The organism is Streptomyces sp. NPDC004609 (assembly GCF_042873655.1).
Classification (GTDB): Bacteria; Actinomycetota; Actinomycetes; order Streptomycetales; family Streptomycetaceae; genus Streptomyces.
In genome coordinates, this window is sequence record NZ_JBIALS010000001.1 from 287,672 (window position 1) to 343,616 (window position 55,945).

General features: G+C 70.5%; 52 protein-coding genes, 1 tRNA gene and 2 pseudogenes (2 of these 55 cut by a window edge). 25 read left to right on the forward strand and 30 right to left on the reverse strand.

What is annotated here, in order from left to right:
* The 4 genes from ACFYT4_RS01145 to ACFYT4_RS01160 all read right to left on the reverse strand — a co-directional run.
* On the reverse strand, window positions 1-1,234 hold the 5' portion of the coding sequence (locus tag ACFYT4_RS01145) for a sensor histidine kinase (RefSeq protein ID WP_389263982.1). It extends 104 nt beyond the left edge of the window; the window shows 1,234 of its 1,338 coding nt (coding positions 1-1,234); the start codon lies at window positions 1,232-1,234; its stop codon lies beyond the left edge, outside the window.
* 193 nt (window positions 1,235-1,427) lie between these two features.
* Window positions 1,428-2,285 carry a DUF4429 domain-containing protein gene (locus ACFYT4_RS01150; RefSeq protein ID WP_389263984.1) on the reverse strand — a complete coding sequence of 286 codons (858 nt, stop codon included), beginning with the start codon at window positions 2,283-2,285 and terminating at the stop codon, window positions 1,428-1,430.
* 75 nt (window positions 2,286-2,360) lie between these two features.
* On the reverse strand, window positions 2,361-3,572 hold the full coding sequence (locus tag ACFYT4_RS01155) for an alpha/beta hydrolase (protein WP_389263986.1): 1,212 nt from the start codon (window positions 3,570-3,572) through the stop codon (window positions 2,361-2,363).
* 98 nt (window positions 3,573-3,670) lie between these two features.
* Window positions 3,671-4,336, reverse strand: a complete 666-nt coding sequence (locus ACFYT4_RS01160) for a TetR family transcriptional regulator (RefSeq protein ID WP_389263988.1) — start codon at window positions 4,334-4,336, stop codon at window positions 3,671-3,673.
* A gap of 185 nt (window positions 4,337-4,521) precedes the next feature.
* Between ACFYT4_RS01160 and ACFYT4_RS01165 the strand changes: the two genes are divergently transcribed.
* On the forward strand, window positions 4,522-6,129 hold the full coding sequence (locus ACFYT4_RS01165) for an MFS transporter (protein ID WP_389263990.1): 1,608 nt from the start codon (window positions 4,522-4,524) through the stop codon (window positions 6,127-6,129).
* 406 nt (window positions 6,130-6,535) lie between these two features.
* On the opposite strand, the gene ACFYT4_RS01170 is transcribed toward ACFYT4_RS01165, so the two are convergent.
* Window positions 6,536-7,486: a potassium channel family protein gene (locus ACFYT4_RS01170; protein WP_389263992.1), complete on the reverse strand. Its 951-nt coding sequence runs from the start codon at window positions 7,484-7,486 to the stop codon at window positions 6,536-6,538.
* Window positions 7,487-7,547: 61 nt separating this feature from the next.
* On the reverse strand, window positions 7,548-10,292 hold the full coding sequence (gene aceE, locus ACFYT4_RS01175; protein ID WP_389263994.1) for a pyruvate dehydrogenase (acetyl-transferring), homodimeric type: 2,745 nt from the start codon (window positions 10,290-10,292) through the stop codon (window positions 7,548-7,550).
* A 470-nt stretch (window positions 10,293-10,762) separates the two neighbouring features.
* On the opposite strand from aceE, the gene ACFYT4_RS01180 reads away from it, so the two are divergent.
* From ACFYT4_RS01180 to ACFYT4_RS01205, 6 genes are all read left to right on the forward strand, one after another.
* Complete coding sequence (locus tag ACFYT4_RS01180; protein ID WP_389263996.1) at window positions 10,763-11,185, forward strand: DUF3052 domain-containing protein; 423 nt, start codon at window positions 10,763-10,765, stop codon at window positions 11,183-11,185.
* 165 nt (window positions 11,186-11,350) lie between these two features.
* The gene (locus ACFYT4_RS01185; RefSeq protein WP_389263998.1) at window positions 11,351-11,809 is read left to right on the forward strand and encodes a peroxiredoxin; all 459 of its coding nucleotides are present in this window, start codon (window positions 11,351-11,353) and stop codon (window positions 11,807-11,809) included.
* 197 nt (window positions 11,810-12,006) lie between these two features.
* Window positions 12,007-12,582 (forward strand): TerD family protein, encoded by a 576-nt coding sequence (locus ACFYT4_RS01190; protein ID WP_389263999.1) that lies wholly within the window; start codon window positions 12,007-12,009, stop codon window positions 12,580-12,582.
* Window positions 12,583-12,797: 215 nt separating this feature from the next.
* The gene (locus ACFYT4_RS01195) at window positions 12,798-13,373 is read left to right on the forward strand and encodes a TerD family protein (protein WP_389264001.1); all 576 of its coding nucleotides are present in this window, start codon (window positions 12,798-12,800) and stop codon (window positions 13,371-13,373) included.
* A gap of 105 nt (window positions 13,374-13,478) precedes the next feature.
* Window positions 13,479-14,621 (forward strand): DUF475 domain-containing protein, encoded by a 1,143-nt coding sequence (locus ACFYT4_RS01200; protein ID WP_389264003.1) that lies wholly within the window; start codon window positions 13,479-13,481, stop codon window positions 14,619-14,621.
* Window positions 14,622-14,743: 122 nt separating this feature from the next.
* A complete protein-coding gene (locus ACFYT4_RS01205) occupies window positions 14,744-15,478 on the forward strand; it encodes a Tellurium resistance (protein ID WP_389264005.1) in 735 nt (244 codons plus the stop codon).
* Window positions 15,479-15,723: 245 nt separating this feature from the next.
* On the opposite strand, the gene ACFYT4_RS01210 is transcribed toward ACFYT4_RS01205, so the two are convergent.
* Window positions 15,724-16,479, reverse strand: coding sequence for a TerD family protein (locus ACFYT4_RS01210; RefSeq protein ID WP_389264007.1), 756 nt, complete (start codon window positions 16,477-16,479; stop codon window positions 15,724-15,726).
* A gap of 179 nt (window positions 16,480-16,658) precedes the next feature.
* Between ACFYT4_RS01210 and ACFYT4_RS01215 the strand changes: the two genes are divergently transcribed.
* The 3 genes from ACFYT4_RS01215 (at window position 16,659) to ACFYT4_RS01225 (ending at window position 21,507) form a co-directional block, all read left to right on the forward strand.
* Window positions 16,659-17,825: an HpcH/HpaI aldolase/citrate lyase family protein gene (locus ACFYT4_RS01215; RefSeq protein WP_389264009.1), complete on the forward strand. Its 1,167-nt coding sequence runs from the start codon at window positions 16,659-16,661 to the stop codon at window positions 17,823-17,825.
* Between the two features lie 80 nt (window positions 17,826-17,905).
* On the forward strand, window positions 17,906-20,704 hold the full coding sequence (locus tag ACFYT4_RS01220) for a phosphoribosyltransferase (protein WP_389264011.1): 2,799 nt from the start codon (window positions 17,906-17,908) through the stop codon (window positions 20,702-20,704).
* The gene (locus ACFYT4_RS01225; protein WP_389264013.1) at window positions 20,701-21,507 is read left to right on the forward strand and encodes an HAD family hydrolase; all 807 of its coding nucleotides are present in this window, start codon (window positions 20,701-20,703) and stop codon (window positions 21,505-21,507) included. The genes ACFYT4_RS01220 and ACFYT4_RS01225 overlap by 4 nt, the downstream gene beginning before the upstream one ends.
* 260 nt (window positions 21,508-21,767) lie before the next feature.
* On the opposite strand, the gene ACFYT4_RS01230 is transcribed toward ACFYT4_RS01225, so the two are convergent.
* A complete protein-coding gene (locus ACFYT4_RS01230; protein ID WP_389264015.1) occupies window positions 21,768-22,424 on the reverse strand; it encodes a DedA family protein in 657 nt (218 codons plus the stop codon).
* A 194-nt stretch (window positions 22,425-22,618) separates the two neighbouring features.
* Here ACFYT4_RS01230 and ACFYT4_RS01235 point away from each other — a divergent pair, with 194 nt between their 5' ends.
* Together ACFYT4_RS01235 and ACFYT4_RS01240 are read left to right on the forward strand one after the other, a co-directional pair.
* Window positions 22,619-23,758: a sensor histidine kinase gene (locus ACFYT4_RS01235; protein WP_389264252.1), complete on the forward strand. Its 1,140-nt coding sequence runs from the start codon at window positions 22,619-22,621 to the stop codon at window positions 23,756-23,758.
* The gene (locus ACFYT4_RS01240; protein WP_389264017.1) at window positions 23,749-24,393 is read left to right on the forward strand and encodes a response regulator; all 645 of its coding nucleotides are present in this window, start codon (window positions 23,749-23,751) and stop codon (window positions 24,391-24,393) included. Before ACFYT4_RS01235 ends, ACFYT4_RS01240 begins: the two co-directional genes overlap by 10 nt.
* 70 nt (window positions 24,394-24,463) lie before the next feature.
* Here ACFYT4_RS01240 and ACFYT4_RS01245 read toward each other — a convergent pair whose 3' ends face one another.
* From ACFYT4_RS01245 to ACFYT4_RS01260, 4 genes are all read right to left on the reverse strand, one after another.
* Window positions 24,464-24,679, reverse strand: a complete 216-nt coding sequence (locus ACFYT4_RS01245; protein ID WP_389264019.1) for a zinc ribbon domain-containing protein — start codon at window positions 24,677-24,679, stop codon at window positions 24,464-24,466.
* A 9-nt stretch (window positions 24,680-24,688) separates the two neighbouring features.
* Complete coding sequence (locus tag ACFYT4_RS01250; RefSeq protein ID WP_389264021.1) at window positions 24,689-25,381, reverse strand: DUF4383 domain-containing protein; 693 nt, start codon at window positions 25,379-25,381, stop codon at window positions 24,689-24,691.
* A gap of 239 nt (window positions 25,382-25,620) precedes the next feature.
* A complete protein-coding gene (locus ACFYT4_RS01255) occupies window positions 25,621-26,988 on the reverse strand; it encodes a hypothetical protein (RefSeq protein ID WP_389264023.1) in 1,368 nt (455 codons plus the stop codon).
* A 166-nt stretch (window positions 26,989-27,154) separates the two neighbouring features.
* A complete protein-coding gene (locus ACFYT4_RS01260; protein WP_389264025.1) occupies window positions 27,155-27,871 on the reverse strand; it encodes a DUF4097 family beta strand repeat-containing protein in 717 nt (238 codons plus the stop codon).
* A 311-nt stretch (window positions 27,872-28,182) separates the two neighbouring features.
* On the opposite strand from ACFYT4_RS01260, the gene ACFYT4_RS01265 reads away from it, so the two are divergent.
* Window positions 28,183-28,257: transfer RNA gene (locus ACFYT4_RS01265), tRNA-Val, on the forward strand.
* A gap of 68 nt (window positions 28,258-28,325) precedes the next feature.
* Here ACFYT4_RS01265 and ACFYT4_RS01270 read toward each other — a convergent pair.
* The 6 genes and pseudogenes from ACFYT4_RS01270 to ACFYT4_RS01295 form a co-directional block, all read right to left on the reverse strand.
* A pseudogene (locus ACFYT4_RS01270) lies at window positions 28,326-29,478 on the reverse strand (tyrosine-type recombinase/integrase).
* Complete coding sequence (locus ACFYT4_RS01275) at window positions 29,478-29,669, reverse strand: helix-turn-helix domain-containing protein (RefSeq protein WP_389264027.1); 192 nt, start codon at window positions 29,667-29,669, stop codon at window positions 29,478-29,480. Before ACFYT4_RS01275 ends, ACFYT4_RS01270 begins: the two are co-directional and overlap by 1 nt.
* Window positions 29,659-31,001, reverse strand: a pseudogene (locus ACFYT4_RS01280) (replication initiator). Before ACFYT4_RS01280 ends, ACFYT4_RS01275 begins: the two are co-directional and overlap by 11 nt.
* A complete protein-coding gene (locus ACFYT4_RS01285) occupies window positions 30,998-31,570 on the reverse strand; it encodes a hypothetical protein (RefSeq protein ID WP_389264029.1) in 573 nt (190 codons plus the stop codon). The pseudogene ACFYT4_RS01280 and the gene ACFYT4_RS01285 overlap by 4 nt, the downstream one beginning before the upstream one ends.
* Complete coding sequence (locus ACFYT4_RS01290; RefSeq protein ID WP_389264031.1) at window positions 31,564-32,835, reverse strand: FtsK/SpoIIIE domain-containing protein; 1,272 nt, start codon at window positions 32,833-32,835, stop codon at window positions 31,564-31,566. Before ACFYT4_RS01290 ends, ACFYT4_RS01285 begins: the two co-directional genes overlap by 7 nt.
* A gap of 103 nt (window positions 32,836-32,938) precedes the next feature.
* Window positions 32,939-33,280 carry a hypothetical protein gene (locus ACFYT4_RS01295; RefSeq protein ID WP_389264033.1) on the reverse strand — a complete coding sequence of 114 codons (342 nt, stop codon included), beginning with the start codon at window positions 33,278-33,280 and terminating at the stop codon, window positions 32,939-32,941.
* Between the two features lie 201 nt (window positions 33,281-33,481).
* Here ACFYT4_RS01295 and ACFYT4_RS01300 point away from each other — a divergent pair, with 201 nt between their 5' ends.
* The 4 genes from ACFYT4_RS01300 to ACFYT4_RS01315 all read left to right on the forward strand — a co-directional run bounded on the left by ACFYT4_RS01300 (window position 33,482) and on the right by ACFYT4_RS01315 (window position 36,132).
* Window positions 33,482-34,222, forward strand: coding sequence for a GntR family transcriptional regulator (locus ACFYT4_RS01300; RefSeq protein WP_389264035.1), 741 nt, complete (start codon window positions 33,482-33,484; stop codon window positions 34,220-34,222).
* 518 nt (window positions 34,223-34,740) lie between these two features.
* A complete protein-coding gene (locus ACFYT4_RS01305) occupies window positions 34,741-35,166 on the forward strand; it encodes a type II toxin-antitoxin system RelE/ParE family toxin (protein ID WP_389264037.1) in 426 nt (141 codons plus the stop codon).
* Window positions 35,163-35,648, forward strand: coding sequence for a helix-turn-helix domain-containing protein (locus ACFYT4_RS01310; RefSeq protein ID WP_389264039.1), 486 nt, complete (start codon window positions 35,163-35,165; stop codon window positions 35,646-35,648). The genes ACFYT4_RS01305 and ACFYT4_RS01310 overlap by 4 nt, the downstream gene beginning before the upstream one ends.
* Window position 35,649: 1 nt before the next feature.
* Complete coding sequence (locus ACFYT4_RS01315; protein ID WP_389264041.1) at window positions 35,650-36,132, forward strand: hypothetical protein; 483 nt, start codon at window positions 35,650-35,652, stop codon at window positions 36,130-36,132.
* A gap of 206 nt (window positions 36,133-36,338) precedes the next feature.
* On the opposite strand, the gene ACFYT4_RS01320 is transcribed toward ACFYT4_RS01315, so the two are convergent.
* From ACFYT4_RS01320 to ACFYT4_RS01340, 5 genes are all read right to left on the reverse strand, one after another.
* Window positions 36,339-37,097 (reverse strand): DUF6928 family protein, encoded by a 759-nt coding sequence (locus tag ACFYT4_RS01320; RefSeq protein ID WP_389264042.1) that lies wholly within the window; start codon window positions 37,095-37,097, stop codon window positions 36,339-36,341.
* A 575-nt stretch (window positions 37,098-37,672) separates the two neighbouring features.
* Complete coding sequence (locus ACFYT4_RS01325) at window positions 37,673-38,002, reverse strand: hypothetical protein (protein ID WP_389264044.1); 330 nt, start codon at window positions 38,000-38,002, stop codon at window positions 37,673-37,675.
* Window positions 38,003-38,052: 50 nt separating this feature from the next.
* Window positions 38,053-38,397, reverse strand: coding sequence for a hypothetical protein (locus ACFYT4_RS01330; protein ID WP_389264046.1), 345 nt, complete (start codon window positions 38,395-38,397; stop codon window positions 38,053-38,055).
* Entirely contained in the window at window positions 38,394-38,702 is a 309-nt protein-coding gene (locus ACFYT4_RS01335; RefSeq protein ID WP_389264048.1) for a hypothetical protein, read from the reverse strand. Before ACFYT4_RS01335 ends, ACFYT4_RS01330 begins: the two co-directional genes overlap by 4 nt.
* Window positions 38,692-39,249 carry a bifunctional DNA primase/polymerase gene (locus ACFYT4_RS01340; protein ID WP_389264254.1) on the reverse strand — a complete coding sequence of 186 codons (558 nt, stop codon included), beginning with the start codon at window positions 39,247-39,249 and terminating at the stop codon, window positions 38,692-38,694. Before ACFYT4_RS01340 ends, ACFYT4_RS01335 begins: the two co-directional genes overlap by 11 nt.
* 397 nt (window positions 39,250-39,646) lie before the next feature.
* On the opposite strand from ACFYT4_RS01340, the gene ACFYT4_RS01345 reads away from it, so the two are divergent.
* Entirely contained in the window at window positions 39,647-40,900 is a 1,254-nt protein-coding gene (locus tag ACFYT4_RS01345) for a hypothetical protein (RefSeq protein WP_389264050.1), read from the forward strand.
* 6 nt (window positions 40,901-40,906) lie between these two features.
* Here ACFYT4_RS01345 and ACFYT4_RS01350 read toward each other — a convergent pair whose 3' ends face one another.
* Window positions 40,907-41,824, reverse strand: a complete 918-nt coding sequence (locus tag ACFYT4_RS01350) for a phosphotransferase family protein (RefSeq protein WP_389264052.1) — start codon at window positions 41,822-41,824, stop codon at window positions 40,907-40,909.
* Between the two features lie 455 nt (window positions 41,825-42,279).
* On the opposite strand from ACFYT4_RS01350, the gene ACFYT4_RS01355 reads away from it, so the two are divergent.
* On the forward strand, window positions 42,280-42,504 hold the full coding sequence (locus ACFYT4_RS01355; RefSeq protein ID WP_389264054.1) for a hypothetical protein: 225 nt from the start codon (window positions 42,280-42,282) through the stop codon (window positions 42,502-42,504).
* Window positions 42,505-42,727: 223 nt separating this feature from the next.
* On the opposite strand, the gene ACFYT4_RS01360 is transcribed toward ACFYT4_RS01355, so the two are convergent.
* Window positions 42,728-43,165, reverse strand: a complete 438-nt coding sequence (locus ACFYT4_RS01360; RefSeq protein WP_389264056.1) for a nuclear transport factor 2 family protein — start codon at window positions 43,163-43,165, stop codon at window positions 42,728-42,730.
* 100 nt (window positions 43,166-43,265) lie between these two features.
* Between ACFYT4_RS01360 and ACFYT4_RS01365 the strand changes: the two genes are divergently transcribed.
* A complete protein-coding gene (locus tag ACFYT4_RS01365) occupies window positions 43,266-43,859 on the forward strand; it encodes a TetR/AcrR family transcriptional regulator (protein WP_389264058.1) in 594 nt (197 codons plus the stop codon).
* A gap of 393 nt (window positions 43,860-44,252) precedes the next feature.
* On the opposite strand, the gene ACFYT4_RS01370 is transcribed toward ACFYT4_RS01365, so the two are convergent.
* Entirely contained in the window at window positions 44,253-45,122 is an 870-nt protein-coding gene (locus ACFYT4_RS01370) for a hypothetical protein (protein WP_389264060.1), read from the reverse strand.
* Between the two features lie 194 nt (window positions 45,123-45,316).
* Between ACFYT4_RS01370 and ACFYT4_RS01375 the strand changes: the two genes are divergently transcribed.
* Window positions 45,317-46,234: an alpha/beta fold hydrolase gene (locus tag ACFYT4_RS01375; RefSeq protein ID WP_389264062.1), complete on the forward strand. Its 918-nt coding sequence runs from the start codon at window positions 45,317-45,319 to the stop codon at window positions 46,232-46,234.
* A 284-nt stretch (window positions 46,235-46,518) separates the two neighbouring features.
* On the forward strand, window positions 46,519-46,893 hold the full coding sequence (locus tag ACFYT4_RS01380) for a hypothetical protein (protein ID WP_389264064.1): 375 nt from the start codon (window positions 46,519-46,521) through the stop codon (window positions 46,891-46,893).
* A gap of 589 nt (window positions 46,894-47,482) precedes the next feature.
* Here the strand turns inward: ACFYT4_RS01380 and ACFYT4_RS01385 are convergent.
* Both ACFYT4_RS01385 and ACFYT4_RS01390 read right to left on the reverse strand, forming a co-directional pair.
* Entirely contained in the window at window positions 47,483-51,307 is a 3,825-nt protein-coding gene (locus tag ACFYT4_RS01385) for a tetratricopeptide repeat protein (RefSeq protein WP_389264066.1), read from the reverse strand.
* A 372-nt stretch (window positions 51,308-51,679) separates the two neighbouring features.
* The gene (locus ACFYT4_RS01390; RefSeq protein WP_389264068.1) at window positions 51,680-52,276 is read right to left on the reverse strand and encodes a hypothetical protein; all 597 of its coding nucleotides are present in this window, start codon (window positions 52,274-52,276) and stop codon (window positions 51,680-51,682) included.
* Window positions 52,277-52,591: 315 nt separating this feature from the next.
* Here ACFYT4_RS01390 and ACFYT4_RS01395 point away from each other — a divergent pair, with 315 nt between their 5' ends.
* The 3 genes from ACFYT4_RS01395 to ACFYT4_RS01405 all read left to right on the forward strand — a co-directional run bounded on the left by ACFYT4_RS01395 (window position 52,592) and on the right by ACFYT4_RS01405 (window position 54,568).
* On the forward strand, window positions 52,592-53,470 hold the full coding sequence (locus ACFYT4_RS01395) for a DUF3592 domain-containing protein (protein ID WP_389264070.1): 879 nt from the start codon (window positions 52,592-52,594) through the stop codon (window positions 53,468-53,470).
* A 273-nt stretch (window positions 53,471-53,743) separates the two neighbouring features.
* On the forward strand, window positions 53,744-54,181 hold the full coding sequence (locus ACFYT4_RS01400; protein ID WP_389264072.1) for a protein phosphatase: 438 nt from the start codon (window positions 53,744-53,746) through the stop codon (window positions 54,179-54,181).
* A gap of 147 nt (window positions 54,182-54,328) precedes the next feature.
* Window positions 54,329-54,568: a DUF2277 domain-containing protein gene (locus tag ACFYT4_RS01405; protein WP_389264074.1), complete on the forward strand. Its 240-nt coding sequence runs from the start codon at window positions 54,329-54,331 to the stop codon at window positions 54,566-54,568.
* Here the strand turns inward: ACFYT4_RS01405 and ACFYT4_RS01410 are convergent.
* Together ACFYT4_RS01410 and ACFYT4_RS01415 are read right to left on the reverse strand one after the other, a co-directional pair.
* Window positions 54,549-55,202, reverse strand: a complete 654-nt coding sequence (locus tag ACFYT4_RS01410; RefSeq protein ID WP_389264076.1) for a DedA family protein — start codon at window positions 55,200-55,202, stop codon at window positions 54,549-54,551. The genes ACFYT4_RS01405 and ACFYT4_RS01410 overlap by 20 nt on opposite strands.
* A 391-nt stretch (window positions 55,203-55,593) precedes the next feature.
* A protein-coding gene (locus tag ACFYT4_RS01415; protein ID WP_389264078.1) for a DoxX family protein crosses the window boundary here: on the reverse strand, window positions 55,594-55,945 show its 3' portion. The gene runs 113 nt beyond the window's last position; 352 of the gene's 465 nt are visible here — the last part of the coding sequence; its start codon lies beyond the right edge, outside the window — the gene reads right to left on this strand; the stop codon is at window positions 55,594-55,596.

Sequence of the window (55,945 nt, forward strand, 5' to 3'; positions counted from 1 at the left end):
GGCCCGTGTCCAGCGTGCCGCCGGTCAACCGTACGCGTTCGCGCATCCCGACCAGTCCGTGGCCCGTGCCCACCGACTCCAGCGGAGGGCCCGGCGGATTCGCCGGATCCGCCGGGCCGTTGACCACGACCACCGTCAGATGGGTGCCGTCGGAGGTGAGGGAGATCCGTGTCACCGCGCCCGGCGCGTGCCGCACCACGTTCGCCAGCGCCTCCTGCACGATCCGGTACGCCGACAGATCCACCGTCTGCGGCACCGGCGACGCGCCCACGCTCAGCGACAACTCCGCGGGCACCCCGGCCCGTACGGTCGCCTCCACCAACTGCTGCACCCGCGAGATCCCGGGCTGCGGCGCGAGTTCGCCGTCCGCGTCCTCGCTCCGCAGCACCGACAGCAGGCGCCGCATCTCCGTCAGCGACTCGCGGGCGCTCACCGCGATCGCCCCGAACTCCTCGCGCGCCTCGGGCGGCAGCCCCGCGATCCGGTACGGCGCCGAGTCCGCCTGCACGGTGATCACGGACATGTGGTGGGCGACGACGTCGTGCAGCTCGCGTGCGATCCGCGTCCGCTCCTCCAGCAGGGTGCGCCGGGCCCGCTCCGCCTCGCTGATGGTCTCCTGCGCGGCCAGTCTCCGCTGGACCTCGCCCCGCTCCCGCAGCGCGCCCGTGACGACCAGCACCACCGCGGACAGGACGATCATCAGGACCCAGATCCCGTCGCTCAGATCCGATCTGATCAGCTCGAACAGCACGCTCGCCGCGCCGGTCGCCAGCCAGACGCCGACGAGTGTGCGGCGCGACTCCCGCAGCCCGAGGAAGGCCATCAGCACCAGGTACCCGATGACGACCGTCGGCGGCCACGGCCAGGAGTTCCCCGCCACGTGATCCGCGCCGATCAGCGCCGCCCCGCCGATCACATCCGCCGCGAACACGATCCACCACGCCTGCAGGGGCCGGGTGAGCGCCAGCAGCAACGGAGCGGTCTGGGCGACGGCCAGCGCCCTGGCCCCCGCGTCGGCCATCCCGTAGTCCTGGGCCAGCACGGTCATGGTGACGGGCAGCAGCGCCCCGACGGCCGCGAGCGCCACCAGATAGGGCAGCTTCCGCAGCCAGCGGTTCTTGGCGGACGCCAGGACGGGGGTGGGGGCGTGGGACGGAGTACGGAGCGCGTCGGCGAGCAGGCGCGCCTGCTCACGGGCGGACTGCCAGAGAGGAGGCTGGGGTGGCTGAGGCATAGGACCGCCAGGGTAAGCAGCACCGCGGGCCGGTGGCGTCATACTTCCGGCGGGGGTCGCGGTGTCATACCCGGGTATGACACCGCGTACGGCTCCCCGGTGCCGGACCGCACGCGCGTACGACACCGCACGCGCGCACGACCCTCGCCGCCGAACGGCGCTCCGGCGGATCGGGGCTGCGGGCCGGCCGGTGCTACAGCTCCGACAGCAGCTCCGCCTTCTTCGAGCTGAACTCCTCGTCCGTCACCAGTCCCGCCTGATGCAGCTCCCCGAGGTGCCGGATCCGCTCGGCGATGTCCGCGGGGTCCCGCCGCCCGGCGCGCAGGGCCATCACCGGAGCCGGGCCCGACCTCTGCACGGACTCCAGCACGGCCGCCGCGAACGGCAGGGACTCATGGACGGGACCGTTGCGCAGCCCGAACAGCACCGCGGCCGGGTCCTGGTCGGCCTTGGCGGGGCGGGTGTCGTCCTGCGAGCGGCGCAGCAGCCGCAGATAGCCGTCGAGCGCCTCGGGGGTGCGCCACTCGACACCGCTCAGCTCGCCCACGGCGAAACTCTGGTCGCCCGCCTTCCACTTGGCGGACGAGGCGCCGGTCCAGGACCAGCGGAAGTCGACGCGCCGGCCGTCGAACGACGCCTTGCCGTCGTACGCCTTGAAGCTCAGCGGGGGGCTGGGCGCGGCCACGGCGTACCGCGCGGACGGCTGGTCCGCGTCCGGGGGCAGCACGGCCCGCAACTCGTCGCGGTAGTACTCGGCCAGGGTCTCCCGTTCGGCGGGCAGCACCAGCCGGTACGGGTCGCTCTCTTCCTTCAGCTGTCCGGCGGCCGCTTCCATCAGCGGATCCGCGCCGGACCTGGGTGCCGCGTGCAGCACCACGGTGCCCCGCTTGCCCGGGGTGAGTGTCACCGATGCCAACGCCTCGTGGGGGATGCGGCGTTCGCGGAGCGCCTGGAAGAGCTTCGGCGTGCGGTGCCCCCGTTCAAAGCGGATGAGCACGGAGTCGGACTCGAACTCCCATGTGGCTTGAATTCCGGCCAGTACATCACCCATACACATCATCGTAGGCGGCGGGCGCCCACGCGTCGCCCCTTGGTGCGGAGCCCGGTCGGCGAAGTTCTACGCGCGTCAGGCCGCTGCTTCTCCGTAAATATCGCTGCGACACGTGTCATCCTCGCCCGCGCAGCTCACGCCGTCGTAGGCCCCGACGCCTATTTCCGCGAGGTTGACGAGGCTCTCCGTGCCTGGCTCGAAATAACCGGTATGGCCGATTGCGCCCGCCGCCGACATCCGGCGCGCACCGAAGTCGTGGGACATCGGGTCCTCGCCGTGCCCGAGCCCGCCGACCTCCAGATGCGGCACGTCCTCGATCCAGTCGTCGCTGTCGCGCATCGCCCAGACGCGGGCGCGGGCGTCCAGTCCGGCGACGCTCCCGGCGCGCATGCCGGGGCTGCCCGCCACGGCGATATCGGTCACCCGCCCGGTGAGCCGGCGCGCGGCGACCCCGCATACGACGGAGCCGTAACTGTGGCATATCAGAGCGATTTCGGATGTTCCGGGCAGTGCGGCGGTGAGTGCGGCCAGCCGCACCGAGCCGTTCTCCGCGAGCCGCCCTATCGCCGAGTCCATGCCGAGCCCCACGGGCGCGGTGTAGTCGGCCCAGGCGATGACGGCGGTACGGGTACGGGGGGAGGCGGCCCGCTCGGCGGCGTACAGCGACTGGGCCATGCCGACGGGCGCGGTGTACTCGCGCGTCGAACGCTGGAAGGTGAGCAGATTGGTGTCCACACCGGGCACGATCACGGAGACCCGCTCGGCGGTGTCCAGGTCGCCGAACACCTCGGCGACCTTGCCGGAACCGGACGGGTCGAACGCGAGGATCTGCCGTCCGGGGGTCATCAGCGCCTGGTACCGGTGTATGCGGCGCACGGCGTCACGCAGGCCGTCCGGGCTGAGCGCGGCGGCGGCCACGCGCCCCCGCTCGTGCTTCAGCGCCCGCACGAGCGCGATGCGGTTGGCGCGGTAACGCAGGGACACCGGGGCGCCGTTGAGGTTGCCGACCACGTGGGGGAAGCGGTCGGCGAGACGGGCGCGGTGGTACCCGCCGATCGACGCGAAGAAGGCGGCCGTGCGGTGCGCGGGCGCGTCGGTGCGGGGGAGCGGCCGGGTGCCGATGTGCGCCTTCCGCCAGCCCGCCAGCTCGGCGTCGAAGGCCCCGCGCGGGCCGCCGCCGTTGCGTACGGCCGTCCAGCCGGTCGTCGCCAGCATGATGAACACGACCGCCAGCGCGAGCAGCGCGCGCCAGGCGGTGAGGGTGGGGGAGGAGTCGAAGGAAGTCACTGCGGAACACCCTAGGAGACCTCCCCCCTCCCCCGTGGCCGCCGTGAGCCAACTCACCCGGTGCCGCGCCCCCGGCCCGGGGCCCTCGCCCGTGGACCTCAGGCGCGGGCGGAGTCCGGCGGCGCGGCGTCCCGCCAGTCGCCCGCCAGTGCCGCCCCCAGGTGTTCCAGGTAATTCGCCGTCAGATCCCGGATCGCCTCGGCGCTGAAGTCCTCGCCCTGGCCCCAGACGCGGCCCGCCACCCGCATCACCCCGCTGAACGCGGCCACCGCCACCCGCGGCCGGGGGTCCGTGTCGATGTCGAGGCCCTCACGGTCGGCGATGAGCCGGGCGATCGACTCCTCCAGGTCCGTGCTGCGGCGCAGATGCACGGCCAGTAGCGCGGGCGTGGACTCGATCACCAGATAGGCGCGCATGTGCAGTTCGAGGGGGATGATCTCCTCGATCGCCTCACCGATCGTGTCCCACGCCGCCAGCACCGCTCTCCGCATCGCCTCGAACGGCGGCTCGTGGGCCGGACGTTCGCGCACCGCCTTCACGAAGTGGGACTCGATCAGCGTCTGGATGGTGAAGGCGACCTCCTCCTTGCTGGCGAAGTACCGGAAGAAGGTCCGCTGCGAGACGTCCGCCGCCTCGGCGATCTCGTCGACCGTGGTCTGCTCGTAGCCCTTGGTGATGAACAGTTCCAGCGCCGCGCGCGCCAGATCGTTGCGGGTCCGCTGCTTCTTCCGCTCCCGCAGCCCGGCGGTCGGCTCGACCGTCACTTCATGGCCTCACTTCATGGCTACTGGCGCTGTGCGCAGGGCGTGAACCGCCGATGGCTGTGGCACGGAAACACGCGGTGCCCCGGTCGCATCGACAAGGCCCAGGGTACCTGTGACCCATGTGACAGCTACCGACTAGTGAAATGGTTTGTCAACTGTCAGTGGCTGACACTAGCCTCTCCCGCATGACTAGTCAGACCACCGTCGACAAGGCGCCGAAGGATCCCCGGGACTCCCTTCCCACCCCTGCCAAGGGGCTCCGCGGCCACCCATGGCTGACACTGTTCGCCGTGGCCATCGGCGTGATGATGGTCGCCCTGGACGGCACCATCGTGGCGATCGCCAACCCCGCGATCGCGAGCGACCTCGGGGCCACGTTCGCGGACGTCCAGTGGATCACCAACGGCTACTTCCTCGCCCTCGCCGTGACCCTGATCACCGCGGGCAAGCTCGGTGACCGGTTCGGTCACCGCCAGACCTTCCTCATCGGAGTCGTCGGGTTCGCCCTGGCCTCCGCCGCCATCGGCCTCTCCGACAGCATCGCCATGGTCATCACCTTCCGGGTGGCCCAGGGCCTGTTCGGCGCGCTGCTGATGCCCGCCGCGCTCGGTCTGCTGCGCGCGACCTTCCCCGCCGAGAAGCTGAACATGGCGATCGGCATCTGGGGCATGGTCATCGGCGCCTCCACCGCGGGCGGCCCGATCGTCGGCGGTCTGCTCGTCGAGCACGTCAGCTGGCAGTCGGTCTTCTTCATCAACGTCCCGGTCGGCATCCTCGCCGTGGTCCTCGGCGTGATCATCCTCAAGGACCACCGCGCGCAGAACGCCCCGAGGTCCTTCGACATCCTCGGCATCCTGCTGCTGTCCGCGGCCATGTTCTGCCTGGTGTGGGCGCTCATCAAGGCCCCCGAGTGGGGCTGGGGCGACGGCAAGACCTGGGGCTTCATCGTGGTGGCGCTCGTCTGCTTCGGGCTGTTCGCCGTCTGGGAGAACAAGGTCGCGGAGCCGCTCATCCCGATGCGGCTGTTCCGTTCCGTGCCGCTGTCGGCCGGTGTGGTCCTGATGGTGCTCATGGCGATCGCCTTCATGGGCGGTCTGTTCTTCGTCACCTTCTACCTCCAGAACGTGCACGGCATGAGCCCGGTCGACGCCGGACTCCACCTGCTGCCGCTCACCGGAATGATGATCGTCGGCTCCCCGCTCGCCGGTGTGGTGATCACCAAGGTCGGCCCGCGCGTTCCGCTGGCCGGCGGTATGGCCCTCACGGGGATCGCCATGTTCGGGATGTCGACCCTGACCACGGACACCGGCAGCCCGCTGATGTCGGTCTGGTTCGCGCTGCTCGGCCTCGGCCTCGCGCCGGTCATGGTGGGCGCCACCGAGGTCATCGTCGGCAACGCCCCCATGGAGCTGTCCGGAGTCGCGGGCGGACTCCAGCAGGCGGCGATGCAGATCGGCGGCGCCCTCGGTACGGCGGTGCTCGGCGCGGTCATGGCGTCCAAGGTGGACAGCGACCTCGCCGACAACTGGGCCGACGCCGAGCTGCCGCCGCTGAGTCCGGAGCAGCTGGACAAGGCGGCCGAGGCGGTTCAGGTCGGGGTGCCCCCGGTCGCCGACGGGACGCCCCCGGAGGTCGCCGCGAAGATCGCCGGTGTCGCGCACGACACCTTCATCTCCGGCATGGGCGCGGCCTGCCTGGTCGCCGCGGGTGTCGCCGTGGTGGCGGTGTTCGTCGCCCTGCTGACCAAGCGCGGCGAGAACGCCGAGGCGGGCGCGGGCGCGGCCCACATCTGAGCCCGTACGCTCCCGGAACACGGATCGCCGCGGGCCGCGCCCGTTCCGAGGAGCCCGTACCGGCCGCGGGCCCGCCCCCGCTCCTGGGAGCCTCACCGCTCCCGTGGGCGCCGGGGGCCGCCACGCCGTCCGGATCCGGGCGGGACCGGGGCGCCGGGGCCCCTGCGGCGCCCCGGTCCCGCCCGGTGAGGTGCCCTTTTCCGGCCCCGCGCCTGTGCCGACAGCCCCGCCGGGACCGCCCGGCGGGGCTGTCGGCTGCCGGGATCCCGGCGGGAGCCGCCCCCCCCCGAGGGCGCTCACGCGAGGGGCCCGCGACGGCGCACGCGGGAGCCGGGTGTGCGGCCGTGTCCGGGAGATGCCGGGCCCGGCGTCGGGGCGACCCGGTCGCCCTGTTCCGTACGGGCGTTCACGGTCCGGGAGAGCCGACCGCTCCCGGTGCCGGGACCTCCCCGGTCCCCGCCCTCTCGGCCGAGGCACCCCCGCCCGCCGCCGGAGCACCCGTCGGGAACCCACCGACCCCGGCTCCGCCCGTCACCGGGCCGCCCACCACTGGCACGCCCGCTGTCGGCAGACCCGCCTCAGGGCCACCCATCACCGCCACGCCCGCCGGCGCCGGGATTCCCCCGGCCGGGGCCAGCGCGGCCACCTGCTCCCGCAGCCCCTTCACCTCGGCCGTGAGGGCCTCCAGGAGGGCCGTCTGCCGCCGCTCCTCCGCGTCGTCGCGCTCGAAGCGGGCGATGAACCAGGCCGCGATGTTCGCGGTCACGACACCCAGCAGCGCGATGCCGGAGATCATCAGCCCCACCGCCAGCACCCGGCCGAGCCCGGTCGTGGGCGCGTGGTCGCCGTAACCGACCGTCGTCATCGTGGTGAAGGACCACCACACCGCGTCGCCGAGCGTCCTGATGTTCCCCTCGGGCGCGTCCCGCTCGACATGGAGCACCGCCAGCGAGCCGAACATCATCAGCCCCACCACCGCGCCCCCGACATATGTCGTGAGCGTGATCTGCGGGGCCATCCGGGCCCGCCGGCCCACCAGCAGCAGCGTGGCGACGATCCTCAGCAGCCGCAGGGGCTGGATCAGCGGCAGGAGCACCGCGAGCAGATCCAGGGGGTGCTTGCGGACGAACAGCCACCGGCCCGGCGCCAGCGCCAGCCGTACGAGATAGTCCGCCGCGAAGGAGCCCCACACCACCCACTCGGTGAGGGTGCACACCCGGTGCACCCACGGGTCCGCGTCCGGCGCCACGATCGGGACGGCGTACGCCACGCCGAACGCCACGGCGAGCACCAGCAGCGGCCTCTGCATGCGCTCTTCCCACCGGACCTGTGCTGTTCGCTGCTTCATGCCGTGCATCGTAGAGACGCCGAAGGGCGGTGGAACCCCAAAGTTCCACCGCCCCTCGGACCGTGCGCGGTTACGCGTCGCCGCCCGCGGCCCCCGGATCGGCCGCCGCCACGTCCAGCAGCTGGTACCGGTCCACGGCCTGCTTCAGCACCGAACGGTCGACCTTGCCCTCCCGCGCCAGCTCGGTCAGCACCGCCAGCACGATCGACTGGGCGTCGATGTGGAACCAGCGGCGGGCCGCGCCCCGCGTGTCGGCGAAGCCGAAGCCGTCCGCGCCCAGGGAGCTGTACGGCCCGGGCACCCAGCGCGAGATCTGGTCCGGCACCGAGCGCATCCAGTCGGACACGGCCACGAACGGGCCCTCGGCGCCGCTCAGTTTGCGGGTGACATACGGAACGCGCTGCTCCTCCTCCGGGTGCAGCAGATTGAACTCCTCCACCTCGACGGCCTCGCGGCGCAGCTCGTTCCAGGAGGTCGCCGACCAGACGTCGGCCCGTACGTTCCACTCCTCGGCGAGGATCCGCTGGGCCTCCACCGCCCACGGCACGGCCACGCCGGAGGCCATGATCTGCGCCGGGATCGCGCCCGCATCGGCCGCCCTGAAGCGGTGGACACCCTTGAGGATGCCCTCCACGTCCACGTTCTCCGGCTCGGCCGGGTGCTGGATCGGCTCGTTGTAGACGGTCAGGTAGTAGAAGACGTCCGCGCTCTCCCCGGGGCGGGCCCCGCCGTACATCCGCCGCAGGCCGTCCTTGACGATGTGCGCGATCTCGAAGCCGAAGGCGGGGTCGTAGGCGACACAGCCCGGGTTCGTGGAGGCGAGCAGCTGCGAGTGGCCGTCCGCGTGCTGGAGTCCCTCGCCGGTCAGCGTCGTCCGCCCGGCGGTGGCGCCCAGCACGAAGCCGCGCGCGAGCTGGTCCGCCATCTGCCAGAACTGGTCGCCGGTGCGCTGGAAGCCGAACATCGAGTAGAAGACGTACACCGGGATCAGCGGCTCGCCGTGGGTGGCGTACGCCGAGCCCGCGGCGATCAGCGAGGCCGTGCAGCCCGCCTCGGAGATGCCGTCGTGGAGCATCTGCCCGGTCGGCGACTCCTTGTACGCGAGCAGCAGGTCACGGTCCACGGCCTCGTACTGCTGGCCCAGCGGGTTGTAGATCTTCGCGCTCGGGAAGAACGAGTCCATGCCGAAGGTGCGGTACTCGTCCGGCGCGATCAGCACGAAGCGCTTGCCGATCTCCTTGTCCCGCATGAGGTCCTTGAGCAGCCGGACGAACGCCATGGTGGTCGCGATCGACTGCTGGCCGGAGCCCTTGCGCACCGCCGCGTACGTCTTGTCCTCCGGCAGCGCCAGCGGCTTGGCGCGCACGACCCGGGTGGGCACATAGCCGCCCAGCGCCTTGCGGCGGTCGTGCATGTACTGGATCTCCTCCGAGTCGCGGCCCGGGTGGTAGTACGGCGGAAGGCCGCCTTCCAGCTGCGCGTCCGTGATCGGGAGGTGGAGGCGGTCGCGGAAGCCCTTGAGGTCGTCGACCGTCAGCTTCTTCATCTGGTGGGTCGCGTTGCGGCCCTCGAAGTTCGGACCGAGGGTCCAGCCCTTGACGGTCTGCGCGAGCACCACCGTCGGCTGGCCCTTGTGCTGCTTGGCCGCCTGGAACGCCGCGTACACCTTCCGGTGGTCGTGACCGCCGCGGCCGAGGTGCAGGATCTGCTCGTCGGTCATGGTCGCGACCATGGCCCGCAGCCGCTGGTCGCCGCCGAAGAAGTGCTCCCGGATGTACGCGCCGGTCTCGGTGGCGTACGTCTGGAACTGGCCGTCGGGCGTGGTGTTCAGCTTGTTCACCAGCAGGCCGTCGCGGTCCTGGGCGAGCAGCGGGTCCCAGGAGCGGTCCCAGACCAGCTTGATGACGTTCCAGCCGGCGCCCCGGAACTGGGACTCCAGCTCTTGGATGATCTTGCCGTTGCCGCGCACCGGGCCGTCGAGGCGCTGGAGGTTGCAGTTGACCACGAAGGTGAGGTTGTCCAGGCCCTCACGGGCGGCGATGGAGAGCTGGCCGAGGGACTCGGGCTCGTCCATCTCGCCGTCGCCGAGGAACGCCCACACATGCGAGGCGGAGGTGTCGGCGATGCCGCGCGCCTCCATGTAGCGGTTCATCCGGGCCTGGTAGATCGCGCCGAGGGGGCCGAGGCCCATGGACACGGTCGGGAACTCCCAGAAGTCCGGCATCAGCCGCGGGTGCGGGTAGCTGGAGAGCCCGTGGGGCGCCTTGGACCGCTCCTGGCGGAAGGCGTCGAGCTGGGTCTCGCTCAGCCGGTCGAGCAGGAAGGCGCGGGCGTAGATGCCGGGCGAGGCATGGCCCTGGAAGAAGATCTGGTCGCCGCCGTCGCCGTGGTCCTTGCCCCGGAAGAAGTGGTTGAAGCCCACGTCGTAGAGAGAGGCGGAGGAGGCGAAGGTGGCGATGTGGCCGCCGACGCCGATACCGGCCCGCTGGGCGCGGGAGACCATCACCGCGGCGTTCCAGCGGGTCGCGTTGAGGACCCTGCGCTCGATGTCCTCGTTGCCGGGGAAGAAGGGCTCGTCCTTGGTGGCGATGGTGTTCACGTAGTCCGTGCTGCGCATCTCGGGCACGGCCACGCGGCGCTCACGGGCCCGCTCGATGAGCCTGAGCATCAGATAGCGGGCCCGCTCCCGGCCCCGTGTGTCGACGGCGGCGTCGAGAGAGTCCAGCCACTCCTTGGTCTCTTCGGGATCGAAATCCGGGACCTGGCTGGGAAGGCCGCCAATGATGATCGGGTTGCGATCTGATCCGGAAGCCACGCTGTTCCTTCGCTGTTCGGAGCGATCGAAATCCGGAGAATTCGATGCGCTCTTGGGGAGTTGCCGGGCGGTGACGCACCGCCTCCATCGTGTACCTCGGGGAGGGAAACGTCATCTCTACCGGGGGGTAACCCGCGATGTCGTCGGCATCCCGGCTCCGCCTCGGCGACAGGACGGTCCAAATCGCAACCTTACGCCCAACCCGGTAAGGCGTTCCGTTTGGGTGTTCGGTTCAGAAGGGGGTGGCGAGTGGACGTAAAGTGGCAAACGCGGCTGAATGGTGTGGCACGCGGTACGAGCCCGGGCCGACCGTGTCAGGGGTTGCGTCGAGACGGGCGCAAACGTCACCGTTTCGGCGGTCTGGGCGGCCGGGTACTTGCGCGATCCGTCCCGCCCGTGTGGACTACGGCCCAAAGCCGCGCGTACGCGCGCGGCCGCAGCATCTACCGAACATGATCAGGAGGCAAGCCGTGAGCGCGACCGCGGACCACGCGGAGGAGCGGACCAACCCGGCGGCAAGGCTGGGGTTCGAGCCCGGACAGGTGGTCCAGGAGATCGGCTATGACGATGACGCCGACCAGGATCTCCGTGAGGGCATCGAGTCCGTCATCGGCCAGGATCTGGTGGACGAGGACTACGACGATGTCGCAGACGTCGTCGTCCTCTGGTTCCGGGACGAGGACGGCGACCTGACGGACGCACTGGTGGACGCCATCGGCCTCCTCGACGAGGGCGGTGTGATCTGGCTGCTCACCCCGAAGACCGGCCGGGACGGCTACGTCGAGCCGAGCGACATCAGTGAGGCCGCTCAGACCGCCGGGCTCTCGCAGACCAAGAGCATCAACGCGGCCAAGGAGTGGTCGGGCAGCAGACTGGTGGCACCCAAGCGCTGAGCAGTGAAGGGCGCAGGCCAGGACCCCCTCCGACCACTGTCGGAGGGGGTCCCTGCGTAGGGTGGACCCATCACCCGAACGGGACCGGCGATCTCCGCGCCGCCCGTAGGGACCCGGACGGCACCGCGCCTCACGGCAGCGCACTTTTCGAAGGGAACCACCCGCATGGCGATCGAGGCAGGCACCAAGGCCCCCGCGTTCCAGCTGAAGGACAACCACGGGCGGACCGTGGACCTCGCCGCGTACCGCGGTGAGAAGAACGTGGTGCTCCTCTTCTATCCCTTCTCCTTCACCGGCGTGTGCACGGGCGAGCTGTGCGCCCTGCGCGACGAGCTGCCGAAGTTCGTCAACGACGACACCCAGCTCCTCGCCGTCTCCAACGACTCCATCCACACCCTGCGCGTCTTCGCCGAGCAGGAGGGGCTGGAGTACCCGCTGCTCTCCGACTTCTGGCCGCACGGCGAGGTCTCGCGCGCGTACGGCGTCTTCGACGAGGACAAGGGCTGCGCGGTGCGCGGCACCTTCGTCATCGACAAGGAGGGCGTCGTGCGCTGGAGCGTCGTCAACGCCCTCCCGGACGCCCGCGACCTCAACGACTACGTCAAGGCCCTGGAAACCCTCTGACGTACGGGCCGGCATACGGGCAAACTGTCCGTCGTGTCCGGACCGTCCCCGGAATGCGCCGGGCCGCCCCCGCGACCCGTCGCGTCCGTGGGCGTATGAGGGTGTATCGATCGGGAACCGGTCACTAGGATCCACTCGTTGATCCGATCAGGAACGCACGACGGGGGCGCTGCCCCTGAAAACCAATGGAGGGACTCGTGGGAGTCAGCCTCAGCAAGGGCGGCAACGTCTCGCTGACCAAGGCCGCGCCCGGCTTGACCGCGGTGCTCGTGGGCCTGGGCTGGGACGTCCGTACCACCACCGGTACGGACTTCGACCTGGACGCCAGCGCCCTGCTGACCAACGCCGAGGGCAAGGTCACCAACGACGGCAACTTCGTCTTCTTCAACAACCTCAAGAGCCCCGACGGCTCCGTCGAGCACACCGGTGACAACCTCACCGGTGAGGGCGAGGGTGACGACGAGGCGATCAAGGTCAATCTGGCCGCGGTCCCGGCGGACGTCGACAAGATCGTGTTCCCGGTCTCGATCTATGAGGCCGAGGGCCGCCAGCAGTCCTTCGGACAGGTGCGGAACGCGTTCATCCGCGTCGTCAACCAGGCCGACAACAACGAACTCGCCCGCTACGACCTGAGCGAGGACGCCTCGACCGAGACCGCCATGGTCTTCGGCGAGCTGTACCGCAACGGCGCCGAGTGGAAGTTCCGCGCCATCGGCCAGGGCTACGCCTCGGGGCTGCGCGGCATCGCGCAGGACTTCGGCGTGAACGTCTGAGAAGGCACCATCCCGTCCGGCGCCGCACTCCCGAGTGCGGCGCCGGACGTGCCTGCGCGGTTCGCGGGGCATGCCGGGGCAGGGCATGCGACCGTGCGGGCGATTCTGTCCGGAGGCATGGGACGTGCCGGGCAGGGCAGTCTGTGCAAGCGCACCGGGCGCGCCGAGCCGGGCACGCGGTTGCGATCACACCGTCTTTTGGGGAGGACCAGAACATGGGCGTCACGCTCGCCAAGGGGGGCAATGTCTCCCTCTCGAAGGCCGCACCGAATCTCACTCAGGTGCTCGTAGGACTCGGCTGGGACGCGCGCTCCACCACCGGAGCCGACTTCGACCTCGACGCGAGCGCGCTGCTCTGCAACAGCGGACGCGTGCTCGGGGACCCTTACTTCGTCTTCTACAACAACCTCAAGAGCCCCGAGGGCTCCGTCGAGCACACCGGTGACAACCTCACGGGCGAGGGCGACGGCGACGACGAGTCGCTGATCGTGGACCTCACCCTGGTTCCGGCCAATGTCGACAAGATCGTGTTCCCGGTCTCCATCCACGACGCCGACAATCGGGGACAGACCTTCGGCCAGGTCAGCAACGCGTTCATCCGCGTGGTCAACCAGGCCGACGGCCAGGAGCTGGCCCGCTACGACCTGAGCGAGGACGCCTCCACCGAGACCGCGATGATCTTCGGCGAGCTGTACCGGTACGGCGGGGAGTGGAAGTTCCGTGCAGTAGGCCAGGGGTACGCGTCGGGTCTGCGGGGCATCGCTCTAGACTTCGGGGTCAATGTTTCGTAAAGCCGCGTACTGAGCGGGAAAACCCGTCATCGGTGCGCGGGGAGAACCTCCCCACGGTCTGCCCGGGGGGATTCGGGGGACCCCCACTTACACGATTGGGTACCAGTGGTTCTGAAAACCTTCGGCTGGTCGTTCGCGGTCACCGCGCTCGGCTTGGTCGCGGCGGTGTTCTACGGGGGATGGGCCGCCTTCGGGCTCGTGGCGATCCTGTCCGTCCTGGAGATCTCGCTGTCCTTCGACAACGCGGTGGTCAACGCCGGAATCCTGAAGAAGATGAATGCCTTCTGGCAGAAGATCTTCCTCACGATCGGCATCCTCATCGCCGTGTTCGGCATGCGGCTCGTCTTCCCGGTCGTCATCGTCGCGGTGAGCGCCAGTCTCGGTCCCATCGAGGCCGTCGAGCTGGCACTCAACGACAAGGACAGGTACGAGGAACTCGTCACCGACGCCCATGCCTCGATCGCCGCGTTCGGTGGCATGTTCCTGCTCATGATCTTCCTCGACTTCATCTTCGAGGACAGGGAGATCAAGTGGCTCGCCTGGCTGGAGCGCCCGCTCGCCAAGCTGGGCAAGGTCGACATGCTGTCCGTGTGCATCGCTCTGATCGTGCTGCTGGTCAGCGCGGTGTACCTCGCTCCCGAGGCGCACACCCACAGCGGTCCGCAGGACAAGGCCGAGACGGTTCTGCTCTCCGGTATCGCCGGTCTGATCACCTATCTCATCGTCGGTGGTCTGTCCAGTTACTTCGAGAACAAGCTGGAGGAAGACGAGGAGCGGGAGCACGAGGCGGACGAAGCGGCCAAGAAGAGCGGCAAGCAGGTCTCGGCCGTCGCCCTCGCCGGCAAGGCCGCCTTCTTCATGTTCCTCTACCTTGAGGTCCTGGACGCGTCCTTCTCCTTCGACGGCGTCATCGGCGCCTTCGCCATCACCAACGACATCGTGCTCATGGCCCTCGGCCTCGGTATCGGCGCGATGTACGTCCGGTCGCTCACCGTCTACCTGGTCCGCGAGGGCACCCTGGACGACTACGTCTATCTGGAGCACGGTGCGCACTACGCGATCGGCGCGCTGGCCACGATCCTGCTGATCACGATCCGCTTCGAGATCAACGAGTTCATCACGGGCTCCGTCGGTGTGGTGCTGATCGCCTGGTCCTTCTGGTCCTCGATCAGGCGGAACAAGGCTCTTGAGGCGCAGGGGAACTCCCTGGACAAGAAGTCCGAGCCACACTCCGAAGCCGGGGTGTGACGCGGCGCGTATTGCGGAACGCTCTCAGCGGGGCGGTGCCGGGGCCGGTGCCTCGGCGCCGCCCCGCGCGTGCGGGGAGAGCGGGGTGACGGAACCATCGACACCACTGGGGGTGGCACGGCATGGCCTTCTGGGACGGTCTCCTGCGGGGCAGGTCCGCTCAGTTCGACACCGGCAGCGCCGCGACGAACTCGATATCCCTGACCAAACGGCACCCGACGGTCTCCCTCACCAAGCAGGGCGCCGCCACCGGTCATCTCCGGGTCAATCTCTCCTGGCGGATGCGCACCTCCGACATCGAGGGCCGGTCCCGGCAGAGCGGTCTGCTGCGGCACCCCTTCAAGCTGTTCCAGCCCGATGTCGTCCAGGCCCACACCCAGGGCATGGTCAACGTCGACCTCGACCTCGGCTGCCTCTACGAGCTGACGGACGGCGCCAAGGGTGTGGTGCAGCCGCTCGGCGGCTTCTTCGGTTCGACCAATGAGCCCCCGTACGTCAGGCTCAGCGGCGACGACCGCTTCGGCTCCGGCTCCGGCGAGACGGTCTACGTCAATCTCGATCACCACGCCGAGATCAAGCGGATGCTGTTCTTCGTCTACATCTACGACCAGACACCCGCGTTCGACCGTACGCACGCGCTGGTGACCCTGTTCCCGAGCAGCGGCCCCCGGGTGGAGATCGAGCTGGACGAGCGCGCCCCGCAGGCGCGCTCCTGCGCGGTGTTCACCATGGAGAACGTCAAGGGCGAGCTGACCGTCCGCCGCGAGGTGAAGTTCGTGTACGGCTTCCAGGCGGAGCTCGACCGGCTGTACGGATGGGGCCTCCAGTGGGGCCGCGGTTACAAGAGCAAGCTGTAGGAGCGCTGGGCGGGCGATCGGGCACGGTCAGGGGCCCGGGTACCCACCGGGGCCCGGTGGGCGGTGCCGCCCCGGACGGGCACCCGGGACCGGATGCCGGGTCGGCCCGGCCCCGGGCCCCGGGACGCACCGCCGGTCCGGGCAGGGACCCGTGCCCGCGTCACCGCTCCGGGACTCCTCGGCCCGGGCACCCGGGCCCACACCCGGCCTCGGGCACACACCCGCCCCCGGGGCCGGCGCCCGGCTCAGGGGCGTACGAACTGCGGCCCCATCGGCGGCAGCCGGAAGTCCGGGTCGGGGACGAAGGCGGCCGCGGGCTGCGGATACCCGTACCCGGACCGGACCGGGGGAGAGGACGGCTGGGGGTAGCCGTACGCGGGGGCGTCCGGCGACTGCGGATAGCCGTACGCGGGGGGCCGCGCCGGGGGCTCGGGAGCCGCCGCCGGCTCGGTCTCGTCGACCGAGATCCCGAATGCCGTGGCCAGCCCGACCAGCCCGGTCGGATAGCCCTGCGCCACCGCGCGGAACTTCCAGCCCTCCCCGCGCCGGTACAGCTCGCCGCAGATGATCGCCGTCTCCTCGCCCGTCTCGGGCTTCACATCGAAGACCGCGAGCGGCTCGCTCTCCGCCAGAGCCGCGTCGTAGAGCAGTATCCGCAGATCGCGTACATGCTGGAAGGTGTCGCCGTCGGACGAGGCGGCGAGCACGACCTGGTCGACGGAGGCGTCGAGCGCGGAGAGATCCGCCTCGACGGTGTCCGTCAGATGCTCCGCGACGCGCTTCTTCGGCAGCCGCCGCACCAGCCCGGAGGGATGGCGCGGCTGGTTGTAGAAGACGAAGTCCTCGTCGGAGCGCACCCGGGCGTCGGTACCCAGCAGCAGGGCCGACGCGTCCACATCGGGGACGCCCGCACCCGGCGTCCAGCGCAGTACGGCCCGTACGGCCGCGGCCTCCAGCGGGACGTTCGAGCCTTTCACCATCGCGTGCGTCATGCCCGTCATCCTGCCCCTTCGGAGGCCGCCCGGACAACGGGGGGCACTTGTTCTCGGGACGAGACACATGCATGGTGCAATCGAGTCACCGTGAGTTCATCACCGTGGGGAACCCTTGGCATACGTTCGTACGTACTATTACCGGCCACGTCAGTCGGGCTGGCCCACCACACAGCACGGGGGAGTTTATGCGTCATTTCGGGCAACTTTCGCCTGCTGTCCGCGAACGTCTGTTCCATCAGGAGCCGTGCGAGTTCACCGCCGCCTCCTCCGCGCGGGTGCTCGCGGCAGCACTGGGTGCCACGCTCTACAGCCCCGCCACCCGCCCGAAACTGGCCGACGACGTCCTGAAGCAGGTCGGCCGCGGAGTCGTCTCCATGGTGCTCTGCCTGGAGGATTCCATCGACGACGCCGATGTGCCCGCGGCCGAGGACAATCTGATCCGCCAGTTCGCCGATCTCGACACCCGGGGCCGGGAGCTGCCCATGCTCTTCATCCGGGTCCGTGAACCGGGGCAGATCCCGGACCTCGCGGAGCGGCTCGGCGACTCCGTCCAGAGACTGACCGGATTTGTACTCCCCAAGTTCACGGAGGAGCGTGGCGTCCCCTTCCTGGAAGCGCTTACGGCGGCGGAGGCCGCGACCGGACAGCGGCTCTTCGCGATGCCCGTCCTGGAGTCCCCCGAGCTGCTCCATCTGGAGACCCGCGTCCAGACCCTCAGCGGAATCTGCAACACCGTCGACAAGTACCGCGACCGGGTCCTCGCGCTGAGGCTCGGCGTCACCGACTTCTGCTCGGCGTACGGGCTGCGCCGGAGCCCGGACATGACGGCGTACGACGTCCAGCTCATCGCCGCCGTGATCGCCGACGTGGTCAACGTCCTCGGCCGCGCGGACGGCACCGGCTTCACCGTCACCGGCCCGGTCTGGGAGTACTTCCGCCTCCAGGAGCGCATGTTCAAGCCCCAGCTGCGCCGGAGCCCGTTCATGGAGGTCCGCGCCGAGGAACTGCGCACCAACCTCATCGAGCACGACCTCGACGGTCTGCTCCGCGAGATCGAGCTGGACCGGGCCAACGGGCTGACGGGCAAGACCTGCATCCACCCCTCGCATGTGCTGCCCGTGCACGCGCTGTCCGTGGTCAGTCACGAGGAGTTCAGCGACGCGCAGGACATCCTGAGCCCCGGGCGCGACGGCGGCGGGGTCATGCGCTCCTCGTACACGAACAAGATGAACGAGGTGAAGCCGCACCGGGCCTGGGCCGAGCGGACCCTGCTGCGTGCGGAGGTCTTCGGCGTGGCCAGGGAGGAGATCGGTTTCGTGGAGCTGCTCACGGCGGGGCTCTCCGGCGAGTGAGTGCCGGGGCGGACGCCCCGGGAACCGGGACCCGCGCCCCGCGGTCCCATGGAGAAACACGGAGAAGGGAAGACACACCTGTGACGGTCTGGTCGGGAACATGGGTCACCGAGCGGCTGGGCGTCGGTCTCGACGGGGACGAGCGGCTGCGCTCCCTGCTCGGCCTCGCCCTGCGCCGCAATCCCCGCCGGGCCCATCTGCTCGTGTCGAACGTGCTGGGCAAGCACGTCCCCCAGTCACCCGCGGTGGTGTACGGGGCGGGGCACGGCCTCGGCGCCCGCGTCCGCGCGCTCCTGGGTGACGGGGAAGCGGCCCGCGCCGTCGTCGTCGGGTACGCGGAGACCGCGACCGGCCTCGGCCACGCGGTCGCCGACGGGGTGTCCCTCGCGCCCTACCTCCACTCCACCCGCCGCCCCGTGGAGGGCGTGCCCCGCGCGGGCGGCTTCGAGGAGTCCCACTCCCACGCCACCTCGCACCTCCTGCTCCCGGAGAACCCGGATCTGCTGGCCGGGCCGGGCCCGCTGATCCTCGTGGACGACGAGTTCTCCACCGGGAACACCGTCCTGAACACGATCCGCGACCTCCACGAGCGCTACCCCCGGGACCGCTATGTGATCGTCGCCCTGGTCGACATGCGCTCCCCCGGGGACCGCGGCCGCCTCGACTCCTTCGCCGCCGAGATCGGCGCGCGCGTGGACCTGATCGCCCTGGCCTCGGGGACGCTCCGCCTCCCCGACGACGTCCTCGCGAAGGGCCGGGAGCTCGTCGCCGAGCACGAGCCGTCCGCGCAGGCGCCCGTACCCGGGGCCGGCGCGGGCCCGGCCGGCCCCCTCGCCGGGGACGCGACCGCCGGCCTCCGGTCGATGGCCGCCGCCGCGGATGAGGGGGGCCGTGAGCCCCACCCGGACTCCGGGGTGCTCCCGGACTCCGTCTCCCACCCGGACTCCGGGCCCCTCGCGGACCCGGGCCCCGTCCCGGCCGGCCGGGACACCCGCGACCGGAGCACCCGCGCCCCGGCCGCGACCGGCACCGGTGCCGTACCGGCGACCGGCCGGGCGGGTACACCGGCCGGGCGGCCCGGCCGCGCGCAGGCGCACCGGGTCGAGCTGGAATGGCCGGCCGGCGTGCCCGACGGCGGGCGCCACGGCTTCCTGCCGGGGCACCGGCAGCGGCTGGAGGACGCGCTGCCCGCCATGGCCCGGCGCCTCGCCGACGCCGTCGGCCCGGAGGCCGGTCGCGTGCTCGTCCTCGGGTTCGAGGAGCTGATGTACGCGCCCCTGCGCCTCGGCACCGCCCTGGAGCAGCTTCTCGACGCCGATGTGCGGTACTCGACGACCACCCGTTCGCCCGTCCTCGCCGTCGACGACCCCGGCTACGCCATCCGCACCCGGATCGCCTTCCCCGCCCACGACGACCCGGCCGACGGCCCCGGCGAGCGCTACGCCTACAACGTCGCCGGCGCCGGGTTCGACGCCGTCGTCGCCGTCGTCGACTCCGTCGCCGACACCCCCGGCCTGTACGCCCCCGGCGGCCTGCTGGACCGGCTCGCGGCCCACACCCCCCGCCTGGTGCTCGCGGTCGTGCCCAGCCACGTCCCGCACGTCGCGCCCGCCCCGGGCCCCGCATCCGCACCGCACGTCGCATCCGCACCGCACGTCGCGCCCGTACCGCACGTCGCGCCCGTACCGCCCGTACTGCCCGTCGCGCCCGTACCGGAAAAGGTCCCCATGCTGCCCGAGCCCCTGCGCGGCCCCGCGTTCTCCTCGTATGCCCCCGAGGAGGTCGGCTGGCTGCTCCAGGATCTGTCGGACGTCGAGCTGGAGGCCCCCACGGAGGAGCGCGAGGAGGCGATCCAGAGCGGCGGCGCGCACTACGCGGAGTCGCTGCCGGTGGAGTACCAGCCGAGCGACGAGTACCAGGCGCTGTTCCGGCGCGCGCTCGGCGAGTCCGCCGGCCGGATCGCCCGCGCCGTCGGCGTCGTCACCGAGACCGTCCTCGCCGAGCGGTCGCCGCGCCCGGTCCTGGTGTCGCTGGCCCGCGCCGGCACCCCCGTCGGCGTGCTGATGCGCCGCTGGGCCCGCGACCGGCACGGCCTGGACCTGCCCCACTACGCCGTGTCCATCGTCCGCGGCCGGGGCATCGACGCGAATGCCCTGCGCTGGCTCCAGCGGCACCACGACCCGGCCGACGTGGTGTTCGTCGACGGCTGGACCGGCAAGGGCGCGATCACCCGCGAGCTGGCAGCCGCCCTCGACGCCTGCGCGGATCTGAGCGGATTCGACCCCTCGATCGCCGTGCTCGCCGACCCCGGGGGCTGCGTCGCCACCTACGGCACCCGTGAGGACTTCCTCATCCCCTCCGCGTGCCTCAACTCCACGGTCTCCGGGCTGATATCGCGCACGGTCCTGCGCGCCGACCTCGTCGGTCCGCACGACTACCACGGCGCGAAGTTCTACCGCGAACTCGCCGGCTCCGACGTGTCGAACGACTTCCTCGACACCGTCGCCGCCCGCTTCGGCGAGGTCGCCACCGCCGTGGACGCCGAGGTCAAGGAGCTGCTCGCGACGGATCGCGCGCCCACCTGGGAGGGCTGGGCCGCCGTCGAACGGATCAGTCAGGAGTACGGCATCCACGATGTGAACCTGGTCAAACCGGGCGTCGGCGAAACCACCCGCGTACTGCTGCGCCGCGTCCCCTGGAAGATCCTCGCCCGCGCCGGCGCCGGAGCGGATCTGGACCATGTGCGGCTGCTGGCCGGACAGCGCGGGGTTCCCGTCGAGGAGGTCGGCGAGCTGCCGTACAGCTGTGTCGGGCTGATCCACCCCCGCTACACCCGGGGCGCGACCGGCGTCGACGGCAAGGCGGTGACCGCGCCGTGAGTACGCCCGCCGCGCTGGTCGCCAGCGACCTCGACCGTACGCTCATCTACTCCGCCGGGGCCCTCGGGCTGACCGTCCCCGACGCGCAGGCCCCCCGGCTGCTCTGTGTCGAGGTCTACCAGGGCAAGCCCCTGTCGTACGTCACCGAGACCGCGGCCGGGCTGCTGCCGCGGCTGGCCGCGGAGACCGTGTTCGTACCGACGACCACCCGCACCCGTGAGCAGTACGGGCGCATCCGCCTGCCCGGACCGGTACCCCGGTACGCGGTCTGCGCCAACGGCGGGCACATCCTCGTCGACGGCGTCTCCGACCCCGACTGGCAGCGCCGGGTCGCCGCCCGCGTGGCCGGCGAGTGCGCCTCCCTCGACGAGGTCCGCGCGCATCTTCTCGCCGTCGCCGATCCCGCGTGGCTCCTCAAGGAGCGAGTCGCCGAGGACCTCTTCGCGTATCTGGTCGTCGAACGGGCGCTGATGCCCGAGGGCTGGGTCAAGGAACTCGCCGCCTGGGCCGAGGGCCGTGGCTGGGGCGTCTCCCTCCAGGGCCGCAAGGTGTACGCCGTACCGAAGCCGCTCACCAAGAGCGCGGCGGTCCGAGAGATCGCCCGGCGCACGGGCCCGGCCCGGATCCTCGCGGCGGGCGACTCGCTGCTCGACGCCGATCTGCTGCTGGCGGCGGACCGTGCCTGGCGCCCCTCCCACGGCGAACTGGCGGACACCGGCTGGACCGCGCCGCACGTGGACGTGGTGGAGGAGAGCGGCGTGGCGGCGGGGGAGGAGATCCTCCGCCGCTTCCTGGAGCGCTAGCGGGCCCGGGGCCGGGGCCGGGGCCCGGGCCCGCCCGGATGGCGCGGTGGTCCGCTCGGGCCCCGTGTGTACGGCGCGGTGGTCCGCCCGGCCCGGGCACGGGGCGGACCCGGGTCCGGTAGGCCCGGCGGCGCGCGGCGGCTTCCGTTGGCCCCGGGACGTCCCGGCGGTTCGGCGACCGGGGCCCGCGACCTGCCGACGGCTCGGCGGCTTCGACCGGCCGGTGCTCCCGGCGCCCCGGCGGCCCGCGCCCCGGGGGCTCAGCGCCTGTGCGACCCCGTGCCCGCCTTCCGCAGCCGTACGGCCACGAACCCCAGCACCGCGAGCAGCGCCGCCACCAGCACCGCCTTCGAGTAGGTCGAGACATACCCGGACACGGACTCCCAGTTCTCCCCGAGTGCGTACCCGGCGAGCACGAACACCGTGTTCCAGATCGCGCTGCCCAGCGTGGTGAGCGTCAGAAACAGCGGCAGCGGCATGCGCTCGACACCCGCCGGCACGGAGATCAGCGAGCGGAAGACGGGGATCATCCGCCCGAAGAACACCGCCTTCGGGCCGTGCCTCGCGAACCACGCCTCCGTGCGCTCGATGTCCGAGACCTTCAGCAGCGGCACCTTCGCGGCGATCGCGACCGTACGGTCCCGGCCGAGCAGCGCTCCCACCCCGTACAGCGCGAGCGCGCCGACCACCGAACCGATCGTCGTCCACACCAGCGCCGCGAGGAGACTCATCTGCCCCGTGCTCGACGCGAAGCCCGCCAGCGGCAGGATCACCTCACTGGGCAGCGGCGGGAAGAGGTTCTCCAGGGCGATGGCGATGCCCGCGCCGGGAGCGCCGAGGGTGTCCATCAGGCTGTTGATCCAGCCAGGAGCGGTGCTCTCGACCTGCGCCGCGCTGATCACGATCATCGGTTCCATACGTCCACGCTAGGTAATCACGCCTGAAGGGAAACTGAAGCCCACCTCCTACAAGGGTGCGGTCCACCGCAGTGTGCCGCCCGCCCCGACCGGCTAGCGTGCCGGACATGCGGGCGGAGACGGTGGAGACGGCGGAACCGGTGGCTTCGGTGAAGCGGGTGGATCCGGTCGAGCCGGTGGACGCGCGCGGTTCGCTGAAGACGGCCGCGGTGCGCGGGGCGTGGTACGCGGCGGGGCTGGCCGTCGGGGCCCTCACCGCCGTCGCCGAGCTGATCCTCGCCCTGCTCGCGGGCCCCGTACTCCTCTGTGTCCTGGCCTGGCCGCGCGGACGGCGCGCGGTGCTGCGCCGACTGGCGGCGCTCGCGGTCCGGGTCACGGACGCCGAGCTGCTCCGGCTGGACCGCTTCTTCCGGATGCGGCCCCCCGTCTCGTACGCACCCTCACGCGCCGCCCGCTATGCCGCCGCCCGAGTGCCGCTGGGCCTGCTCGGCGGGATGGTCCTGGGCTGTCTGCTCACCGGTCTGACCTGGCTGCTGTTCGCCCTCTTCGGCTGGTTCCTGGTGCCGATCGACTATCCCCTTGAGGTCGCCGGAACCGGACTCCTCGGTGCCTTTGTCATCGTTCTCGCAGCTCAGGGAGTGCACGGTACGACCCTGCTGGAAGGCCGGGTGGCACGTCACTTCCTCGGCCCGAGCCACCAGGACGTACTGGAGCGGCGCATCGCCGAGCTGGCCGCCACCCGCTCCGAGGTGCTGGACGCGGTCGACGACGAGCGCCGCCGGATCGAACGTGATCTCCACGACGGCGTACAGCAGAGCCTGGTCGCCCTCGGGATGCTGCTCGGCCGCGCCCGCCGCAGCCGCGACCCCGAGCGCACCGATCAGCTGCTCCTCCAGGCCCACGAGGAGAGCCGCCGCGCCCTGAACGAGCTGCGCGAGGTGGCCTGGCGCGTCTACCCGACCGTGCTCGACGAGGCCGGTCTGCACGCCGCCCTGGAGACGGTCGCCGAACGCACCACGCTCCCCGTCCGCCTGGAGTACCACGTCGAGCCGCCGGCCGGGCGGCAGGTGGAGACCGTGGCGTACTTCGTCGTCACCGAGGCGGTCACGAATGTGGTGAAGCACGCCGGAGCCACCCGGATCGGGGTGACACTGCGCCGCGACGGTACGACCCTGCACGTGAGCGTCGTGGACGACGGCCCGGGCGGCGCCGACCCCGCCGGCGGCGGACTCACCGGGCTGGCGAGCAGAGTCGCCGCGCTCGACGGCCGGTTCGGGGTGCACAGCCCGGTCGGCGGACCCACGACGATCACCGCGGAGCTGCCGTGCGCGTAATCCTGGCCGAGGACTCGACCCTGTTGCGGGAGGGGCTCGTACGCCTCCTCGTGGAGGAGGGCCATGAGGTCCTGGCGGCCGTCGGCGACGGCGAGAGCCTGCTGGCGGCGGTCGCGGAGCGGCGGCCGGACGTGGTGGTCGCCGATGTCCGGATGCCCCCGACCCACACCGACGAGGGGCTCCGCGCCGCCCTGGAGATCCGCCGCCGCTGGCCGGGCGTGGGGGTGCTGGTCCTGTCCCAGTACGTGGAGAAGCGGTACGCCACCGAGCTGCTGACCGGCGAGTCGGAGGGCGTGGGCTATCTCCTCAAGGACCGGGTGGTCCAGGTCGACGAGTTCCTCGACGCGCTGGAGCGGGTCGGGGAGGGGCGGGCCGCCTTCGACCCGGAGGTCGTACGCCAGCTCCTCGCCCGCAGCTCCCGTGCGCACCCGCTCGCCGGGCTGACCCCACGCGAGCGGGACGTCCTCGCGGAGATGGCCCAGGGCCATGCGAACGGAGTGATCGCGGCACGGCTCCACATCTCGCAGAGCGCGGTCGAGAAGCACATCAACGCGATCTTCGACAAGCTGACGCTGACCAGGACGGCGGGCTACTCACGGCGGGTGGTCGCGGTGCTGCGGTATCTGGGCTCCTGAGCTTCCGACACCGCCGGACCCCGGGCCCGCCGCGCCCGGTCGGCACGGTGGCGGCCCGGGGGTCGCCGGTTCAGCCGCAGCAGCCGCCACCGCAGCAGCCTCCGCCTCCGCCCCCGCCGCCGGGGGAGGGCTGGGCGCTCGTACCGCCGACGGCGACGGCGGAGAGCAGCTTCACGGTGTCGTCATGGCCGGCCGGGCAGTCCGCGGGGTCGGACGACCGGGCCATGGGCCGGTCCACCTCGAAGGTGTCGTCGCAGGTGCGGCAGCGGTACTCGTATCGGGGCATGGGCCAAGGCTACGGGCTCCCCTGCGGTTCACGCTGCTGCCCCTGCCCCTGCCCCTGCCCCTGGTCCTGCCCCTGGTCCTGGTCCTGCCCCTGAGCCTGTGCCTGCCCCTGGTCCTGTGCCTGCCCCTGGTCCTGTGTCCGCTGCTCCCGTGCCTGCTCCTGCAGCTCCCGTCGCCGCTGGTCCTCCAGCTGTGCCTCCTCGGGATGGCGGGCCCTCCAGTACGGGTTGTCGTGGGGGAGCGTCGAACTGACTCTCCCGTACATCCCGAAGAACATCAGCAGCAGGCCCACGACAAAGCTGAAGAGGACGTTCTCGATGTGGAAGGCCAGCGGGTTGAAGCTGGTGTCCAGCAGGGCGAGGTTGATGAAACCGCTGCCGACGAAGGCGATGCCGAGCACCATGTTCAGCGTCGAGGCGAAGTTGCCGCCGATGACCATCCCGGCGAGGAGCAGCGCACCGACGCAGACGGACAGCACGCTCAGCGCGCCATTGGTGTTGAGGCCGATGACCGTGTTGCCCTGGGTGCTGAAGAAGCCGATCTTGTTGATCAGTCCCAGGATGCCGAAGACGATCAGGAACACGCCCATGAGCCCGGCGCCGACGCGGTAGAGACGGCTGAGGCGGTGATCGACGGGGAGATGCTCGTTCAGCTTGATCTGCTTCTTGCGGGAGCTCTTGTGGGGCAGTACGTGTGCGGCCATGTCCGGCCTCCTCGGGTACGTACGCGTACTCCCAGCATCCGCCCGACGCGCTCCCCGTACAAATCAGGTCGGGCCGGTCCCGACGGGGTCGCCGTACGGGTGTCCGCCGGGTTCGCGGGGGTGCTCGGACGCCCGGCGGTCCGGCCACCGGGGGTCAGCCCCGGGTCTTCGCCGACGGCCCTCGCCGGGGGTCTTCCGTGGGGATCGGGCCGGACCGGCCCGGAGGGGGGGGTGCGGCGTCAGGGGGCGCCGCCGCCGCGCTCCTCCCTGATCTGCTCGACGACACGGGCGGCGGTGCGGCGGACGGCCTCGGTCTCGGTCAGGAAGTGCCAGTAGTCGGGGTGCCGGCCCTCAAGGGCGGTGACCGCGCGGCCCAGCCGGGCGACCGCGTCGTCCAGTGGCCGGGCGTGACGCGGGTCGGGGGTGTTGCGCCCGGCCATGGCGAGCCGCTGTGCGTCCCGTACGGCGAACCGGGTGCGCTCGATCTCCTGCTGCGGGTCCTTGGCGACCGCGTTCAGCCGCTGCAGTCGGTCCCCGGCGGCGGACACGGCCTCGTCGGTGCTGTTCAGCAGGGCGCGCACGGTGCCGAGAAGCGCGGTCGCGTCCGCCCAGCGCTGCTCGTCGCGGGCCGCGCCCGCTTCCTTCAGCTTCTCCTCGGCCTGCCGCACACCGAGGGCCGCCTGCTCCGGCACGGGCTGGAGATCCTGCCAGCAGGCGGCGGAGAAACGGCGGCGCAGCTCGCTCAGCACGGGCTCGACCGATCCGGCACGGGTGGTGAGGGCCTGCGCCCGGGTACGGAGGGAGACCAGGCGCTTGTCGATCTCGGCGGCGCGCTCGGGGAGCCGCTCGGCCTCCGCCCGTACCGCTTCGGCGTCACGCAGAACATGGTCGGCGCGGTGAAGCGTCCCGGTGACGCCGTGCTGCCCGGCGCCCTGGTTGAGCTTGGTCAGCTCGGGGGCGAGGGCGGCGAGGCGGGCGGCCAGATCGTCCGCTCTCATTCCGGAGGCGCGCACCGAATCGAGAGCATTGCTCGCGGCGAGGAGCGCCGCTCTCGCGCGCTCGACGGCGGGTGCCAGCCGGGCGAGCTGCGTCTCGGCCTTGTCGAGCAGCGGCCCGAGGCCCTCCCCGAACCGGTCCAGGTCCGCCTTCACCCGTACCAGCTCGTCCTTGGCCCGGTTCAGCTCGCCGCGCGCCTGGGAGGCGACCGACGCCTCCAGGTCGTCCCGGTCGAGATCATGCGTGTCGACGGCCGTGATGTACCGCTGACTGGCCTCGTCGATCCGCCGCCCGAGCGCCGCGAACCCCTCCACGGCCCGGCGCGCCTCGGGCGAGCTGTCCACGGCCGTGATCGTCTCGATGGAGATCCGCAGATCGCGCTGCGCGGTGTCCAGCTCGTAGAACGCGGCGGCGGCGGCGTCCTTCGCGGCCTGGGCCTCGGCCCGCTGCCCCTCTCCGCGCCCCCCGAACCAGCGCCGCGTCCCCCCTCCGGCGAACGTCCCCGGCAGCACGGCCACCAGCAGCGGCACGGGCAGCAGCACCAGTGTGAGGACATTCCGGACGGCACTCGCTTTCGCGCTTGCGTGCGGCCGCGTGTGTGTCGCCGTCACATCCCTCTCCCGTGCTGCGTCGCCGTACCCGGTTCATTCTCCCACCAGGTATCGACGAACACACGGGTCGGATGGTTCGCGCTTCACCGATCTTCCTGCCGAAGACGGCACAAAGGGTCCGCGGCCCACGCGGGGCGGCGGCCCCGTGCGCCGCCTGTGCCGTCGTCTATTCCGCGTTACGGATGTCCACATCGCCGTTGTCGCTGCGGGCCGTCACCACACGCGTGCTGGCCTTGTCGTCGGGCACCTCCACCTTGGCCGACCCGTTGTCCGCCGCCGCGGTGACCGCGTACGTCTTCGCGCGCGGCAGCCCGATGGTGATGTCCCCGTTGTCGTTGAAGGTCTCGATCCGGTCGGCCGCGGTCCCCGCCTTCAGCGCGATCCGGATGTCCCCGTTGTCCGCCCTCGCCTTCACGGTCCCGGCGGTTACGCCATCGGTGACGAGATCGCCGTTGTCGGTCGCCAGATCGAGCGGCCCGCCCGTCCCCCGTACCGTCACGTTCCCGTTGTCGGCGCGGATCTTCACCGGCGTCCCGAATCCGGAAGCTGTGACATCCCCGTGCCCGCTGTCCACCGTGACCCGGACACCCCGGGGCACCTTCACGACGTGCCGCCCCTCGCACTCACTGGCGACGGCGTCGCAGGTGACCCGCAGCTTGAGCGTCCCCCCTTCCAGCCGCCACGACTTCTCGGGCCCACTCCCGAGCACCACCCAGCCGTCCACCTGCCGGGTCACCTCCACGGCCTTCACATCCGCGGGAACGATCTCCAGCGCGGAGTTGTCCGAGTCGATGTGCAGGCTCTTCGCGTCCAGCGCGAACGACTTCCGCTCCTCGGGGGCCGCCTGCGCATCCGCGCTCCCACACCCGGCCAGCGCGAACACCAGCGCACCCCCACCCCCGAGCCCGGCGACGACACGACCCGTCCGCCCCCGAACTTGCCGCCCGCCTCCGAAGCGCCTACGTGCGGGAAGCGTGCCTGCGGAACGGGTGCTGACCATGGTGTTCGTTCCCCCTGTCGGTTCTGCCGATGTGCCCTCACGGTAACGAGCCCCCCGCCCCGCCTTCGATCCTGCCGGCCACCGTCTCCGAGGTGGGGATATCCCCCGTAGACCTGCCGCTACCACGCCCTGCGGGGCCACCTACTGGTTTGCGGGCGGGGGTCATCCGCCATGTAGGCTGTGCTCTCATCCACGGGTGCGTAGCTCAGGGGTAGAGCGCTGCTCTTACAAAGCAGATGTCGGCGGTTCGAAACCGTCCGCGCCCACCAGCGCAAAGGCCCCGGACCGATCATGGTCCGGGGCCTTTGACATCCACATCTGACATCAACGGCCCTGATCATCCACGGCCGGGACGCCTCCTGAGCCGCCGGTCCATATGGCTGACGGCTTCACGCTGGGTGTCCTGCACGACGTTCGTGTAGACGTTCATCGTGACCGCGATCTGGCTGTGCCTGAGGATCTCCATCACGACGCGGGGAGCGACGCCGGCGGCGGTCAGCAGGGTTGCCGTTCCGTGCCGGGCGTCGTGCAGCCGGATGACCCGGAGTTCGGCGTCCTTGGCCACCCGGGTGAAAGACCGGTACAGGTTCCGAGGCTCGATCGGCCGACCGGTGCGCGTGGTGAAGACATAGCCGGTCTCCTGCCACTGCTCCCCGGCGTGCTTCCGCTGGGCCGCCTGCCGAAGTCGCTGCCAGCGCAGGGGCGCTACGCAGATCGCGGGCAGGGGCAGCGTCTGCTTCCGTCGGCGCCCCTTCGGATCGTCCTCGTAGATCTCCCCACGCACGCGCTGACGCTGGGTACGTACGCGGATCTCCCGCCTGTCGAGGTCCACGTTCTCCCAGCGCAGGCCGACGATCTCACCGCGCCGGAACCCCAGGGCGATCGCGAGCACGAACGCCGCGTAGAGCGGGTCCTTCCGCGCGGCTGTCAGGAAGTCGAGCGTTTCGTCCAGCGACCACGGCATGAGGTCGCGCGCTCCAACTGAAGGCGTTTCCACGAGAGTTGCCACATTGCGCGTGATCAACTCTTCACGGCAGGCAGCCGTGAGAGCTGTCCGCAGTACCCGATGCGATTCCTTGGCTGTGGCGGCGGAGGTCTTGTTCTCCAACCGGGCCAGGAAGCGCCGTACGTCGGCCACGCTCAGCGATTCCAGCCGCTTAGTCCCGAGCATCGGCACCAGGTAGAGCCGGATGTGTGTCTCGTACTTGGCGTAGGTGGTCCGCTTGCGTCGCGGCTTGATGATGTTGTCCAGCCAGTACGGCAGCCATTCGGAGAGCTTGTCCGAGCGGGTGGGCACGGGGATGCCCTGGTCCGCCTTATCGAGGAGTGCGCGGCGTTTGGTGTCGGTCCTGCCAGGTCTTGCCGTAGGCGAACTTGCGGGCGCGGGTGCCGTCCGGCTGGAGGACGTAGACGGCGGCTTGGTAGCGGCCGTCCTTGCGCTTGGTGATCGTGCCCGCGCCGCTGGGGTTGCGCTTGCGTTGGGTTGCCATCAGGACGCCTCCTTGATCTGCCGTGCGATGAAGTCGCGCAGAGCGTTCACGGGTACCCGTCGGGCGCGGCCGACCGAGATGGAGGCCAGGCGCCGTGAGCGCATGAGGTCGTAGACCGTGGACCGGCCGAGTCGGAGCCGGGCCATCACTTCGGGAACGGTGAGGAGTTCGGCCGATCCGTCACGCGTCATGCCGTCCTCCGCCCTCGTGGTTCGGGGGTGCGATGAGGGCGGCTTCGGGGGTGTAGCCGCGTCCGGCGTAGTGCCAGTGGCCGATGGTGACCGTGGGGCGGTCGTCGAGGCCGAGGGCTTCGCGTTGGCGTTGGGCGCGGTGTTCGGTGCGGGCGTTGCGGAGGGCGGTCAGGGTGGTGGAGTAGCGGCGGGATTTGGTGGAGAAGTGGCCGCGGTAGCCGAGCATGTGTGCCCAGCGGCGGAGTTGGAGGGGCGCGAAGGGCTGGAGTGCGCCGAGCCACCAGCAGGTACCGATCATGCGGAGGGCATGGGCCCTTACAGGCAGCAGGGCGAGATCCCTGCCGGAGTGGATCCGGCCGTCGACCGCCCCGGCTGCTTCGGCTCCCTTCGTGGCGTACTTGGCGATGTATCCGGCGACCGCGCTGGAGGCGTTGACGGGCCGTACGTCAACCTGTGTACCGAAGCGAAGCACGCGGGGGCCGATGACGTCTGAGCCGGGGGCGGGCGCCGTACGTGACCGGCCGCCGCCTCTACGCTCTCCGCCAGGAGATCCGCTATGGCCCAGGCCGGCGGAACGGTGTTCGGGCCGTGCGGGCCGTCGAGGCGGATGACCGAGTGGAAGTGGACCAGGCCGCGCCGCTGGTACTCGGCGACCTTGGCGTACGACAGCCGGGCCGCGCCGCCGAAGTCCGTACGGGAGATGCCTGCCCGCCGGGCGAGGTCGCGGCGGAGTTCGATGGTGAAGCGGTGCCAGAGCCGTCCGGCGTTGGACTGCCAGAGGACGGCTCCGGCGTAGTCGTAGCAGTGGGGGCAGAGCGGCTCGCCGAGGCGGGGATCGTTGGGTTCGTGCCTCGTGTGGCATCCCGCCGGGCGACCGTGGGGGCAGCGGTCGCCTGCTGAAGGGGGACGGCAGGGGTGCACCCGGCCGTTGCGTTCACGGCGTGCGTGGACCGGGCCGAAGCCGGGTGCGGTCAGGGTGGCGAACACCTGCGGGTGCCTGGCAACCGCTTCCGTGACGCCCTTGCCGCCGACGAGTCCGGCCCTGATCAGTTGGTACGTGTCGGCCCGGTAGACGTGCGCGCAGGCCGGGCAGACCGCCGAGCGCCGGTTGCCGCAGGTGACCAGCAGCCGACCGCCGTAGGTTCCGGAGGAGTACGTGAAGAGCGCCTGGCCGGTGGCCGTGTCGAACACGGCCGCCTCGCCGACGAGATGGACCGGGTTGGTGCAGCCCCCGAGGGAGGCGACGTTCCGCCGCCAGGCGTCGAACTCGGGTGTGGTCGCGCGCTCGACGAGAGCGGCCAGGCCCTGGGGAAGGTGTACGGGATCGGTCATCGCGGACCCCCGAACGCCTGCCCCATGACGGCGGCGATCGCCTGCGGACGTGTCTTGGCGCTGAAGCGGAGCGTCGGATCGGTCAGCCAGAGCGCGGCAGCGTGCGCCGGGCAGAGACGCTGTTCGGTGCCGTCGAGTCCGACGAGGACGACCTGTTCCCGGCCGTCGCACATCGGGCGTTCTCCGTCGCGCAACTCGCACATGAGCGGGCGCGGGTGCTTCCTGGTGGACAATGGGTGTCGACTCCTTTCACTGCATACGTGGCGGATGGAGTGGGTTCCTGACGGGGTCGGGTTTGGCGACTTCGCGCCCCGTCGGGAGCCCGTTGTGATGTCAGGGGGCATGGCCCCTTTCCCTTCCTTCGGGCGGGTGGGCCAGAAGCGGAGCTGGGCCAGGAGGCCGCTCACGGTGTCGATGACGGTCTGGACGACGGGTGCGGCCGAGGTCTTCGCGAGCAGGAAGCCGAAGAGACCGGAGATCAGCACGTCGGGCAGCCGTAGGTAGCGGATGCGGAGCAGGAACCAGATCAGCAGACCGAGCAGGAGCACGGCCGACATGGTGATCAGCACGGCGTTTCCTCCGTGCCGGATTCGCGGTCGATGCGTTCGATACGGACGGTCGGGCCGTCGGGTGCTCCGCCCATGGCGTCGACCAGTTCCGGAAGGAACGGGGTCAGGTGCGCGTACTGTGCGGCGACGGCTTCCGCGTCCTCTTCCGGGACGAGGAAGGACCGGGCCCGTTCCCAGCCGTCGCCGGAGGCGAGGACCGCCGTACCGGCCTGTTCGGGTGTGATCGCCTGAGCGGCTTTGAGCGCGTCCGGGTTCAGGTCCTCGAGCGCCATCTCCGCCGTACCCGGATCGGATACTCGGTGACAGACGCGACCGGCGAGCTGGGCCCGCAGGGCTGTCACTCCGGGTCCCATGTCGGAGCCGACGCGCTGCCCGGCGACGACGAGGAAGACCCCGAGGGCCGCGCCGAGTTGGGCGAGGCGGATGAGGGCGGTCGCTGCCGAGTGCGCTTCGTCCTTCTCGCTGCGGTTTGCGATGAGGAAGAGTTCGGCGATCTCGTCGACGATCACGACCACCGGGACGGGCCGTGTGTCATCCGGGAGGCCCCAGACGTTCCGGACGTGCGCGGCGCGGCAAACCGCCATGCGGTCGAGGGTGAGGTCCACGAGCGCCGACAGGAGCTTGACCGCCTGCGCCCGGTTGGTCGCCAGCGCGGAGAGCCGAGGGCCGTAGAGCGAGAGTTCCATCCCGCCCTTGCAGTCGATGCCGACCAGGGCGACGGGTTGCGGAGAAAGGCCGGCCACCAGGGCGTTCACGAGCGTCGACTTCCCGGACCGGGTGGCGCCGACGATCAGCCGGTGCGGTACGCGCCGCAGGTCGACGACCCACTGAGCGCCCGTCTCCAGCACCCCCACGGCGACGCTCAGCAGCCTCCCGCCACTGGATCGTTCGGGTATTCGGGGTGCTTGCAGCGGGTCCGTGGCGGATGCCGCGATCCTTACGACACCGGGCTTCCACACGGTCACGCGGACCGCGTGCATCTCCCAGGCGTGCGCCATGGCAGGGGCCGCCTTGACGAAGTTCTCGGGCGTCTGCCCCGGCAGCAGCCGCACCAGCATCCAGAAGCCCACATTGGTCGGCCGGATGAACCCGTGGCGGGGGACGTGCGGTTGAGGCGGGGGCGCCCCCTTGCCCACGAGCCCGGAGACCACGATCAGCGCGGCTTTACGGCTCACGGCCAGGCCGCACCCGGCCATGAGCGCCCGCCAGGTCCGTACGACCCGAAGGCAGGCGACCGGGTAGCCGAACACCAGCCACCAGGCCACCGGGTCGCTCCGGCGCAGAGCAGTACTGCTGTTGCCGCTAAGCCGACCAGGAGGACCCAGGTCGGCCACGCCGGACCGGCGTCGTGTCCCGCAGCCAGGAAGGTCACTGTCCGGCCCCCTTCGCGGCCGGTGCGGAAAGGGGCTTGATCTCCTCGGCCCGGAAGGCGATCCCGTGCCGCCCGTCGTTCTCCCACGGCACGGCCACGAGGTTGCGGACCTGCACCGGCATCCCGAGCTGCACACCGGACGGCTCGCCCGGCACGTTCACGTTGACGACCTCGGCCGTCGTCCCGCTCATGAGGCAGAGACCGACCTGAAAGACGGTCTTGCCGGTCTCGCGGTCGATCTTGAGCTGTCCGGTCTCGCGGTTGGCGACACGCGGGGACGGCGCCACCGTGCAGATGATCCCAGTGAACCTCGCCGTGTCGATCGGAAGGGTTGCCACTTGTCGTATCTCCTCTGCTGTCGCACCCGAAGGTCGCTCCTTCGGGTTGCTTGACCACCCGTAATACGGGTTGAGTGCCCAAGAGTGCATCCCGTAGTACGGGTGTCAAGCGACAGGTAATGAGCGAGGCTGTCCAAGAAGTTGGGCACCCTGCCCAACCGGACGCACACCCGAGCAGCCACCACGGCACGGAGGGCCCGAATGCCGCCGAAGAAGACCCAGCCGAAGTACCGCCAGATCGCCGACTACCTGCGCGAAGGCATCCTCAACGGCACCTTCCCGGCAGGCCAGCCGCTCCCCTCGGAAGAAGCCCTCGCCAAGCAGTTCCGGGTGACCCGCCCCACCGTGCGCCAGGGAATCACCGAACTACGGGCATCCGGACTCGTCGAAGCGATCATGGGCCGGGGCACCTTCGTCCGCTCACCCCACCACCGCCCGACCCTCACCCGCCGACGCGGAGTACGCCGCACCAGCGAGGGCACATACGCCGAGGCCGACGGCATCCGCTGGACCGACGCGGAGAACGCCACGGTCACCCGCACGGACGCCCCACTCGCCCTCGCAGACCTCCTGCGCATCCCCCCGGGCGAGCCCATGTACACGTACGCCACCTTGCAGACCGCCGACCAAGGCCGACTCCGCCAACTCCACAGGACCTACGTCCCGTTCTCGGTCCTCGTGGGCACGGCGTACAAGGACAAGCCCCTGCCCGCAGCACCCGAGCTGTACCAGGCACTCGCCGACATGGGCCACGAACTCCACTTCACCGAACACGTCCGCCCCCGAATGCCACTCCCCGACCAGGCACACACCCTACGACTCGGAGAAGGCGTCCCCCTGCTCCACATCCTCCGGGTCACGACCAATCAGGACGGCAGGCCACTCGTGCTGGAGGAGTTCCACCTTCCCGGAGAGGACCTAGAGGTCTCCTACCCACTGTGAGGCGCGATGGGCACGGAGGGCGCTCCTGATCTGATGGGCTGTCATGCTTCCTGGACGGTTCAAACCTTCTTCACATCATCAAGGCCCGCGCACGGCGCGGGCGCGCCGCCTCCGCGGCGCGACCTGCCTCCTGTCTCCGCCCCGGCTGGCCGCGCCCGGCGGCGCGCTCGCGGCTCCGGGCATGAAGTGAGGAGACACCCTCTGTGGCTGGGGCGGTCGGCTCCACGGCTTTAGGCAGCCACTTTGGGGCGAGCCTCTAAGATCATGGCCCCAACATCGTGCTTCAACGGGCAGGTCCACAGACTGCCCGACTCGCCGGAAGCTTACGGGGCCATGATCACTCGCCCCAAAGCAGCTCCAGCCCAAAGCCGCTCCGCCGCCTGCGCTCTAGCGCTGGTCAACGGAGCAGAGTCGCAAGCAACAAATCGGTGCGATCCGTTCTGAATCGGAGTCACCACAGGCATGGCTGGGATAGCATCCCGCTCATTCGTGTCGCAGCGTTTGGGGAGGGCGGTACAGTGGAAACTGTACAGCGAACGACGTGCACCGATTGCAGCAGGATCAGCTACGAGCGCGGGACGGCGCTCATGATCGAAGCTGCACGGACAACGGAAGAAAGGTTCGAAGCAGACGAGTTCATCGCCGAATTAGAGAGAAATCATAAACGGCGAGGAAATCTCCAAAGGCTTGCGGATATTGCAATACGCCTGGAGGAGTTTGCAGAGAGGGGAACTCTTCGAGTACCTCTTCAGTTGAATCGCCTCCGTGACGACCTATACGAGGTTAAGGCCGGAGACGTGAGACTGCCATTCTTTTATTGCACTCACTTCACTGGCAAGACGGTGCGCTTGACTCACGGCTTTCTGAAGAAGTCACAGAAGACGCCTAGGAAGCACATCGACAAAGCACTCTGGGTGATGAGAGAGGATGGTGCATCGCAATGAAGAACTTGTATGAGCGACTCGCCGCAACAGACGAGGGCGCCCGAGCCCTTGCTGCCGCGCGACTGCGATACGAGGCTCTGGCTACCATCCACGAAAGCCTCGAAGAGTCCGGAGTCACACAGACGGAGCTTGCTCGTAGGCTCGGAATTCGCAAGTCCGCCGTCAACCAAGTCGTGCACGGAGACGGCAACATGCGCGTTTCCACGCTGGCCGATTATTTGCACGCTTTGGGCTTTGAAATCAGTCTTAACAGAGTCAAGGCGGGCACGGCACGGAAGCAAGTCGTAGCTAACCGACCTCACATTGAGTGCGACGATGAGGGCGAAAACCAGCTCGTGTCCTGGACTGAGGCCAAGGAACTGAGGGTTACGCGAAAAGTGGACCTGGATCTACCGGCGTGGGAAACGGAGTCCGATGATACCTTCGTTTGGGACAGCATTGATGACTCCGTAGTCGAATACCGCATGGTACAGGTGCAGTGAAATGCCAGAGTCTACTCGAGACCCAGAGGCCACAGCTGAATGGCTGCAGGGCAATGCGCACCTATGCCAGGTTTCCACTAAACGCCTGAGTGCCGAAAAGATACGTCCAGGTCGAGCAGTCAAGTGGGATTTCTCCCTCAAAAAGTCTCTCGGCTTCAGCAAGGATCATATCCACATCATCCTGTCCTGCAAAGCCACAGCCGAGGATAAATCAGAAAATCCCCTTGGTGCAATTGAAGCTGAAGTGGTCGGGAATTATAAGATCGGTGAAGACCATCCGGACATACCGCCATCCGGCGCCATTACTTTCGGCGAAGAGGTCGGAATTCGGGATGTTTTCCCCTATCTAAGGCAAGCCCTTGATTTGATGGCGATGCAGGTTGGACTGGGACGAGTAAAACTCGATCCCCCGCAGCCTTCGAACGCTGTCGATCGAACGGATTCATCCCAGTCAAGCGACAGCGCGCCTGCTGCGGGCGAGTAACGTCACTGTCTCAGCAGGGTCACTCATGGCATACGAGCAGGATCGAGCTCCTAGGAGCTAACGTGGTGAGTGTCTAACTGCGTGACAACGCCAGCAGACAACGGCAGATAAGCGCGAACGCCCACGAACCGTCGCAGCAGGTGAGAGGCACAACCGCCCAAGGTCAGGCTCCCGCCCGAGTTGCTTCGGGACGAAGAGGTCGTGAGTTATGGGCCGTCGCGCTCTATCAGCGAGCCGTCAGGGCCCAGTGTGTAGAAGCGCGGCGGAGCCATGGTTTCCATGGCTTCCCGAAGCCCCGCTTCCTGTTCGGCACGATCAGGCTCGTGGGGGTCCCGTACGCGGAATCCATACAGCTTGACGGCGTCCGCGTCGACGTCGTCGGGCTCAGGGTGGCCCTCCTGGACGAACCCACAGAGGGCCCGCAATGCGTCTTCGCCTAGGTCCAAGGGGTGGAAGGGAAGGGCATACGGCTCTTCCTCTTCGTCGGGCCAGGGAACGATGTCAGCCGGGCGGTCTCCAGCCCAGTAGGGCAGCTCGAAGGGGAGGGGTTCCCCGATGTTCTCGATGATGCCGTCGTCCGGGGACAGACTCAGGGAGCGAATGAGACGCCCGTCCTCCCACACCGCGAACGCAAGCCAGTCGACCACACTGTGCATGGAGTGCAGGATGAGCCGTCGGCCAGCGCTTGCTGCCACGAGGTGTTCCGGGAGTTGCGAGGGAGCGTCGATCATCACCCTTTGATCACCAATGACCTCCACGCCTGGCCAACTGGCTGCGTACGCCGACCCCGTCCGAGGGTAAACGCCGTCCGAGAGAGCCGAACCCTCACATTCCTCGATCTCCCAGCCCGGGTAGAGCCGACGCATCATGGCGATCGTCTGATCAAGGTCCGCCGTCCCCACCTGCCGCAGCAACCCCGGCACGTCGCCGTCGGCGTACACCAGCAATCCCGTCTTGGCGCCCAAAGCCGCTCCCCAGATCATCGCCCTGTGATGGCGGACACACCATAGTCGGACGCACTGACAACGGAGGGTGCTCAGCCCTCATGCCCGCCAGGGCCGTCCTTGAGCCGTCCGAGGTCCGACCTCAGGGCAGAGGCCTTCGGCCAGACGGGCGACCCTTGCCGTCCGGTTCGGGCTGCGGCGCTGGGGCGCCGGTCCCGACCGGGCGGCTGGGCCGTGCTGGGGGACGAGGGACAAGGGGGGCTGCCGCATCGACGCCTCCTCCTTCTCGGTCCGGCGGATATTGGCACTGGCCCAAGGGGGCGCTCCGGCCCGTTTCCTTCGCTCATCGAGTGCAGGAATGCCAGAGCGCGCGTCTTACTCCGCCTTCGGTGCGCGGTACTTGCGTAACGTGTCTTCGTCGGGGGTGGGTCCGTGGCTGAGCGTTGGTGTGCACTGTGGACAGGCGTACAGGGTTGCTCCGGTCCCGCTGGCGCTGGGGATCCAGCGGACGCTCACCGGGGCGGACGTTTCGCGTCCGCACCCGATGCACGTGGCGGTGAGAACCGTTGGCGGAGGTGAGGTCAGCGAATCGGAGGTCACAGGTCGGCTCCGGTGGCGGGTGCGCCGCAGGGGAGATCGAGTGCTTCCCCTGCATGCACGAGGACCTTGAGTCGCCTTCGCGGCAGCACGGTGCGGAGTTGCAGGGTGTCGTCCAGGAGTGCGTACGGGCGGACGAGCGGGATGTCTTCTCCCCTGAGCGGAAGCGTCCTTTCGATGACATGGGCCGGAGCGGGGGCGGTCCACGGCTTCGTCCATGCCACGGGTGAGGCAGGGGTGGTGAACGCAGGGGTGGCCCGGTGGCGTCCGTAGGCCGGGAGTGCCCATTTGAGGGCGCGCCGGAGGAGTCGGGCAATAGGCTTGGGCATACGTGGGTCAGCTCCCTAGAAGCTGGTCGGCGAGCCCCGGTGGACCGGTCCTACGCGGTCCGCCGGGGCGTCTTGTCGGGTGAGGTGGGAAGGTGCGCGGGCCGGATGCCGGGGCGCGCTGCCTGGTCGGCGATGTCCAGGGCGAGGGCGGTCATCAGGGCCTGTGCGAGGAGTTGGGCGGCTTCGGGGCGTACGGCTCCGAGGCAGACCAGGCCGTCGCCGTCGACGTTCACGTCCGCTTTGAGTCCGGGGAAGTCCGCGTCCAGGCCGAGCGCCTTCAGCCGGTCCGCCAGGGCTCCGGCACTGCTGTGCGCGTGCGACCAGCCCCGTACGTACGCGACCCCGGGCAGGAGGTCTTCGGCGCGCCTCCTGATGACGCCTCTGCGGTCGGTCATCCGTCGCGCTCCTGACCCGGGGTGGCGATGATCGGGGCGGCTTGGCGGGGGCACACGGCATCGACGGGCCATTCGCACGAGAGCGCGCGGTCGAGCAGTGCCGCGAGGCGGTCCGCCGTTTCGGGCGATACGCGGCCCAGTTCGACAAGGCCGTGTCCGAAGGCGTTCATCTGCGCTTGGAGGTACGGGAAGTCCTTCTCCAGTCCGGCGGAGACGAGGACATCCCGCAGGGCCGCTGTCGCATCGCGCGCGGCGTACCAGGACTCACTGTCGGCAGGCGACCAGCGTGCGGAGTCATCCTGCATCGGGCCGTGCTTCCGCCAGCTCCTCGCGGGCCGCCGCTTCGTGCGTCGGGTACTGCTCGCCGTACCGGTTGATCCGCTCGATCAGCCTGGCGGCGGCGACGAGCATCACGGCCAGGGCCACGACCCGTAGCGGGGAAGCCTCCGGACGGTGCGCCGGAGCCGCGAGCCACTGATAACGGTCTCCGGCCAGGGGCAGCGGTCCGGGTGCCACGACGCAGGATCCGGCGCCCAGGTACTTGAAGGCCGGTACGGGACCGTTCTCGGTCTCCCTGTCGAGAACGCGTTCGAAGCGCTGCCGGGACCCCGGGGCGAGGAAGAACCCGACCTGTCTGGCCCCCATGTCCGCCATGGCCGGGCCGAGCGGCATCTCACGCCGCCTGAGCTGATCGAAGACCTCCATCCCCGTCCGCTGGTCGACCGCCACCACATCGAAGTGGCGCCCGGTCGAGAAGGTGTGAGGCGCCCGGGGGTCGTCCTTCCACCGGGCCCGGCAGGTCGCCGGATCATCGGCGGCGGCGGACAGCCACTCGATGCCGCGTCTCGTCATCGTCTGCACGTCGTTTCACCTCGGTCGGTCGTACGGCGACCGGTTGGGCCGTCGTACGACCAGCCTTGCGACGAAGGACCAGGTCAGGGCAGATGACGACAGGTGACGAGGGGTGACGAGCAACCGCCGGCCCGGCACCGCTCGTCACCCCCACATCGAGGGAATGTCGCCAGGCGGGTGGGAAGGGAATGCCCCAACTCCCCCTGCTTCATGGGACGGTAAAGACCCCTGTCAGGAACTCCAGCCGGGGGAGGCGGAGACCACGACCAGTACACAGCGGATCAGCGCGGTACTGCTCAACGCGCGAACCACCAAGGGTTGGAGTCAGCCACGGCTCATCCGGGAACTGCGGAACGTAGCCGCCCGGCGGGGGCAGACCCTGCCGTCCGACGCCAGCGTGAAGCGCCGGATCGCGAGCTGGGAGAACGGCCACGGCGTCCCGGACGACTTCTACAGCCCGCTTCTGTGCGAGGCACTGGGACTCGACCCAGCCGAACTCGGGCTCACCCACCCGGCAGCAGCACCGGACGCCTCCCTTCTGGACGCGGGTTACCCCGACACTCCAGAAGCCGCCTTCACCGCCGTCGACCGGTTATGGCGCGCCGACCTCGACGGCTACGAACCCCTGCTCACATCGGAGCCATCGGAACCCGCGTGGAACGAAGCCTCGCTCCGCTGGCTCGTCGCCCCCGAAGGAGCCTTCCCCGCCGAGCCGGGTGGCGACAGCCCACGGGTCGGGCTCGCGGACGTAGCAATGATCAAGTCAACGGCGGACATGTTCGCCCAGCTCGACGACCGGTTCGGCGGAGATCACGCAAGGCAGAGCCTGATCCAGTACCTCAGTCGCGATGTCGCCCCGCTGCTGTCCGGCCGGTACACCCAGGCCATAGGCCGCGCCCTCTTCTCGACCGTCGCCGAGGCCACGCTCCTCGCCGGATGGATGTCGTACGACGCCTGCCATCACGGCCTCGCCCAGCGGTACTTCGTTCAAGCCCTCAGGCTCGCGCAGGACGGTGAGGACAAGCGGCTTGCCGGGAGCATCCTCTCCGCCATGAGCCATCAGGCCACCTTCCTCGGCCGCTTCACGCAAGCGGCCACCCTCGCCCGCGCCGCCCGCATGGGCATCACCAGCGTGGCGACCCCGACGCTCCTCGCCCAGTTCCACGCCATGGAGGCCCGCGCCCTCGCCCGTACCGACGACACCTGCGCCTGCGAAGTCGCTCTCGCGGATGCGACCCGCGCACTGGAGGGGCGGAACAGCGACGACGAACCGGAGTGGATCACCTATTTCGACGAGGTCGAACTCGCCGCCGAGGCCGCCCACTGCTTCCGCGATACGAGCAGTGCCCGCCAGGCCGTCACCCACGGGGAGAACGCCATGAGCGGCAGCCATGTACGGAGTGACTTCTTCGCCACCATGGTTCTCGCCGACGCCCATATGCACGCCGGAGACCCGGAGGAAGCCTGCCGAGTCGCGGCGGACGCCCTCGATCTCGGCGAGCAACTGAAGTCGGCCCGGTGCGTCAGCTATCTCGCCGAGTTCCGCCGCAACCTCGCACGGGCGTCGCAGACAGCCGCCGTACGCGACTTCCACGAGCAGGCAGCGGAACACCGCCTCTGGCTCGCGACGGAGCAGCACACCACCGCCTGAAGCCCGTCAGACGGGCCGCCAGTCCTTCCGGCTGCCACCCGTCCTGAGTGCCCGGACCCGGCGCGCGAACTCCTCGGCCGACCGGGGATCAGTGGACACCTGATGCCCCAGCCACAGCGTCATCTTCAGCTCGCGGAGATCGGCGAGGACCGGGTATCCCGGCCAGTTCATCAGGTCGAAGCCGTAGTACCGGACGAACGACTCGTACTCGGTCCGGGTATGCCAGCCGAACCGCTCGTAGTAGAGCGAGGTCAGCACGAGATCCCACTCCCGCTGTCCCAGCGAGAAGTCGTCGAGGTCGATCAGCAGGGGCTTGCCGTGCCGGTCCCGGATCGAGTTGCCGACATTGGAGTCCCCGTGGATCATCCCGAAGTCGAGGACCCAGTCCAGACGGTCGTACTCCTTCTGGATCCGCCCGGCCCGCTCGTCCAAGAACGCGAGATCGTCCTCGCCGACACTTCCTGACAGGTCCCGCAGGGAGCCCCACATCTCACCGAACGGGTCGTAGTACGGCAGCCCCAGCGAATCCGGCTCCTCCAGCCAGTGAAGCCGCCGCAGCATGTCGCCCAGCTCCCCGAGCCCCGCGTACTCCGTCCCGTCCTGAGCACTCACCCAGAACGTCACCACCCGCCCTTCCACGACGAGCGGCTGTTCCACCCCGGGCAGCACACGAGTCGCGGGAAAGCTCTCCACCTCCAGCCACCGGGCCACACGTACCGCCCGCTCCATATCGGGCAGCGCATCCCGGGCCCGCGCGATCCGCACAATCACCGGCGAAGCCCCCAGCCGGTACACAGCGTTTGACCCCAACCGCAGCAACTCCGCACCCGTCGACTCCACCCCGGCCACCCGGCACGCCTGCGCGAGTACAGCCCCCGCCGCTTCCGCCGTGAACCCGCTTCCGCCCTCAGCGCCCGAAGTCATACACCGAAGCTACAGGCAGCCAGAATCACCCGGTAGGCAACACCGTTCTGACATCCACAGCTGACATCAACGACCGTGAACCGGCTCGGTCTCAGGCGTCCGGGAGCGGACTCAGGAGTGGGCGGCGCCCCTGTACGCCGGGCATCCGGACGAACTTACAAAGCAGATGTCGGCGGTTCGAAACCGTCCGCGCCCACCACGGTTGACCAGTAGCGGAGCCCCCTACCAAGATCGGTAGGGGGCTCCGCTGTGATCGTGTAGGAGATTTTTAGGAGATCAACTCCGGCAAGGACTATCCGGCCCCATCGGGCCCGGCCGCCTGGCCGCGCCTCCAGCGCTCCTCCAGGCGGTCCAACCGGTGCCGCCGCATCTCCGGCGTCACATGCTCGTACACGCCCTCAACGTTTGGGTAAGCGCATGATGATGGGGCCGTCCAGGAAGGGAGTGAAGTACCCGTGAATCACAGCCCTGAGAAGACCGCTCAGAACCGTGCGATCTCCGCGTTCCGGCGCCAGTGGATCCTCGATCACCACGGTGCCGAACCCGAGGACGACGACGTGCCGCCCGCCGAGCAGTGGGCGTACATCCAGGAGACGCGCCGCCTGTCCGGGCTGGACCCGGATACCGGATACCCGCTCGGCGAGGAACGGCAGGTCCGCCGCCGACGCTCGCAGTCCTGACCCGCAACGCCTGAACCAGGCCGGTACCGCTCCCGGTGCGAGCCTTTCCTATGCCCGGACGCAGTGTTCGGGCGGACCCTGCGATGGGAGACAGGATGAGCACACCCCTCGAAACCACCCCCGCGGTTCCGGCCGCTTGAGCTCTTCCGTTCTCGTGGTCGTGGCAACGCTCCAGCTCAGGGAAGGCGGGGCGGAAGCCGAAAACACAGGTGGCGCGAGAATGTCAGTGCCCGTCCGCGAGCGCTCGGGCAATGGCTGCGACGTCCTGGTATTCGCGCCAGTGCACGACGCGACCGTCCCGGACCCGGAGCACCAGAACGAATGAGGCGGTCGCGCTGCGGCCGGTCGTGGTGACCCTTCCCGCCACCTCGTATTCAGCGACGATCACCTCGGGGTCGGCAGTCTGATGGACGGTGACGCCGCGGAAGTCGTCGAACCGAACGGGTAGAGCACTCCTGCCCGCTGCCGTGAACGCAGCGACCTCCTCGCGGCCGACGATCCGGTCGGGCGTTCCCGGTGGGGCAAACGGCAGACCCACGATGACGTCATCGGCACAGAGGTCTTCACTGAGGCCAACCGCCCCGGCAAGGACGTTCTCGCGGAAGCGCTCGAACACCTGCAGCGGGCTCAGTGCCGGCGGGACACTGGCGGACTCGGGCATGGCGATCCCCTTCGACAGCGCGTCGAATAACCTGAGTGGTGACTCAGGATAGAAAACATGAGTCACCACTCAGGTTGTCAACGAGAGGGCCGACGCCGCCATGACGCACCCCCGCTCACCCGCGGACCCAGAACGCAGGCCGCTGCGCGCTGACGCGCAGCGCAATCGGGCCCGCATCCTCGCCGCCGCCGAGTCGGTGTTCGCGGAGAAGGGTCCGTCCGCTTCCACGGAAGGGGTCGCGGCTCGCGCCGGAGTGGCGATCGGCACCGTCTTCCGGCACTTCCCGACCAAGAACGACCTGCTCACGGCCATCATGAAGAACCTCCAGCAGCGGCTGACCGATCAGGCGGACACGCTGATCGCCGACGGAGACCCGGCCACCGCCCTGTTCACCTTCTTCACCTCCCTGGTCGAGCGGGCAGCGGCGACCAGGACCGTTGTCGATCTGCTGGCGCAGACGGGCACCGAGGTCCGGCCCGACGAGCCGATCCAGGACCTGGAACAGGCCCTCCGAGCACTCCTCTTCCAAGCCCAACGAGCCGACGCCATCCGTCCGGACATTGACGTCACCGACGTCGTCGCACTGGCCACCGCGGCTTGCCACGGCGCTCTCAGCGGCGGCTGGGACGAAGACCTCCGGCACCGGACACTGGCGATCATGTTCGCCGGAATGCGCACCACGCCGGACGCCTGAGGCAACTGGCACAGTCCGCCCACGTCGCGCCTCAAGATGCCCGGACTTACCTGGGACAGAACGAGGGAGTACGTCCCGGACGGCTGTGAGCACCGCAGGTCAGCGAACCAGCGGACCTTCGGTGCGCGCCGGGGGTGCTTCTGTCTGTCCTGACGGGGGCTGATGCCGGTTCGGGATCGTGGTGGGGTTCGTTCCGGCCGGAACCGATGTCTCTGTGATGCCGGTGAGCTCGCAGGTCGGCGTGGTGCTGGGAGCCGTTTACGGGAACCGTGGAGTGGTTGCTGCGGAATACGTGCGCCAGAATTCTCCCCGGCCCGTGGCCGAGCCATGTGACGCCTGGCCACGGTCATCCATCCTCAGCACCCAGTGAACGACCGCGCCCTGCCGCCACCGTCACAGCCCGCCCCGGCCCATGGGAGTGAAAGCCGTCAGGAGGGTGTTCACACGGATACGCAGGTCGGGCGCCCGGGCACCGGTCACCGTGGCGGACAGAGTGTCGGTTTCCGCGGTGGTCGCCAGGTGGATCGTCAGGGAGTGCAGCGCGCCGGAGACGGTACGGGAGTAGGTGCGCTCGCTGGCGCCGGAGTCGGCCGGGGTCAGGGCGAGGGCCGCGGCGGTGAGGGCGGAATCGTCCGGCTCGTCGCCCGTGTACCAGGTCACCAGCTCGATGAAGTCGTCGAGGTGCCGGCGCCGTATCCGGCCGGTGAGTTCGTCGCGTACGGAGGAGGGCGCGGAACTCGGCGAGGGATCCGTGGAGGGCTCCGCCGGGGAGTCCGCGTCCAGACAGGCGGACACGGCGCGCGCGTCGTCGAAGCGGAGGCGTAGATCCGCCCAGAGGTCGAGGCGATCGCAGGCGGAACGCGGGTGGTAGGCGGCGGTGGGCAGCCGGGGGATGAGCTTGCGACCGGTCGGGTCGAGCCGGTACGGGGTCTCGAACGCACCGTTCCAGCTGCCGATTTCGGGGGAGTACGCCTCCTCCGCCTCCTCGGCACCGGTGTCCAGATGGGCGGCGATCTCCTCCCAGGAACTGCCGCGTTCCCGCTCGTACACCACGGCCTGGGCCAGCAGTCGTTCCGCGAACCGGGTCAACGCGGCCGCCTCGCTCACCCGGCCGCCGGGACCGGTGTACGGGTCGTACCGGGTGACCACCAGTGCGGCCGCCGCGTCGGCGAGGCCCGCGGCGCGGTCGGAGAGGACGAGCCGGGCCAGGGCCCGGCGGGAGTAGGCAGCGCGGTCGTCGTCGTAGGGCGTCGTGTCTCTCACGGAACACAGGTTCCCCGCGGACACGGGGGTCGCGCACCGGAATTCCGGGGTCGGGCGGCGGAATCACGGGTGCGGGCGGGCACGCCGGGCGGGGGAACCGCCGCCGCGGCAGGTGACCGGGGGCGTCGGGGCGTCGTTGGTAGCGCGCGGGGGGCAATCGCTCCCCCGAACCCCCCTCACGTCTGGGATCGCGTATGTCTGTCGAGTACATTCACCGGACCTCCTACCAGGGCTTCGGCTTCGCCTGCCGGGTGGTGGAGAACCCGCGTCCGCGCACCGAGCCGATCGTGGTGCTGGGCGGTGCGTACCAGAACATGCACTCCAACCGCCGCTCGGAGAAGCCGTGGGCGGCGGCCGGGACGCTGGTGAACGTCGAACTCCCCGGGCAGGGCACGGCCGATGACCTGCCGGGCGAGTACGGCTTCGACTTCATGGGCGACGCCCTCGGCCACCTGCTGGACGAACTCGGCATCCCCCGCGTCAACATCATCGCCGTGTCGTACGGCACCGCCATCGCCTACCGCTACACCCACCGCAATCCCGGTCGTGTGGCCCGGCTCGCGCTGCTGGGATCGACTCCGTTTCTGACGGACGAGGTGCGAGGGGCCGTGGAGAGTGTCAGCGGCCTGATGTACACCGGGCGTGCGGCGGAATTCGCCCGGCTGGCCCCGCAGTTGCTGGCCTGTGCCGAGCCGGCCTGTCTGCGCGAGAACCCCAACAACGCGGCCGAGGTGCTGCGCAGGGTGCTGTCCTCGGCCGGACCGCAGGACATCAGGCGCTTCGCGGCGGCCAATGAACGGCTGCTGCGCCATCCCTTCGACCACCCCGACGGCATCCGGGGGGTGCGGACGCTGTGTGTCAGCGGTGAGCACGACCTGCTGTGCCCGCCCGAACAGGCCCGTGTGCTGGCGGCGACCGTCCCCGGCGCGGTGTTCGCCGAGATGAAGTCCGTGGGGCATGTGATGCACCTGGAACGCCCCCGGGACTTCAGCGACGTCCTCGCCCGCTTCATGACCGACCTCACCCTGGACGGCCACCGCAGCCTCGGCCCTCTGGAGCGTACGCCGGTCACCGCCGACGCCCCCGGTCTGGTGGGCTCGGCGGTCCGCTGAGAGGGCGCCAGGGGGAAGCTCACCGAGAGCCTCTGAGAAGCCTGCGGAGAGGTCCACGGAGGTCCGGGTCCCTGGGGAAGCCCGTGGCGACGTCCCCCGGGCGGGGCCATGGAACGGCCCGCCGAGCGGGACCGCCGGACGGTCGGCCGAGTTTTGACGATTTCCTGTCGGGGGCGGGTGTCGGCGGGCATTCTGTAGAGCCTTCGGGAACTACCTGACTCCGACTTTGTTGCTCCGTGGGGGGATGCTTCATGTCCGGAACGCAACGTGGTGCTCTGGGACGGATGGTGAGAGCACTCAGTCTGGCGACGCTGGCGGTCGTCTACGCCGGGAGCCTGTTCATCACCTACCGCCAACTCCATGCCAAACCGGTGCTCGAAGGGATCATCGGGGCCCCCGACTGGACCCGTGCGGTCCTGGTCATGGGGCTGATCGTCGGCGGCGGCCTCGGCACGGCGGCGGCGATCGTGGACGATCGGGCGGAGCTGTCGTCCTGGATTCTGACGGTCGTGGGGGTGCTGTCAGCGCTCGCGTGGAGTCTGTGGGCGTCGGGCAGCACGGGCGAGGACGGCGTGAACATGCTGTTCGCGGCGGCGGCGCCGTTGATCAGCCTGCTGGTGTGGGCCGAACTGATGAGGCAGTTCCGCAACCAGCCGTAGCACCGGGTCACTTGGCGGTCGGTCGGTTCCGGCCATTCTCCGGGGACGGGCTCCGGAGCCGGTGGTGTGCCGGGCGTTCGGCCGGGCGCCCGGGGCGGAGACTGCGGACGCGGTGCAAGGCGGTCTCCGGAAGCCGCAGCTGCCGGTGGGCAGGACGGTGTCCTCGGACGATTCGCCGCCGGTGAGGCAGAGCGCGGAGTCCCGGTGCCGGCGGAGCCGCCGTGGCGCGGGCGCATCAACTCGATGCGGCCGCCGCCTGCCTGCCGTCGCTCGTCGCCCGACGGCAACGCCCGCGTCCGCGCCCCGATGGCGACCCGGCCCGGCGAACACCCACCCGCAGGCGGCCTGACCTGCCCCGCCCGCGCCACACCACCACCGGCCGTTTCGGAACACCGGGTCACCGGCAAGCGCCCTAGGGCGTGTATCGAAAGTAGCGTCGTCCGCCCGGAGGGCGGGGCCTGCGGCGTCCGGTGCGTGCAATCGCAAGGCGGAGGGTCGCCCTCGTACTGGACGTACTTGGGCGATTCCGACAACGCAGCGAGTGTGCGTGCTGGGCGTCACAGGCCAGGCGGGACTTTCGATACACGCCCTAGCCCCGGGACACCAGCGAGTCGCGGAGCTTCACGGCGGCCTCCAGCTCCGGCGCGTACCGGCCCGGGTTCGCCCCGGCCAGTTCCCGGTACAGCGTCACCGCCTCCTCGGCAGGCTCCCCGGCCTCGGCGCGGCGGCCGGCCGCGACCAGCATCGTGGCCTGCCGGTAGGCGCTCTGCGCGAGGAGCCGCCGGTAGGCCGGGTCCGTGGCGGCCAGCCCCCGGTAGATGCCGCGTGCTTCGCCCCAGGCATCGGCGCCCTCGCCCGGCCGGCCCGCGGCCCGGAGACAGGTGGCGAGGTTCCCCAGCGCCCAGGCCAGGTCGGGCCGGCCGGCCAGCTCGCGGTAGTCCGCCACCGCCTCGCGCACGGCCTGCACCGCGTCGGAGGCCCGCCCCGCGTGGAGCAGATAACTGCCCAGAATCACCAGCAACTTCGCCAGCTCGCCCCGGAAGGCGGGCTTCTCCGCGGCCAGGGCCCGATAGGCCGCGACGGCCTCCTCCTGTGTCTCCACCGCGTCCGTGAACCGGCGTGCCTGGTCGTAGACCGCCGCGAGGTTGCCCAGCGCCCAGGCGACCTGTGCCGCGTCCCGTGCCCTGCGGTACTCGGCCACTCCCTGCCGGCCCGCCTCGATCGCCTCGTCGGGCCGCTCGGCTCTCATCAGGTACGTCCCGAGGACCACCAGGGTCTGAGCGAGGCTCCGCCGGTACCGCTCGGACAACTCGGTGAGCTGCTGGTACGCGGCGCGGGCCTGCTGCTGGACCGCGACGGCCTCGGTGTGCCGTCCGGCGGCCGTCAGGTCCGCGGCGCGGATCCGGAAGGCGTCGGCCAGCAGGTCCATCCCCCGGATCTCGGCCGGCGCCGGCTCGTGGTCCGCGGTACGCCACAGGTATCCAGCGGGCCGGCCGGATACCGTACGGGCGTACAGCTTGCCGTTGGACGGGCGGAACACCGCAAGCTCCGCCTTGCCGTCGCCGTCGTAGTCGGCGGGCACCGGGATGTCCCCCGGCAGGCCCCAGGCCGCGGTGACGGCCGGGCCGCCCGAGGCCGGTTCGATGCGCCAGGTCCCGTCGGCGGGCTGCCAGAGGGCCGCGTCGGGCCTGCCGTCGCCGTCGAAGTCGGCCCGCAGCGCCATGGGCTCGGCCACCGGCTGCGCGGGCGTCGATTCCACCGGCCGGTAGAACCAGCACGGGACGGTGAGGAACAACTCCGTCAGCCCGCTCAGGTCGAGCGCGCCCTGCTCTGCGGACAGCTTTTCGACGGTGACCCGCCAGGTCGCCACCGGGCTCCGGCCCCAGAAGGCCGGCTGGGCGCGGGGCGGGTCCTGCTGCTCGCGGCCGAAGGTGGCCGGGACCGTGCTCGTCCGGGCCGGCGCGAACAGCTTGACCGGTGTCGTGTGGTCTTCGTGCCGTTTGTTGTCCGCCCGGCCGGAGTGCTCCAGGAGCAGGGAAACGGTCGGGGTCCGGGCGGTGGCGCCGACCAGGCCGATGCGCACGTAGTCCACCTTCAGTTCGGTCCACTTCTCCGGGAAGCCGGACCATTCGAGGGTGAACGTGGCCGTTCGGCCCGCGCGCAGGGCGTCCAGCACCTCGGCCGCCTTGACGCTGATGTAGCGCACGTCGTAGTCGAGGTGGAGTCGGGTGTACTCCTCGTGCTTCCGGGCGAGATCGGCCAGTTCGGGAATCCGGGCCCAGGACTGCTCGTAGCCGCTCAGCAGCGCGGCCACCGGGGCGTCCCGGTCCTGGTCGCCGCGGGTGACCGGCTGGTAGGTGTTCGCGATGACGTCCGGGTGCAGGCGGCCGATGTCGAAGCCGAAGGCGGCGTCCGGCTCCCGGAACATCCACAGGTTCAGCGCCCGGTGGGCGTAGAAGGAGTACGTGATCAGTACGTCGACGTAGCTCTGGGTCTGCTTGATCAGGGTTCGCGCGGTCCGGCCGAGCGTGCCGATGTCACCGGCCCAGTCCTCGCCGAGGTTCTCCAGATCCCGGATGTCCGCCTTGTTGGAGGCGATACGGATGTCCGCGGCCGCCTTGAGCAGCGTGGCCCGCTGGACCTCCAGCTTCTGGAGCGCCGCCTCCCTGGTCAGTTCGACCTGTTTGATGATCAGCGCCTTCGCCTTGTTCTCCAGTTCGCCGTCGACCTTGGACGCGAAGAGCTCGAAGACCGTGCGGGTGGCGTCGATGGCGGTCCCGGTCTGCGCGGCGAGCCCCTTCAGCGCGACGACCCGCTCCTTCATCCGGGCGTCGATCTTCGGGTTGTCCGGATCGGTCTTGTCCGTCCACCAGTCGTCGGGGAAGGTGCCGTCCGCGGTGTACCGCCCGGTCGTCGCGGAGAACTGCGACATCGACGACGTGGAGGCCGCCAGCATGCCGGCCAGGGCCAGGGACGCCACGATGGTCACGCCCCCGGAGGCGACCGCGGCGGCCACCTGGGCGGCGGCGATGGCGACGTTGACCACCAGGCCGAGGTCGTTGCCGGGCGGGAACTCCATACGTTTGTGGGCGATCTGCTCCTGGATGGCGGAGAACTCCGCCTGGGCCTCCCCGATCTGCAGCAGGATCACCCTTGCCCGGCCGTAGGCGGCCTTCAGCGCCGTCTCGGCGGCCTCGGCTTCGAGTGCGAGCGCGGCCCCCATCCGGGCCAGCCTCGCCACGTCCGCGTCCAGTCTCTCCTTCGCCTGTTCCGCGATCAGCGTGGTCGTCAGCAGGTTCGCCGCGTTGGTGAGCAGTTGCAGCACGGCGGTCTGGTAGTTGATCACCAGTCCTTCGAACCGGGGGAAGTCGGGGAGGATGTCGAGGTCGTAGGGGTGCCCGACGGGGGCCAGCCCGGCGGACAGGTAACGGGAGAGCCGGGACGCCTCCTCGTGATCGGGCGACAGGACGAGCGCGCGGCCGAACTCGTGGTCGGCCGTGTCCCGGTGGCCCTTGCGCTGCGGGTCGCCCGGGTAGTGGACGCGGAAGAAGTACTCACCGACGGTGGTGCGGTAGTCCGCCCACTCCCGTGCGCGGGCGCCGAGGCGGGTGCGGACCAGGGCCCACCAGTCGTCGGCGGTGAACGTGAGGAGCGTGAAGTCGACGGAGTCGCCCGGTGCGGGGCCAAGGGCGCCGGACGGGCCGTCGGGGCCGCCCGGTTCGCCGGCCCCGCCGTACCGGCCGCCCCGGCCGCCGGGGCCGGCTCCGCCCGCCGCGCCGCCGGCGGCGTCGAAGGAGAGACCGGAGTGGGTGACCGTCTCCACCCGCAGACGCGCCGCCGGGCCGCCGACCGCTCCGTTGCCGCCTGGACCGCCCGGGCCGCCCGGGCCCGGGTCCCCCCAGGGGACGTCCGGCTTGTTGGGCTTGGGCCGCGGTTTGTGGCCGTTCCCGCCGGTGCCGCCGGTGCCCCCGGCGCCGCCCGGACCGCCACGGGCGATCAGCCGCAGGCCGGTGAGGTTCTGGGCGACCACCGTGATGTCCGAGGCGGGCCCGCCGGGCTGCCCGTTCCCGCCGGGGCCGCCCGGCCCGCCGGCCCGGCCCGACTGCCCCTGGCCCGGCTTTCCGGCCATGCCGCTCGGTCCGTCCGCTCCGGGCCGGCCGCTGGAGTCCACGCCGCCGCCGTTGCCCCGGTAGGTCTCGGCGACCAGGAGCAGCGGATGCCCGGTCAGGCCGGTGAGCACATAGCCGTCGTCGTGGACGATCTCGCGGGCGACGAGCGCCAGGCGGGCGGTGGGCGAGATCTCGTAATGGTCGAGTTCTTTCTGGATTTCCGCCCGCAGCGCGTCGTTGACCCGAATGGTGTCGCGGATGCAGATCCAGTCGACCGGGATCTCTCCCCCGGTGGGTGTCGTCATGGTGCGGTCACCCTCATCCTCATCGCCGAGTCCGGTGATCAATCATCGGGGCCCGACATCCCGCGAATGCCATGTCATTGCGTAATCACCACGTATCGACCGTGAAATCCACCACTTAGCTCACATGTCCGGTATCCACTCAGTCGTATGGATACCGGCGGCTGCCCGAGGCCCCGTCGCAGGGGAGGACCGCGGCATGGGCCGGCAGTACGAACGGGCAGCCTTGTGCCGGCGCCGTACGGGATCGGGGCGCGGGCCCGGTCCGACGAGCGCGGGGCCGGGCGCGGGGCCGGTCCGATGAGCGTGGGAGACGGGCCTTGCGGCTCTACGGCGTCCGGCGTTCCACCGGAGCGGCGTGCCGCGGCGGGCCGCTCACCCCCGGAGCAGCTCCTCCACCGCCTTCTCCATGATGGCCGTCCGCTGCGATGCGGGGCTGCTTCTGATCAGCGCCGCCAGCCGCTGGGCCTCCTGCTTCGTCGGCAGCGCGCCCGCCAGCAACGCGGGCAAAATCATGCGGCGGACGAGGAGTTCGCCGGGCGAGGTGATCTGGGGGCGGCGCACGACGGACACATTGACCCGGACCGCGTGCTCGTTGCCCGGGGGGACGCCCGGCCGGTCGGTCTCGACCGCCTGGTAGCGGAAGCCGTGGGCGAGATCGCAGCGCGCGCAGCCGACCGGGCCGCGGCTGAGGCGTCCTCCGCAGTCGCCGCAGACCAGCCGGTCCAGGGCCGCGTCCACGACGCGCCAGTCGTGGCGGTCGGGTTCCTCGGTGACCATCACGGCGAGTTCGGCGGCCTGGCCGTGGTCGTCCGGGCCGATGTCCCAGCGGTCCAGGAACGACCCCCACTCCTCCTCCACGACGGCGTCGACCAGTTCCCGGCAGGTGACGCAGGCCGGCGCACCGCTGGAGGCGTATCCACCGCACTCGGCGCATCGGTGCGGTGCCGTACCCACCGCGGGCCTCGTCATGACCGCGTCTGCTCGGGAGCGGGGCCGGTGGGGCCCGGGGCCGGAGAACGGTCCGGGAGCGGAGGGCGGTACGGGTCCGCGGGACAGCGCGGGAACGAGGAAGAACGCGGGGCTACGGACGCTGTGTCGCCGAGGATCACCGGGCGGGGGTCCTTTCGGGGATGTTCGGGGTGCGACTCCCGGGAGGGTTCGGGGCCGAGGGGAGCCGTGCCATCGTCGCATCCGCGGTCGTTCCGCCGCCCGGGGATTTCTCCCCTTACCATCCCCCCTCCTCTCCCTTACTGTTCGACGATCGGATACGTGACGGGGGAGCGGATGAGTACGGTCGACCCGGCCGCCGAGCGGCGTCGCGGGGAGCAGGGGGCGAGCGGGTCCGGGCGGGCCGGGTTCGGGGCGATCGTCGGGCCGGGGCTGTACGCGGCGGCCTGGTGGCTGTTCGGGTTCGGGCTCGCCGACGCGATGGCCTACCCCGTCGGTACGGCGTACCTCACCGCCGACACCCAACCCGCCAATGACACCCCGGGGTTCCTCTGGGCGCTCTTCACCGGCGTCGTCGTGGGGCCGCTGATGGGGGTCGGACTGCGGGCGGGGACGGTCGGCCGGCTCGGACTCCGCGTGCAGTCGGCGATCTCGTCGGCCGTCGCCACGTCGAGCGCGGCGCTGGGGCTGTTCCTCGGCGCCCGTTCCCTCTGGGTGGCCGCCCCCGGGCCGGGGACCTTCGTGGACGCCACCGGGCAGCGTGGCGCGCCCTGGGGCGCGGGGGCCTGGGGCGCGTGGACGTCGCAGTACTGGGTGCCCGCGCTGCTGGCGCTGTTCGTCGTGCTCCGGATCGCCTTCGCGGTCCGTGCCGACCGTGCGGAGGGCCGCCGGGCGGCGCGCGCACGGGCGGTCGTCGAGACGGGGGTACGAGCCCCGGGGGTGGTCACCGAGGCGGCCGGGACCGGTGTGGAGATCGGCAACATGCCGCGTATCCGCTTCGTGGTGCGGTTCACGGACCACGAGGGTACGGACCGCTGGGTCACCAGGACCGGGCTCTTCGACCGGACCCGGGTCCCGCGCGCGGGGGATGACGCGGTCGTCTGGTTCGACCCGGCCGACCCCGGGGACGAGAACTCGATCCCCGTCGTCCTCGGCACACTCGCGGAGGTCGATGCCGGGGACGTGACGGGCGGCGGAGACCGTACGATCCACTGAAGCCGGAGCCCGGAGCCCGGAGCCCGGAGCCCGGAGCCCGGAGCCCGGAGCCCGGAGCCCGGAGCCCGGAGCCCGGACTCGGCCGGACCTCATTCCCGCCCGGTCCAGGGCCTTCCGGCACCGGCACCTTCCGGCACCGGTTCCTTATCAGGGGCCGTAACACCGGGACATCCATCGGGAAATCCACCGGGCCCGCGGCCCCCGGGAGTCGCATCGGGCGCCCATTTCCCGGTGATTCCTCCGCCGCCCGCCGCGCGGTCTATCGTCTCGCCCATGAGGGAGACGACATGGGATCCGGACGCGACAGACGTACTGCGGCTGCCTTCGGGGCGCCTCATCCGGGGACGCGGACTCAGACGGCCTCTGCCGGAGGGGTTGGTGCCTGCCCTCGGCGTCTATCTGCTGGGCAAGGAGCCCCCGGAGGTCCCCTGGGACAGCGACTGGGTGCGCTGGCCCGACTTCCGGCTCCCGGCGGACCGGGTGCGGGCCGCCGAGAGCCTGCGCCGGGCATGGGACCGGGCGGCCCACGAGCGCGTGGAGATCGCCTGCGGGGGCGGTCGCGGGCGTACCGGAACGGCGCTGGCCTGCGTCGCCGTGCTCGACGGGGTACCGCCCGACCGGGCGGTGGAGTACGTACGGCGGGGCTACCACCGCCGGGCGGTCGAGACCCCCTGGCAGCGGCGGTACGTCAGCCGGTTCTCCGGACGGTGAGCACCACGGACACCGGAACCGGCCTTTCCGGCACGCACCCCGACCCCGCCCCCGACCCCGACCCCGACCCCGGCACCGGTCCACGCGCGGCGGGCGGCCCAGCCGATTCCTGAGCCTGCGCCGCGAGCGCGAGGCACACTGGAACACATGTGCCGCAGCATCAAGACCCTTCGCCCGCCCGTACTCCCCGAAGAGGCCACCGAGGAGGACATCCGGGCCGCCGCCCTCCAGTACGTGCGCAAGGTGTCCGGTTTCCGGGCGCCCGCCACGCACAATCAGGAGGTGTTCGACCAGGCCGTGGACGAGATCGCCGAGGCCACCCGGAAGCTCCTCGACGGCCTGGAGATCAGGGGAGCCGCGCGGGCGGTCAGACCCGCTCGGCCGTAGAGGCCGCGGGGCGCGGCGTGTGGCGGCGGCGCATCACGTACGCCGCCAGCGCGCCCGCGCCGAACAGCGCCAGGACGGAGACGGCCGCGCCGACCCAGGTCGCGCCCAGCCACTGGCCGCCGAAGTAGCCGAGGCTGACGCTGTAGCCCGCCCAGACCAGACCCGCCACCGCGGACCACGGCAGGAATTCCTTCACCTTGCGCTGGGACGCTCCCGCGCCCAGGGAGACCACCGAACGGCCGGCCGGGGCGAAACGGGCGATCACGACGAGCGCGCCGCCGCCTCGGCTCAGCGCCGTGCCGAGACGGTCCTGCGCCCTGGTGAGCCGGCGGGAGCGGGCGATCGCGCGGTCGAAGCGGTCGCCGCCGCGCCGGGCCAGCCGGTAGGCGACCAGATCGCCGAGCACGGACGCGGTGGCCGCGCACAGAATGAGGATCAGCAGCGAGGGCACCTCGCGCGGGACCTGGCCCGCGACGGTGGAGGCGGTGGTCGTGCCCGCGGCGGCGGCGGTCGCCGCCGTGATCACCAGGACCCCGCTCGGCAGGACCGGCAGAAAGACGTCGAGCAGGACGGAGAGCGCCACCACCGCGTAGATCCAAGGGCTGCCGGTCAGCGACCCCAGACTCTCCAGCACCTTGAACTCTCCCCGTTGCCCCGTTGAATGAACAATGCCGTGACGGTGAAGTCGGTCGGTGTGCGGTGAACACGGCACTGTCAGCTGTACAGCGTACGCGTGAGGTTTGCCGTGAGGTCACCGGGGGGTCGCCGGTGTTGCGGTCATCCCCTCTGTCCGGAAGGGCCGCGCACCGCCCGGCCGTCCCCCGCCCGGGAGCCCCCGTCGTCCGGTCGCGCCGACGTCACTCGGGCAGGACGGCCGCGTGAAGCGCTCGGGCGGCACCGGGGAGTTGCCGTGACGACCATGGCAAGTGCCCGGATCCCGCGGGGGATCCGGGCACTCGGCGACGCCCAGGAACAGGGAACAGGGAGCAGAGAGCGGAGGCTCCGTGGCGCCTCGGGGCGGGAGGTTACGCGGTGAGCGCCGAGCCCGCCCGCTCCTGCTCGTCGGCGGTGCGCTCGTCCTGCGCGAACACCCGGTCCAGCGCGAGAGCGCCCGGTCCGGTGAAGATCAGCAGCAGGAAGGCCCAGCAGAAGATCGCGGCCGCCTCACCGCTGTTCTGGAGGGGGAACAGGCCCTCGGGCTGGTGGACCTTGAAGTACGCGTACGCCATCGAACCGGAGGCCACGAAGGCCGCGGTGCGGGTGCCGATGCCCAGCAGCACCAGTCCGCCGCCGACGAGCTGGATCACCGCCGCGTACCAGTCGGGCCAGGTTCCGGTCTCGACGGTGCCGCCGCCGTGCGCGCCGCCGAGGACGCCG

Bases quoted from the DNA above. Each gene is read 5' to 3' on its own strand.
- ACFYT4_RS01150 (WP_389263984.1), bottom strand. From the start codon at position 2,285: ATGGGTGATGTACTGGCCGGAATTCAAGCCACATGGGAGTTCGAGTCC.
- ACFYT4_RS01165 (WP_389263990.1), top strand. From the start codon at position 4,522: ATGACTAGTCAGACCACCGTCGACAAGGCGCCGAAGGATCCCCGGGAC.
- ACFYT4_RS01170 (WP_389263992.1), bottom strand. From the start codon at position 7,486: ATGCACGGCATGAAGCAGCGAACAGCACAGGTCCGGTGGGAAGAGCGC.
- ACFYT4_RS01185 (WP_389263998.1), top strand. From the start codon at position 11,351: ATGGCGATCGAGGCAGGCACCAAGGCCCCCGCGTTCCAGCTGAAGGAC.
- ACFYT4_RS01195 (WP_389264001.1), top strand. From the start codon at position 12,798: ATGGGCGTCACGCTCGCCAAGGGGGGCAATGTCTCCCTCTCGAAGGCC.
- ACFYT4_RS01205 (WP_389264005.1), top strand. From the start codon at position 14,744: ATGGCCTTCTGGGACGGTCTCCTGCGGGGCAGGTCCGCTCAGTTCGAC.
- ACFYT4_RS01210 (WP_389264007.1), bottom strand. From the start codon at position 16,479: ATGACGGGCATGACGCACGCGATGGTGAAAGGCTCGAACGTCCCGCTG.
- ACFYT4_RS01215 (WP_389264009.1), top strand. From the start codon at position 16,659: ATGCGTCATTTCGGGCAACTTTCGCCTGCTGTCCGCGAACGTCTGTTC.
- ACFYT4_RS01230 (WP_389264015.1), bottom strand. From the start codon at position 22,424: ATGGAACCGATGATCGTGATCAGCGCGGCGCAGGTCGAGAGCACCGCT.
- ACFYT4_RS01245 (WP_389264019.1), bottom strand. From the start codon at position 24,679: ATGCCCCGATACGAGTACCGCTGCCGCACCTGCGACGACACCTTCGAG.
- ACFYT4_RS01250 (WP_389264021.1), bottom strand. From the start codon at position 25,381: ATGGCCGCACACGTACTGCCCCACAAGAGCTCCCGCAAGAAGCAGATC.
- ACFYT4_RS01275 (WP_389264027.1), bottom strand. From the start codon at position 29,669: ATGACGCGTGACGGATCGGCCGAACTCCTCACCGTTCCCGAAGTGATG.
- ACFYT4_RS01300 (WP_389264035.1), top strand. From the start codon at position 33,482: ATGCCGCCGAAGAAGACCCAGCCGAAGTACCGCCAGATCGCCGACTAC.
- ACFYT4_RS01310 (WP_389264039.1), top strand. From the start codon at position 35,163: ATGAAGAACTTGTATGAGCGACTCGCCGCAACAGACGAGGGCGCCCGA.
- ACFYT4_RS01315 (WP_389264041.1), top strand. From the start codon at position 35,650: ATGCCAGAGTCTACTCGAGACCCAGAGGCCACAGCTGAATGGCTGCAG.
- ACFYT4_RS01325 (WP_389264044.1), bottom strand. From the start codon at position 38,002: ATGCCCAAGCCTATTGCCCGACTCCTCCGGCGCGCCCTCAAATGGGCA.
- ACFYT4_RS01330 (WP_389264046.1), bottom strand. From the start codon at position 38,397: ATGACCGACCGCAGAGGCGTCATCAGGAGGCGCGCCGAAGACCTCCTG.
- ACFYT4_RS01335 (WP_389264048.1), bottom strand. From the start codon at position 38,702: ATGCAGGATGACTCCGCACGCTGGTCGCCTGCCGACAGTGAGTCCTGG.
- ACFYT4_RS01340 (WP_389264254.1), bottom strand. From the start codon at position 39,249: ATGACGAGACGCGGCATCGAGTGGCTGTCCGCCGCCGCCGATGATCCG.
- ACFYT4_RS01350 (WP_389264052.1), bottom strand. From the start codon at position 41,824: ATGACTTCGGGCGCTGAGGGCGGAAGCGGGTTCACGGCGGAAGCGGCG.
- ACFYT4_RS01360 (WP_389264056.1), bottom strand. From the start codon at position 43,165: ATGCCCGAGTCCGCCAGTGTCCCGCCGGCACTGAGCCCGCTGCAGGTG.
- ACFYT4_RS01365 (WP_389264058.1), top strand. From the start codon at position 43,266: ATGACGCACCCCCGCTCACCCGCGGACCCAGAACGCAGGCCGCTGCGC.
- ACFYT4_RS01375 (WP_389264062.1), top strand. From the start codon at position 45,317: ATGTCTGTCGAGTACATTCACCGGACCTCCTACCAGGGCTTCGGCTTC.
- ACFYT4_RS01380 (WP_389264064.1), top strand. From the start codon at position 46,519: ATGGTGAGAGCACTCAGTCTGGCGACGCTGGCGGTCGTCTACGCCGGG.
- ACFYT4_RS01385 (WP_389264066.1), bottom strand. From the start codon at position 51,307: ATGACGACACCCACCGGGGGAGAGATCCCGGTCGACTGGATCTGCATC.
- ACFYT4_RS01390 (WP_389264068.1), bottom strand. From the start codon at position 52,276: ATGACGAGGCCCGCGGTGGGTACGGCACCGCACCGATGCGCCGAGTGC.
- ACFYT4_RS01395 (WP_389264070.1), top strand. From the start codon at position 52,592: ATGAGTACGGTCGACCCGGCCGCCGAGCGGCGTCGCGGGGAGCAGGGG.
- ACFYT4_RS01400 (WP_389264072.1), top strand. From the start codon at position 53,744: ATGAGGGAGACGACATGGGATCCGGACGCGACAGACGTACTGCGGCTG.
- ACFYT4_RS01405 (WP_389264074.1), top strand. From the start codon at position 54,329: ATGTGCCGCAGCATCAAGACCCTTCGCCCGCCCGTACTCCCCGAAGAG.